We start from the raw sequence: 57,671 nt of genomic DNA, 5'->3' as shown, positions 1-57,671 counted from the left end.
CCCATCAGGGTGTTCGGGTCCCTCGCGGACCACCGGGAGGGGGCCAATTGCACAGGGTGACGCAGTTGGTCACTTAGCGTTGCGAAAAGGTAACCGTGCCATAACGGCGAGCTCGGGCCCACGCCCGACACGCCGGGCAAACCGGCAAGGTTGTGGCAGGCTGCACCCGGGCAGGCCACACTCGACTAGCGGAAGCAGCGACGCACGTGACGTCGGCAGGCACCACCCGGGAGGTCCCCATGCCCGAACTGCGTGTCGTGGCCGTCTCGAATGACGGCACACGGCTGGTGCTGAAGGCTGCGGACAGCACGGAGTACACGCTTCCGATCGACGAACGTCTCCGCGCCGCGGTACGCGGCGACCGTCCCCGCCTCGGCCAGATCGAGATCGAGGTGGAGAGCCATCTCCGCCCCCGCGACATCCAGGCGCGTATACGAGCCGGTGCGACCGCGGAAGAGGTCGCCCAGATGGCCGGCATCCCCGTGGACCGTGTCCGCCGCTTCGAAGGCCCCGTACTCGCCGAGCGCGCCTTCATGGCGGAGCGCGCCCGCAAGACCTCCGTCCGCCGGCCCGGTGAGAATTCCGGTCCGCCGCTGGGTGAGGCCGTGCAGGAGCGCCTGACGCTGCGCGGCGCGGAGAAGGACACCGCGCAGTGGGACTCCTGGCGCCGCGACGACGGCACCTGGGAAGTACTGCTGGTCTACCGGGTCGCGGGCGAACCGCACTCGGCGAGCTGGACGTACGACCCGCCCCGGCGGCTCGTCCAGGCCGTCGACGACGAGGCGCGCTCGCTGATCGGCGAGTCCGACGACCTCGCCGCCGCACCCGAGCCCAGCTTCCCGTTCGTGCCGCGCATCGCCCGGCTGCCCCGTGACCGCCCGCTGGACCGTCCGGGTGACCGCGAGCGGCAGAGCCTGCCACCGGGTCAGGACTACGACTCCGAGGAGGAGTCGGCGGTCACGGCCGGCGGTGAGCGGGACTCGCTCACCAGCCTGCTGGAGGCGGTGCCGAGCTTCCGGGGCGACCTGGTGGTTCCCGAGCGGGCCCCCGAGCCCGCCGCAGAGGAGCCCGACGGCGAACCCGAGGCGGAGGAGCCACCGGCTCCCGCGGCCTCGGCCGGTTCCGCCTACGCGGATGTCCTGATGCCTCGCGCCGTCACCAGTCACCGGGACCGTCTCGTCGGCTCCACGGACCGTCAGGCGGAAGCGGACGGAGTCCGTCCGGGCCGCCGCGCGGCGGTGCCGAGCTGGGACGAGATCGTGTTCGGGACCCGGCGCAAGAAGCAGGAGTGACCCTGCGGGAGCGGCCGCCGAAGCAGCTGAACCCGCCCGAGATGTCATGAAGGGGGCGCTCGTCGTGTACGGGCGCCCCCTTCACGCTTCCGGTCTACTGAGGGTCCGGGCCCACCGCGACCGGCCGCTCCGGGTCCGACGACCACTCCGACCAGGAGCCGACGTACAGCTCCGCCGGGATGCCCGCCACCGCCAGCGCCAGCACCTCGTGCGCCCCCGAGACCCCCGAACCGCAGTACACGCCGACCCGTGTGTCTGCGGACGCACCCAACTCACGGAAGTGCGCGCCCAGTTCCCCGGCGGGCAGGAAACGGCCGTCCGGGCCGACGTTCTCGGTGGTGGGCGCCGAGACCGCGCCCGGGATGTGACCGCCGACGGGGTCGATCGGCTCCACCTCGCCCCGGTAGCGCTCCCCCGCGCGGGCGTCGAGGAGCAGACCGGACCGGGCCAGGGCCGCCGCGCCGTCGGCGTCGAGCAGCCCGGCCGGGCCGGGTACGGGCACGAAGTCGCCCTCGGCCGGTTCGGGTTCCGCGGTCTCGAGCGGACCGTCCCAGGACGGCAACCCGCCGTCGAGGACCCGCACGTCCGGGTGACCCGTCCAGCGCAGCAGCCACCAGGCGCGGGCGGCCCCCCAGCCCATCCCGCCGTCGTACACGACCACGGGGGTGCCCGCCGACACGCCCGCCCGGCGCATCGCGGCGCCGAACTCCTCCGGATCGGGCAGCGGATGGCGTCCCCGCCCGGTCGGCGGTGCGGCCAACTCCTTGTCCAGGTCGACGAATACGGCGCCGGGAAGGTGCCCGTCGCGGTACGCGGCCCGTCCGTCGAACGGCGGCTCACCGGCCGCCGCGGCCGTGCTCAACTGCCAGCGGACGTCGAGCAGTACCGGTGGGTCGCCGCCCGCCAGCGCGGCGGCGAGTTCGGATGCGGAGATGATGGCGTTCATGGCCACCATCCTGACGTACGGGGTGGCCGTACCGTCCAGGTCCGGCTACTCTGCTCGGCCGGGCAGACCCGATCACGAGGCGTACGGGATCGGGCACATGCCGTACTACCGATCGACATCCTCCGGCAAGCGTGCCGAAAAGGACGGACACCCGCACGTCGGGCATCCTCCGGAGACAGGAACCGCCGTACGGGGCGGTCCCGGAGCGCGCGACACCGTGGCCGATGCCTGTACCAGCACGGGGACGAATCCGCAGAGCGGACGCGGCACGACCCTCGCCGGGTCGAGAAGAGCACGGCCACCGCGAGGGCGGCCGAGAAGAGAGTGACGATGACCGACGCACGGGGGTCCGCCCGCCGAGACGGCGAAGCGCCCGTTCGGCACGCACCCGGTACACCCTGCTGGGTGAGTCTCATGGTGCACGGACCGGACACGGCCCGGATGTTCTACGAAGCGCTGTTCGGCTGGGAGTTCCGGTCCGGCCCGCAGCAACTCGGCCCCTACGCGCGTGCGCTGCTCGACGGCTTCGAGGTGGCCGGCATCGGACTGCTGCCGGCGGACGTGCGTCTGCCGGTGGCCTGGACGCCGTACTTCGCCTCGACGGACGTGGACCGCACCGCCGAGGCGGTGCGCTCGCGCGGCGGCACCGTCGGCGTCGGCCCGCTGGACGCCGGCGAGGCCGGGCGGCTGGCGATCGGCTCCGACCCCTCGGGCGCCGTCTTCGGCATCTGGCAGGCGTCCGCGCGGCCGCGCGGCCGGGCGGTCACCGGGGTGCCCGGCACGCCCGCCTGGTACGAACTGACGACCCGTGAGTCGGAGCGCGTGGCCAAGTTCTACGCGTCGGTGTTCGGTCACACCACCCAGCCCGAGGTGTCCGCCGACATCGACCACCTGACCCTGAGCGTGGACGGCCGGCCCGTGGCCGGAATCCACGGCGTGGGCAACAGCCTCCTGAGGGACCGGGGGCCGCACTGGACGACGTACTTCACCGTGGCCGACCTCGACGACGCGGTGGACCACGTCCTGCACCTGGGCGGCCAGGTCCTCGAGCGGCCCCACGACGGCGCCCGGGGCCGCGTCGCGGCGGTGGCGGACCCGGAGGGGGCGCGGTTCTCGCTGCTGCAGGGCCCGTAGGGCTTGTGCCGCGCCTCCCCCGCCGATCTGCTGTCATGCCGACCGCCATCCCGAGGATCGCATATCGCTGCTGACGGTGACACGTCGACAGGGAGCCTCTGTACGCGCGCTGTCAGCCTCGCGCTCCCGAAGCCACGGCGAAATGACGAGTAGCTCCCTGGAGCAATGAAGGGTGTCTTTGTCAGTGGCTGCGGAAGCACCGCTGATCAGACTGTCAGGTCAGATGTCGCAGTACTTCGCCGAGTGTCGCCACTCCTTCGCTGATGTCGGTGGGTGTGCTCGCGGCGTAGCCCAGGACCAGTCCCGGTCGACGGGGTCGCTGGCTGTGCCAGGACAAGGGGTGCACTTTGACGTCGCGTGCGAGTGCCGTGGCGGCGAGGTCCGTGTCCGCGAACTCGGCCTCAAAGGTGACGGTCAGGTGCAGGCCGGCTGCGGCACCGTGCACGATCGCGCTCGGCAGGTGGGCACTGATGGCTTTGATCATGGCGTCCCGGCGGCGGCGGTGGTGTCTGCGCAGGTGGCGCAGTTGGCGTTCCATCGCGCCCGATTCCATGAACTGGGCCAGTACGAGTTGGGGCAGGGCGGCGTTGCCGAGGTCGGCAAACCGTTTGGCATCCACAAGGGCGTCGCGGTACTTCGGCGGGGCGAGGACCCACCCGATGCGCAGGGCTGGGGCGAGGAGCTTCGACACGCTTCCGGCGTAGAAGACGTTCTCGGCGAGCACGGACCGCAGGGCGGGCACCGGAGTCCGGTCGTAGCGGTGCTCGGCGTCGTAGTCGTCCTCGATGATCAGTCCGCCGCTTTCATGGGCCCAGCGCGTCAGTTCGCTGCGTCGGCTGCCACGAAGGACCACACCGGTGGGGAACTGGTGTGCGGGTGTGAGGAGAATGGCCGCTTCCCCCGTGGCGCGCAGCTCATCGACGCGCACGCCTTCGGAGTCGACCGCGACGGGCGGGGTGTCCAACCGGCAGTTGCGCAGGTGCTGGCGGGCTCCGAGGGAGCCGGGGTCCTCCACGGCTACCGCGGAGATGCCGTCATCATGCAGCACCCGTCCGAGCAGGGTGAGCGTTTGGGCGGTACCGGCGACGATGAGGACCTCGCCGGGATCTGCCCTGATACCCCGGTTACGGGCGATCCAGTTCGCGATGGCCAGGCGAAGTGCTGGTGTACCGCGTGGATCTCCGTATCCGAGGTCGGATGCCGCAAGGTGATTGAGGACGCGGCGTTCGGTGCGCAGCCACGCCGCTCGCGGGAACGCGGCGAGGTCGGGGAGTCCTGGGGAAAAGTCGATCCGTGCCCTGGCCATGCGCATCGTGTCGAAGATGTCCGTGCTGGGCACGGCGGCGAACACGGAACGTGGTGACGGCGGGCTGGTGAACATGGGGGACTTGGTTGCTGTCGTCGCCGCTGCGGGGGCGCCGACGACGATTGTTCCGTTGCGTCCTCGTCCGGCGAGGTGCCCGTCCTCGATCAGGCGTTGGTAGGCCTCGGTGACCACGCCGCGCGATACGCCCAGTTCACCGGCCAGGACCCGGGTGGCCGGCAGCCTGCTTCCCACCGGCAGGCGGCCGTCCACCAGCGCGAGCCGGACCTGCCGGGCCAGCCAGTCGGCCTTCCCGCCCCCCGGCGCCTCGTCGATGGCCAGATGGAGGAAGTCGGCCCCGGTCGTTACGGACCGGTCGGAAGCTCCCTCATTGGATCTGTCCATCGGTCCATAGTGGCAGCAGAGTGAGGCCATGAACACAGCCACGACACCTTCCGGCCCTGTCCCGGTGGTCGACTATGTGCATGGATACTCACAGCGTGAGGGCCGGCGGTTGGGCGACCAGGCGGACACACTGGCGCAGCTGCTGCACACCGGCACGGCCTACCCCGCAGGCAGTCGGGTACTGGAGCTCGGCTGCGGGATCGGCGCTCAGACGGTCCATCTGCTCCGCTCCAGCCCCGGGGCGCACATTGTCGCGGTCGACCGGTCCGAGGAGTCTCTCGCACAGGCTTCCACCCGCGTCGCAGGCCTTGCGCCCGAGGCTCAGGTGGAGTGGCACCGCGCTGACGTGTTCGACCTGCCCTTCGCCGACGCGGAATTCGACCATGCCTTTGTGTGCTTCGTCTTGGAACACCTGCCGGATCCTCGGCGGGCGCTGGCCGGCCTGCGGCGCGTGCTGCGCCCTGGGGGCACCATCACCGTGATCGAGGGAGACCACGGATCGGTGTTCTTCCACCCCGACAGCACGTATGCCCGGGCTGCGATCGACTGCCAGATCCACTTTCAGGCGGCAGCCGGAGGAAACGCGCTGCTCGGCCGGCAGCTGCAGCCGCTGCTGGCCGGTGCCGGATACGACGACGTCGCAGTCCGTCCACTCACGGTCTATACCGACCGGACCCGGCCCGCATTGGTCGACGGCTTCACCCGCAACACCTTCATCGCTATGGTCGCGTCCGTTCGGGACAAGGCGCTGGCCGCCGCCCTCACCACTACGGCCGAGTGGGACCGGGGAATCGCCGACCTGCTCCGGACCGCCCACGGCGGAACCTTCCACTACACGTTCTTCAAAGCCCTTGCCGTGAACCCACCCGCTGCCCCCGCGGCCTCCCCGCGGCACATGTGAAGCATTACGCCGGGACAAACCCTCGACGAGGAGCCGTCGTCATCGGACTCACCGCGCTCACCCTGTGGACCGTTCTCGTCGTCTGTGCACTGGAGCGCAATCGCCGGCGCCAAGCCACCCCCGCCCCTCGCAGGGCGACGGTGCGGACCTCCACGACCGGGACTCCGAACGTGTCCGGGCCGAACTTCGCGCCACCGCTGACCCGGCCGGCTTACAGCCGCTCCCGTGGGCACGGGAGTTGCCCACGTCCGGGACTCCAAGGCCGTTGCCGGGCCTATAGTCACGGTTTCGCGCCAGGTGTGGGCAGAGTTCGCCGGGCCGGCGTCGGCGGAGGGGGACGTCTGACACTCGCTCGTACGGTCGCGAGAGCCCTGCCGGTCCTGCCGGATGGCAGGGCTCTTACGTTCGGTCCCCGGGGACGCCATTCTCGGACCACTCGGTGCGGACCGACGGCGCCCGATCCCTGGTCGGTGGCCCCGTCCGCCGCGGAAGTGCGCGGAGCCGGGCCCCCGGCCCGGGGCTCACTTGGTCAGGTGCGTCCAGAACTCGTCGAAGGACAGGAGCTTGTCGCCGTCCAGGTCGCGGGAGTTGATGACGGCCTCCGCCACCGGCTCGGTGACGTTCCAGTCACCGCCCTGGGCCAGGGCGGTCTTGAACTCGGCAGCGGTGATGAACCCGTCCCCGTCCGCGTCGATCCGCTCGAACTGCCTGCGCGCTTCCTCGATCTCCGCCACCGGTCCGCCCCTTTGTTCCTCGTACTCCGCCGGACTCCCTGGGAGTCCTGATGACGCAGGTCAGACTATCTGCCCACGCGAGCACTCGGTACGGCGATCCCCCACGCGGACCCCGCCTCGCAGGAAGCCGGGAACGCCGGTCAGGTGACCGGCAGGACGTCCGGGGCCAGGGCGGCCGCGTGGGCCGTGGCGGCCGTCATGCGGCGGCGGTGGTGGCGGCGGCACAGGACCTCGTAACCGACCTCGTCCGGGGACCCCGTGACATCACCGACGACCACCTGCGCACCTTCCACCACCATCACCCCGCCGACCGTCCGGGCGTTGTGGGTGGCGCGGGCGCCGCACCAGCACAGGGCCTCGACCTGGAGCACCTCGACCCGGTCGGCCAGTTCCACCAGCCGCTGGGAGCCGGGGAACAGCTTGGACCGGAAGTCGGTGGTGATGCCGAAGGCGTAGACGTCGAGCTCCAGGTCGTCCACCACACGCGCGAGCTGGTCGATCTGTTCCGGCGCCAGGAACTGCGCCTCGTCCGCGATCACGTAGTCCGCGCGCCGGCCCCGCGAGAGATGGTCGACGAGGTGCGCGTACAGGTCCGCGTGCTCTCCCACCTCCACCGCGTCCGTGACCAGACCGAGGCGGGAGGACAGCTTGCCCTCGCCCGCCCGGTCATTGCGGGTGAAGATCATGCCCGCCAGGCCACGCGCCGAACGGTTGTGCTCGATCTGGAGAGCCAGCGTCGACTTCCCGCAGTCCATCGTTCCGGAGAAGAACACCAGCTCGGGCATGGGAGGTCGGGCACCTTTCGGCGGGAACGGGCAGGGAGGAGGGAGGGAGGACGGACCGGGTGGGCCTCAGGAGCGTACTTCGAGGAGGGGGACCAGTTGTTCGGCAGGGGTGAGGGAACCGTGGTTGCCGACCATCTCCGATTCCCTCGGCTCCCGCTCGGAGGCGATGATCAGGACGTCGTCCCGGGCGGCGGCGACCACGTCGCCGATGCGGTGGTACACGCGGTCCTCGATCCGGGGGCCGAACCAGCCCGCCTCGATCGCCTCGTCCCGCGAGGCCACCCAGAACTGCTCGCCGAGCACCTCGCGCCAGCAGGTCAGGACGTCCGTGGCGGCGCCCGGTACGGCGTAGACGTGGCGGGCGCGGCCCTCGCCGCCGAGCAGGGCGACTCCGGCGCTCAGCTCCCAGTCGTGGTCGAAGTCGATGCGGTGCTCCTCGTCGAAGGGCACGTCGACCATTCCGTGGTCGGCGGTGACGTAGAGCGCGCTGCGCGGCGGGAGTTGCTCGGCCAGCCGCTGGACCAGGCGGTCGACGTACATGAGCTGGCCGCGCCAGGTGTCGGAGTCGAGGCCGAAGCGGTGACCGGCGCCGTCGACCTCGGCGTAGTACGTGTAGACCAGGGAACGGTCGGCGACGGCCAGTTGAGCGGCCGCGAGGTCCATGCGCTCCTCACCGGACAGCCGCCCGTGGAAGGTGCCGCCGCTGAGCGCGACCTTGGTCAGCGGGGTGTTCGCGAACGCGGGTGAGGACACCTGGGCCGCGTGCACTCCGGCCCGGTGGGCCAGTTGGAAGACGGTGGGGTGGGGCTGCCAGGTGTCGGGCCGGGTCCAGGGCTGCCAGCGCAGCTGGTTCATCAGCTCGCCGGTGTCCGGGTTGCGCACGGTGTAGCCCGGCAGACCGTGCGCGCCGGGCGGCAGGCCGGTGCCGACGGAGGCCAGGGAGGTGGCGGTGGTCGCCGGGTAGCCCGTGGTGAGGGGACGCCCGGTGCCGCCGCGTGAGGCGGCCATCAGGGACGCCATGAACGGGGCTTCCTCCGGGTGCGCCTTCAGCTGCTCCCAGCCGAGGCCGTCGATCAGGAACACGCAGTTCCGGTCGGCGGGGGTGAGCTCCGGGATCGCGGCGGCGGTGCCGGGGACGCCCATGCCCGCGGCGAGGGTGGGCAGCAGGTCGGCCAGCGAGCCGGTGCCGTACTCGGGCAGGGGGGCGGAGTCCGGGGCGAGGGGCTCCGGGTGGACGTCCCAGCCGGTGGTGTGCGGGGACGGCGGGGTGTACGGGGTCGGGGAGGTGTGCGGCATCAGCGTGCGGAGTCCGCGGTCGCCTCGGAGAGTGCCTGCGCGAAGACGAGCGCCTGACGCACCGTCTCCGGACCGTCCCCGGCCTCGCTGACCCGCAGACTGAGGTCGTCGGCCGTCGAACTGCCCGTGTAGCCGTGGTCGGCCTCGCAGTTGGGGTCGCCGCAGGCGGCCGGCTCCAGGTCGAGGCGGGCGACCGCGCCCCAGCCGATGGTGAGCACGATCTCACGGGGCAGCGTGCCAGGCTTGTACGACTCCGGATTGGCGACCACCCGGCTGACCACGATCGACGAGATCCGGCCGAGCTTGACCGACTCCGTGGACGTGGTGGCGTACGGGGTCGGGGAAGTGGTGTCTGCGGCCTGCTCGTCGGTGTGGCTGACGATGAAGCGGTTGCCGGTGAGGACGAGCACGGTCACATGGCGCCGTACCTCGTTCTGGTCGAACGTCGTCTCCTGGTGGACCAGGTACGACCGGACGGGCTCGCCGCCCACGGCGGCCTCCACCGCCTCGGCCACGAGGGCCGGGTAGTAGCCGCTGCGCTCGATCGCCGCCCGCAGCCCCTGGGTCGTCGTACTGGTCTTGGCCATGACGCCCATCCTACGGGGGAGCAGTGACTGCGAGGCACCGGTCGTGGCACTCCCCCGCGCGCGCCGGGCCGGGCCGGGCGGGAACGGTCCGGCCGGTGCGGCCGGCGGGACTCATTGGTCCGTGTCCTCGCGGGAGGGCTGTTCGCCCACCGGAGTGCCGTCCCGCGCGAGACGGTCGGCGAGTTCGTCCCGGAACAGCGCGCCGCGGTCGAGTGCCTGGACACGGTAGGCGGTGCGGCCGACGATCTGGCTGGTGATCGGCGCGGTGAACAGCTGGAACAGGACGACGAGCAGCAGCACCGGCGCGTAACGCAGGGGCATCTGCACGGCGGTTCCCACCAGGATGAGCATCAGGCCGAGCGTCTGGGCCTTGGCGGCCGCGTGCAGGCGGCTGACGACGTCCGGGAAGCGGATCAGGCCCACGGAGCCGAGCAGGCAGAAGGTCGCGCCGGCCAGGAGCAGGACGGCGGTGATCACGTCGGACACCGCGGTCATCGCAGGCCTGCCCGCTTCTCGATCAGGTGGGCGGCCGTCACCGATCCGGTGAAGGCCAGCAGGGTGAGGACGACGAGCACGGGCAGGGGCGTGGTGTCCTCGCGCAGGACCATGCCCACGGCGGCCCCGACGATGATCATCGTCAGGAGGGCGTCGAGCGCCACGATGCGGTTGAGCGCGCCCGGACCGCGCACGAGACGCAGCAGGGCGAGCAGGCCGGCCACTGACACCACGGCCAGGGTGGCGGTGTACACGACGGTCATGGGGTTCTGCCTCCTTGATCAGGGTGGTCGGGAGAGCCGGGGCGGTCGGACGGCCCTGGGCCGGCAGCTGGCCCGGGACCGTCGGCAGACCCGGGATCACCGGAAGGACCGGAGGTGTCGTCACCCGTCGCTCCGGTGCGTCGGCCGTGGCCGACCGCCCGCGCCACTCTGTCCTCCACGTTCTGCACCGTCCTTCTGCGGCGGGCGAGGTCGCTCTCGTCGCGGACCGGGAGCGTGTGGACGTACAGCCGCCGCCGGCGCCGGTCGATCTCCACCACCAGGGTGCCGGGGGAGATCGTCGTGAGTTCGGCCACCGCGGTGATCAGGAGGTCGCTGTCGACGTGCAGCGGGACCTCGATGATCGCCGCGGACGTCTTCCCCCCGTGTCTCAGGATCTGCCAGGCGACGGTGACCCCGGACCCGACGAGATCCTTCAGCAGGTCGGCCAGCAGGCGCGCGATCGGCAGCGGCCGGGGCACGGCGTTTGGCAGGACCGGCGGCAGGGAGAAGGACCCGACGACGGTCACGGCGACGAGCAGACCTCCGAGGAGGACCAGCGGGCCGACGGAACCCCACAGCACGATCCACAGCAGCCACAGCCACCCGACCATGGGCAGGCGGCGCAGGACTCGGCGGGCGTACTTCCGGCGGGTCAACGGTCCTCCTCGGTCATGACGGCGGAGCGGTACTCCCGCGGGTCGAGCAGTTCGTGTGCGGCTCGTTCGCCGACGCGGGCGAGCGGGCCCGCGCAGACGGCGACCGCGACACTGGTGGCCACCATGACGACGGTGGCGGCGGTCATCAGCCCGGTCCCGCGCCGGACGGCGCGGCGCTCCGGGCGGAGGGCGGTGCCGGGGGCCGGCTTCCCCGGCGGTGGCGCGTCGCGGCGGTCCGGGTGCGGGTCCTGCCGCATGAAGGCCCTGGTCCAGACCCGGGTCATGGCGTAGAGCGTCAGCAGGCTGGTGAGCAGGGCGGTCGCGGCCAGGGCGTACGCCGCGGTGCCGCCCTGCCACGCACCGGCCCGCAGCAGGGTCAGCTTGGCCACGAACCCGGAGAACGGCGGGATCCCGGCCAGGCTCAGGGCGGGGAGGGCGAACAGCACGGCGACCAGCGGCCTCGGTGGCGGCCGCTGTGCCATGCGCCTCATGCCTGTTGTTCCCGCGTGGCGCACGGCGAGGGAGGCGGCGAGGAAGAGCGCCGCCTGGACGATGATGTGGTGCACGATGTAGAGGACCGTGCCGGTGAGTCCGAGCGTGTCGAACAGCGCGAGCCCGAACAGCATGAAGCCGATGTGGCTGACGAGGGTGAAGGACAGCAGCCGGTTGATGTCGTCCTGGGCCAGCGCGCCGAGGATGCCCACGATCATGGCGGCGATCGCCACACAGGCCAGCAGGGTCCACACGCTGGAGCGCGGGAAGAGCAGGGTCTGGGTGCGCAGCAGGGCGTAGATGGCGACCTTGGTCAGCAGGGCGGCGAACACGGCGGTGATCGGCGCCGGTGCGGTGGGGTAGCTGTCGGGCAGCCAGAAGTGCAGGGGGACGATCGCCGCCTTGATGCCCAGGACGGCCAGGAGCAGCAGGGCGAGTGCGCCGCGCAGGCCGTCGGGGAGTTCGGCGAGCCGCGGGCCGAGCTGGGCCAGGGTGACCGTGCCGGCGGCCGCGTACACCAGGCCGACGAAGGTGAGGAACAGCAGGGAGGACGTCAGGCTGGTGATCATGTACGTCATACCGGCGCGGGTGCGGTTTCCGTCGGCGTCCAGGGTGATCAGGACGTAGGACGCGGCGAGCAGCACTTCGAAGGCCACGAAGAGGTTGAACAGGTCACCGGTGAGGAAGGCCAGACTCACTCCGGTGACGAGCATCAGGTAGGCGGGATGGAAGACCTCCGCCGAGCTCCGGCGTTTCTCCGCGGTGCCCTGGCCGATGGCGAAGAGCAGCACGGCCAGGGTCACCAGGAGCGACACGGCGAGCAGGAGCGCCGACAGCCGGTCGGCGACGAGCGTGATGCCCAGCGGGGCCGGCCAGCCGCCGACGTGCACGGCCTGCGGCCCGCGGGTGTCGACGAGGACGAGCAGAGCGACGGCGTCCGCCAGTACGCAGGCCAGTACGAGGGTGCTCATGGGGCGGGTCACCCGGACGGGCAGTCCGAGCAGGGCCGTGGCGGCGCCCAGGGCCGGCAGCACCACGGGCAGGGCGAGCAGCAGTGCGGTCATCGGTGTTCCCCCGGAGCGGTGCCGTGGTCGCGGTGGTCCGACCAGCCGTCGTCGGCATCGTCGCCGTCGCCGGGGTCGTCGCCCTGCTCGTCGCCGTCGACAGGGTCGTCGGTGTCGGTTTCCTCGTCGGCGCCGGCGCGTCGCCGGGCGATGCGCCGGTCCTCCACGTCGTCACGCACCTCGTCGCTGCCGGACAGCCGCCATGAGCGGTAGGCGAGGACCATCAGGAACGCCGTGAGACCGAACGTGATCACGATCGACGTCAGCGCCATGGCCTGGGGCAGCGGATCGGCGGGCTCCGCCGGGTTCACCGGCTCCCCCTCCAGCACCGGGGGGCGGCCGGGGGTGCCGCCGGCGACCAGGAGCAGCAGGTTGGTGCCGTGGCCCAGGAGGATGAAGCCGAGAATGATCCGCATCAGGGACCGTTGCAGCATGAGGTGGAAGCCGATCGTGAACAGGCCGCCCACCACGAGGGCCATCGTCACGTCGAGCGTGTTCAGCGTGATGTCGCCCGCGCCGTTCATCGAGCGGATCCCTTCTCCTGCCGGTCCGCCGCCGCGCCGGCCACTTCGAGTGAGACACCCACCGCCGACAGGAGTTTGAGCACGACGCCGACCACGAGCAGATAGACGCCCACGTCGAGGAACACGCTGGTCGCCCACTTCACCTCGCCCAGCAGCGGCAGGTGCCACGTCACCAGGTCGCTGTCCAGCGGCGTACCGCCGAAGACCAGCGGCACCAGCCCGACGACCGCCGCGGTCAACAGGCCCGTGCCCGCGACCGCGACCGGGCGCAGGCGTACGGCGGCGCCGAGGTCGGCCTGTCCGCCCACCAGGTACCGCAGAACGAACGCCAGTCCTGCCACCAGACCGCCGGCGAAACCTCCGCCGGGGCGGTAGTGCCCGGAGAACAGCAGGAACAGCGAAAGCACCAGGAGGGAGGGGAAGAGCAGCCGGGTGGCCACTTCCATCAGGACCGAGCGCTCGCCGCCGGGCCGTTCGCCCGCTCCCGGCAGCCAGGTCTGCCGGGGCTCGTCCCAGTGCGTCGTGGGGAACCGGGCCGGCGGCTCCTCGTCGGTCACCCGTACCGCGCCGCGGTCGCGGAACCGGACCAGACTGCCGACTCCGACCGCCGCCACCAGGAGGACCGAGATCTCGCCCAGCGTGTCCAGGGCCCGGAAGTCGACGATGATCGCGTTGACGACGTTGTAGGCACCCGTCTCCGACGCCCGGCGCAGGTACTCGGGTGAGATCGCCGGGGCCGTACGCGCGGCGGACGTCGCCAGCGCGAAGCAGGTGACGACGAGGCCGACCCCGACGGCCAGCGCGCCCCGCAGCACGCGCCCCGGGGCCGCCGTCCGGCCGGGATCGAACCGGGCCGGCATCCGGCGCAGCACCAGCACCACGACGACCAGCGTCAACGTCTCGACCAGGAACTGGGTGAGCGCCAGGTCCGGGGCGCCCCGCACCAGGAACAGGCCGGCCGCGCCGTACCCGACGGCCCCGGTCAGCAGCAGGGCGGCGAGCCGGTGCCGGGCGGCCACCACCGCCGCGGCGGCCGTCAGTATCACCACGGCCAGGACGGGTTCGAGCGGATACCGCCACAGTGGCGGTGATCCCAGTGAGGGGCCCGCGGCCACGAGTGCCGTGCCGGGCACGGCGACGACCGTCGCGAGCAGTACGGTCAGGTAGACGGGCAGCGAGCCGACCTGGGTGTGCCGGGTCAGCGTCACGGACAGCCGGTCCACACCCTCGGTCGCACGGTCGTACGCGCGCTGCACGTCGGGCAGGCGCGGCAGGCGGCCCGTCGCGGCGCCGCGGCGTTGCACCGCGTGGATCAGCAGACCGGTGACGAGCGACAGCGCGGACAGACCGAGCACGGGCGTGAACCCGTGCCACAGGGACAGTTCGTACGGACCGTCGGCTCCCGGCGGATAGGCGTCGGCGTAGGCGGTGGCGAGGGCCCCCGTGCCGGTGTACGCCACACCCAGCACCAGGCCCGCCCCGGACAGGACGGCCACCGGTGCGACGAATCCGGGTTCCGGGCTCCGTACGGGGCGCGCCGCCCTCTCCGACGGCCGCCGCCCGCCGAAGGCGCCGTGCAGGAACCGTGCCGCGAACGCCACGGTCAACGCGGAGCCGCACACGAGCACCACCGTCAGCTGGTAGTGGTAGGCCAGTTCGGTGCCGTGCAGGAAGGCTTCCAGGGCGGCTTCCTTGCCCAGGAAACCGACGAGGGGCGGCAGACCCGCCATCGACGCGGTGGCCAGTGCCGTGACCCAGAACAGCACGGGCAGCCGGCGTCCCAGTCCCGACAGTTCCCGGATGTCGCGTGTGCCCGTGCTGTGGTCGACGACCCCGACGGACAGGAACAGCGCCGACTTGAACGCCGCGTGCGCCAGCAGCATCACCACCCCGGCCAGCGCCGCCGTCCGCGTTCCCGCGCCCAGCAGGGCGGTCAGCAGGCCGAGTTCACTGACGGTCCCGTAGGCGAGGAGCAGTTTCAGGTCGGTCTCGCGCAGTGCCCGCCACGCGGCCACCACCATCGTGGCGAGTCCCACGCCGAGCACCATCGGCCGCCACGGGGCCACGTCGGCCAGGGCGGGCGCCAGCCGGGCCACCAGGTAGACCCCGGCCTTGACCATCGCCGCCGCGTGCAGAAAGGCACTGACCGGTGTGGGGGCGACCATCGCCGCGGGAAGCCAGCCGTGCAGCGGCATCTGCGCGGACTTGGCGAACGCGCCGACCAGGACGAGCACCACGGCGGCGGGGACCGCGCCGCCCCGCGGGGGGTCGGCGAGGATCGCGGAGACGCGGTACGTGCCGGCCGCCTGGCCCAGCACGATGAAACCGAGCAGCATCGCCAGGCCGCCGGCCGCGGTCACCAGCAGGGCCTGGCGGGCGGCGCGCCGCTGCTCCGCGCCCTCCCCGCGCCCCGCGATCAGCAGGAAGGAGGCGACCGTGGTCAGCTCCCAGAAGACGTACAGCACGAAGAGGTTGTCCGCCAGCACCAGTCCGGTCATCGCCCCGGCGAAGGCCAGCAGCAGGGCGGCCAGCCGGCCGGCGTCGCGCTCGACGTAGTACCGGCAGTACAGGAGCACCATGGCTCCGACACCGGCCACCACCCACAGCATCAGGAGCGACAGGGCGTCCAGGCGCAGGTCGATCGTCAGGCCGAGCGACGGGGCCCAGGACAGGGACTCCCGGTACGCGCCGCCGTCCAGCACGCGGCCCGCCCGCGTGCCCGCCCAGACCACGGCCGCCAGCGGCACCAGGGCGGCCACGATCCACATCGCACGGCCGAGCCGCCTCTCCCACCACGGCATCGACGCTGCGGCCACCGCATGGGCGGCCAGCAGGACCAGCACGTCAGCACCAACTCCTTCGCGGTGACGCGACCGCTGACACGCGGTCGGCCTCCACCCGATCCCCGGGGACTATGCCCCGGTTCGTCAATAATTGGGCATTCAGTGCTCTGTGTAGCAGGGGTGAACCGTCCGGCGGGGCACCGCCGCGCCGCACCTCGCCGGCAAAGGGACGGGCGGAGACTTCGGCACCTCAGGACCGCTGCGGGCGATGTGCCGGGCGAGGGGGGAGCCGGTCCTGCCGGCGTCGATGGCCCCGAGATGCATGCCGTTCTCTCCGTCCTGTGCCCGCGGCAGGTGCCGCTGCCGGCCGGAAGCACGGGTAACCCGCCCGACGCGCCGTCAAACCCACGGCGACCTGCCGAGTTGGAACGGTCGGAGGGCTCACGCCGCCCTCAGTACACCGGGAGGGTCCGGGGGCCGAGGTCGTCGCGGGCGGGGGGCGGGGCCAGGCGTACGGAGGCACCGAGGACGCTCACCCCGCGGGTGGCGACGACGACCGGCTCGAGGCCGACCGCGACGACCTCGGGGTGGTCGTCGACCAGCCGCGACACCCTCAGCAGCAGTTCCTCGAGGGCGGGGGTGTCGACCGGGGTCGAGCCGCGCCAGCCGAACAGGAGGGGTGCGGTGCGGATCGACCTGACCAGGGAGGCCGCCTCCCGGTCGGTCACCGGGATCAGCCGGTGCGCCATGTCCCCGAGCAGCTGCGACGGGGGGCCGGCGAGCCCGAAGGAGAGCGCGGCTCCGGCGGCGGGGTCGATCACCGCGCGGACGATGGTGTCGACACCGCGCGGTGCCATCCGCTGCACGACGAGGCGCAGTTCCTCGGGCGTGCCGAGCTGCTGCGTCAGCTCGGCGTGGGCCCGGCGCAGTTGCTCCTCGTCCGCGATGTCCAGCCGTACGCCGCCCAGGTCGGCGCGGTGCCTGAGGTGCGGGGCGGTCACCTTGAGGGCCACGGGCCGGCCGAGGGTGCGGGCGGCCTCGACCGCGGCGTCGGCGGTGGGGGCGGGGAGGGCGCGGTGGACGTGGATGCCGTAGGCGCCGAGCAGGGCGCGGGTCTCCTCGGGGCCGAGGGTGAGGCTCTCCCCGCGCGTGAGCTGCGCGTCGATGAGGGCGGCGGCGCTCCGCTCGTCGATGTCCTCGTACGCGGGAACCTTGCCGGGGTCGGCGGCGTCCCGGCGCCACTGGGCGTAGGAGACGGAGTGGGCGAGGGCCCGGACCGCGCGTTCGGCGGCGGGGTAGGCGGGGATGAGGTGGGCGTCCTCGGGGAGGCTCGCGGGCGGGGTGGCCGGGCCGGGGCTCCCGGGGGCAGGCGGGCCGGCCGGGCCCGGTGGAGCGACCGGCGCGGGTGCGGCGGACGGCGTCGCGGGGGCGGCCGGTCCGTCGGCGGCCGACGGCGTCGCGGGGGCGGCCGGGCTCCGATCGGCGGAGGGTGCGGAGCCGGGGTCCTGCGCCCGGAGGCGGCCCTCGGTGGCCGGGGCGGGCTGCGGGGCTGTGCCGGCCGCCGCCGAGAGGGCCTCGGCCAGGCCGCCGAGTTCCACGTGGACCACCAGGACCGGCTTGGACGGGGTCGCGGCGGCGGCCGAGCGCAGTGCCCCGGCGAGTGCCGCGTCGTCGGTCGGCGGCTCCCCCAGTGCGGGGATCGCGGTCACGACGACCGCGTCGCAGGTGTCGTCGGCGAGCGCCCGGGACAGCGCGGTGTGGAAGTCCGCCGCCGAGGCCCCGGTGGTGAGGTCCAGCGGGGGGTGCGGGCGCAGCCCTTCGGCGAGGCAGGCGTCGTAGGTGAGCAGGGCCAGGGACTCGGAGTTGCCCAGGATCGCCACGCGGGGCCCGGACGGCAGTGGCTGGCGGGCGAGCAGGAGGCCCGCGTCGACCAGTTCCGTGATGGTGTCCACCCGGATGACCCCGGCCTGCCGCAGCAGCGCGGAGACGGTCGCGTGGGGCAGTCGCGTCGCGCGCACGGCGTGCCCCCGGGGTCCGGAGCTGTGGCGGGCACCCTGGACCACGACCAGCGGCTTCGCGGCGGCGGTCCGGCGGGCGAGGCGGGTGAACTTGCGGGGGTTGCCGATCGACTCCAGGTACATCAGGACGACATCGGTGTCGGGGTCGTCGTACCAGTACTGCAGGAGGTCGTTGCCGGAGACGTCGGCCCGGTTGCCCGAGGACACGAAGGTGGACACGCCCGTGACACCGGTGACACCTCCGCCGCGCCGGTGCAGCCGCGACAGCAGGGCGATGCCGATGGCTCCGGACTGGGCGAACAGGCCGATGCGGCCGGGGCGCGGCATCTGCGGCGCGAGCGAGGCGTTCAGGCGTACGTCCGGGGAGGTGTTGATGACGCCGAACGCGTTCGGTCCGATGATCCGCATGCCGTACGAACGGGCCTGGCGGACGAGGGCGCGCTGGCGCTCGCGGCCGCCGGGGCTCGCCTCGGCGTACCCGGCGGTCACGACGACGAGCCCCTGTACCCCGTGTTCGCCGCATTCGGCGACGACCTCGGGGACGTGTTCGGCGGGCACCGCGACGACGGCGAGGTCGACCGGGCCGTCGATGTCCCGCACCGAGCGGTGGGCGGGCACCCCGGCGGCTCCGTCGAGTTCCCTCCGCTCCGGCGGAAGGGCCTTGTTCACGGCGTACAGGCGGCCGGTGTATCCGGCCTCCCGGATGTTGTCGAGGAGGCCGCGGCCCACGCCGCCGGGCGTGCGGCCGGCGCCTATGACGGCGACCGAGCCCGGGGCGAGCAGCCGCTGCACCGAGCGGGCCTCGGCGCGCTGCTCGCGCGCCTGCTGCACGGCCAGGGAACGGTCCGTGGGCTCGAGGCCGAACTCCAGGCGGACGACGCCGTCCTCGAAGCTGCGCTTCTGGGTGTACCCGGCGTCCGTGAACACCTTGATCATCTTGCTGTTGGCCGGCAGCACCTCGGCGGCGAACCGGCGGATGCCGCGCTCCCGCGCGACGGCGGCGATGTGCTCGAGCAGGGCGGAGGCGATGCCCCGGCCCTGGTGGGCGTCCTGTACGAGGAAGGCGACCTCGGCCTCGTCGGAGACAGGAGGGGTGGGCGCGGAGCGCCCTCCGGCAAGGGTGGTGGCGGGCGACGGGTGGGAGGACGCGGGCGTTCCGCCGGGGCCGATCCGGTCGTAGCGTACGGTGGCGATGAACTCGCCGCCCACGGTGGCCGCGAGCCCCACCCGGTCCACGAAGTCGTGGTGCGTGAAGCGGTGCACGTCCTTGGCGGACAGGCGGGGGTAGGGCGCGAAGAAGCGGTAGTACTTCGACTCGTCCGACACCTGCTCGTAGAAGCTGACCAGACGCTCGGCGTCGTCGACGGTGATGGGGCGGACGCGCGCGGTGCCGCCGTCGCGCAGCACCACGTCGGCCTCCCAGTGGGCGGGATACTCGTGCCGGTCCGACGAGGTCTGCATGGGCCCCAGAGTACGGCTCGCGTACGGCAATGGCGCGAGGCAGTCTGTGGGGGCACGGGCCGGACCGAGGCCGCGGTCGGGTGCCGCCGGGGAGCGGGAGCGGATGCCCCTCCTCTGCTTGCTTCACGATATGGGAAACTGGTCTAGACAACCTGAACTGCGAAGGGCAGCACCACATGGCTGAGCGCCGCGTCAACGTCGGCTGGGCCGAGGGCCTCCACGCCCGTCCCGCCTCCATCTTCGTCCGATCCGCCACGGCCACAGGCGTCCCGGTGACGATCGCCAAGGCCGGCGGCAATCCCGTCAACGCGGCCTCCATGCTGGCCGTTCTGGGCCTGGGCGCCCAGGGCGGCGAGGAGATCGTCCTCGCCTCCGACGCCGAGGGGGCCGACGCCGCCCTCGACCGGCTGGCGAAGCTGGTCTCCGAAGGTCTCGAGGAGCTCCCCGAGACCGTCTGAAACACCCGGCAGCGGACGGAGCCGCGTCACCCATTGCGGGCGACGCGGCTCCGTTGCTTTTTCGGGCCGCCGGTTTCCCCGTCCACCGGTTCCCCCGACCACCACTCCCCACACACAATCCCGCACTCACGAAAAATGGCAGGCGAATTTCACTTCCACCGAATTCCCTTCTCTTGTATACGGTCTCCGTGTTAATGCCGGAGACTCGGCGTGTTTACGGGATGTTGCGAGTTCCTCACACGCTCGGCGCGGGCCGCCCGGTCCGCGCGCCCGGCCCCCGCGGTGAAACGCAGGCGGTGGGCGACGGTGGCGCGCTCGGTGTGCAGCGCCATGACCGTACGCGCGCGCTCGCCGTCGCCGCGCACCACGGCGTCGACGATCGCACCGTGCTCCGCCCAGCACTCCACGGGGTCCCTCGTCCCCCGCACCTCGTACATCCAGCCGATCTTGTGCCGGAGCTGGATCAGCGTCGACGTCAGCGCCGGACTGCCGGACGCCTGGGCGAGCGTCTCGTGGAACCAGCCGCCCAGTGAGCGCAGGTCGTCACTGTGGCCTTGACGGGCCCGTTCCTGGCCCAGCCGGACCAGACCGCGCAGCACCTTCAGATGGGCCTCGGTGCGGCGCTGCGCGGCACGCAGGGCACCGAGCGGCTCCAGCAGCAGCCGCATCTCCAGCAGGTCGGCGGCCTCCTGCTCGGTGGGTTCCGCGACGCACGCGCCCGCGTGGCGCCGGGTGACCACGAAGCCCTCGGCCTCCAGGGTGCGCAGGGCCTCCCGGACGGGGACGCGCGAGACACCGTAGCGCCGGGCGAGGAGTTCCTCGGTGAGCCGGCCGCCACGCTCGTAGACACCCGAGACGATGTCGTCCCGGATCGCCGTGCACACCGAGTGCGCCGGAATACGCATGACCGACCTCCGAATTAATCCCCGCATAACGCCAACGGGTGACGCCCGTTCCGTGACTCTATTGCAACGCGCGCGAATTTCCGACGGCGAGCCGGGAATCATGTCCGTTTTTTGGACAACGGGCCGCCGAAAACACCGAAAGCCCCGACTCGGAGAGCCGAGCCGGGGCCATTCCACGGAAAGCGGACACCTGGGGCGTCAGGGGATCACGCGGACGCCGAGGTGTACACCACGGCCAGGGGACGTGCCCCCGGTCAGACGTTCGCGCCGTGCGCGCGGAGGTACGCGACGGGGTCGATGTCGGAGCCGTACTCGGCGGTGGTGCGGGCCTCGAAGTGCAGATGCGCGCCGGTGACGTTGCCGGTGGCGCCGGAGACACCGATCTGCAGGCCCGGGGTGACCTGCTGGCCCACCGAGACACCGACGGACGACAGGTGGCCGTACTGGGTGTACGTGCCGTCGTGCATCCTGATCACGACCTGGTTGCCGTAGGCGCCGCCCCAGCCGGCCTCCACGACGGTGCCCATGCCGACCGAGAGCACGGGGGTGCCGCTCGCGGCATGGAAGTCGACACCGGTGTGGGTGCCGGAGGACCAGACGGCGCCGCCGGACAGGTAGCCGGTCGAGACGTAGGAGCCCGCGATCGGGGACACGAAGGTGTTGAGACGCTTGCGCTCGGCCTCACGCGCGGCGCGCTCTTCGGCCTCGCGGGCCTTGGCGGCCTCCTCGGCGGCCCTCTCCCGGGCGGCCTCCTCGGCGGCTTCGCGTGCGGCTGCCTGGGCCGCCTCGCGTGCGGCCTCGTGCTGGGCGGAGGCCTGGGCGTCGACCCGGGCGGCGACCTCGTCGCCCATGCTGATCACGGGGGTCAGGCCGGTCTGCGCCGCGGCGGGTCCGGCGGCGAGCGCCGGAGCGGAGAGGGAGCCGATGACACCGGTGGTGGTGAGAGCCGCGACGCCCGCCGCCTTGGCGGTGCCGCGATGCACGCGGCTGGGACGACGGTGCTTCCCGGTGGCGCGGGTGAACGCCATGTACAGGGTGGTCCTTTCCTTCCTTCTCGCCTACCGGGTTAGCTGACGGGTTCGGAGCAGGAAGGTCTCCTACGGACCCCCTCGCGGCACGCGCGGGCGTCCGATTCACCCCAGGGACGCTGATGGGTCCCCGGCTCCCCCGGCTCACGCCGTACGGGGACTCGGCGATGACTGTCCGGTGCCGCGGGTGCGGCGCACTGCCCGACGAACAGACCGCCTGACGCTAAGCGGGGCGTCTTTCAATTCCCAAACGGATCCCGGATTTTGTAGCGCATCCCACAGGGCAGACAGGCACCTCCTGCCCCAATTCGGGCATAAGGGGGCCCTGGTGACGTTCTCGTCACCAGGGCCCCGCGCGCGTGCGCGTCCGGCGTGCGGTCGGACGGCCGCCGGCAGTGCGCCGGCGGGCCGTCTACTCGGCCGGCACCACCGTGACTTCGCCGATGCCGAGCGCCTCGACGGGCTCCTTGATCTGCGCCGCGTCGCCGACCAGGACGGTCACGAGGCGGTCCACCGGGAAGGCGTTCACCACCGCCGCGGTCGCCTCCACGGTGCCGGTGGCGGCGAGCCGCCGGTACAGCTCGGCCTGGTAGTCGTCGGGCAGGTGCTGCTCCACCTGGTCGGCGAGAGTGCCGGCGACGGCCGCGGCGGTCTCGTACTTGAGCGGTGCCACGCCCACCAGGTTCTGCACGGCGACATCGCGTTCGGCGTCGGTGAGGCCTTCCGCGGCGAGGGTGCGCAGCACCGCCCACAGGTCCTGCAGGGCGGGTCCGGTGTTCGGGGTGTCCACGGAGCCGCTGATGGCGAGCAGCGACGCGCCGGTACCGTCCGGGGCGGACCTGAGGACCTGGCCGAACGACCGCACGCCGTAGGTGTAGCCCTTCTCCTCGCGCAGGACGCGGTCCAGGCGGGAGGTGAGGGTACCGCCCAGGCAGTAGGTGCCGAGCACCTGCGCGGCCCACACGCGGTCGTGCCGGTCCCCGCCGACGCGGCCGATGAGCAGCTGCGTCTGTACGGCGCCGGGACGGTCCACGATCACGACGCGGCCCGTGTCGTCGGCGGTGACCGGCGCGACGGGCCGCGGCCGGGCCGCCGATCCGGTCCAGGCGCCGAGGGTGTCGCCGATCAGCTCGTCCAGGTCGGTGCCGGTGAGGTCGCCGACGACCACCGCGGTGGTCGTCGCGGGGCGGACGTGATTCTCGTAGAAGGCGCGTACGGCCGCCGAGTCGATGCCGGCGACCGTCTCCTCGGTGCCCTGGCGCGGGCGGGACATGCGCGACGTCGCCGGGAACAGCTCCTTGGAGAGTTCCTTGGCGGCGCGGCGGGACGGGTTGGCCAGCTCGTGCGGGATCTCGTCGAGGCGGTTGCGGACGAGGCGCTCGATCTCGCTGTCGGCGAACGCGGGCGCCCTGAGGGCGTCGGCGAGCAGTCCGAGCCCCTTGGCGAGCCGGGAGGCCGGCACCTCCAGGCTCAGGCGGACGCCGGGGTGGTCGGCGTAGGCGTCCAGGGTCGCGCCGCAGCGCTCCAGTTCGGCGGCGAACTCCTCGGCGGAGTGCTTGTCCGTGCCCTCGGAGAACGCCCGCGCGGTGATGGTGGCGACACCGTCGAGACCGGCCGGCTCGGCCTCCAGGGGCGCGTCGAGGAGCACCTCGACAGCGACGATCTGCTGGCCGGGGCGGTGGCAGCGCAGCACTGTCAGACCGTTGCCGAGGGTGGTGCGCTCGGGGGCCGGGAAGGCCCAGGGCCGGGCCTCGCCCGCCTGCGGCTGGGGGTGGAAGTCCATCGTGGCGAGCTCGGTCACTTCGCCGTCTCCTCGTTCTCGTCGGTGCCGACGACCGCGGCTTCTTCGATGTCGGCGACTGCGGCTTCTTCGGACTCCCCGGCCTCGGGGGCGACGGGCTCGTAGACGAGCACCGCGCGGTTGTCGGGACGCAGGCGGGCCTCGGCGACCTCCCGGACGTCCTCGGCGGTCACGTCGAGGATGCGTCCGACGGCGGTGAGGGCGAGCTGCGGGTCTCCGAACAGGACGGCGTACCGGCACAGTTCGTCGGCCCGGCCGGCGACGGTGCTGAGCCGGTCCAGCCACTCGCGCTCCAGCTGGGCCTGGGCACGCTCCATCTCCTCGGCCGTGGGCCCCGCCTCGGCGAACCGGGCGAGCTCCTCGTCGATCGCGGCCTCGATGACGGGCACCTCCACGTCACCGGACGTCTTCACGTCCAGCCAGCCCAGGGAGGGCGCCCCGGCCAGCCGCAGCAGACCGAACCCTGCTGCCACCGCCGTACGGTCCCGTCGTACCAGCCGGTTGTAGAGCCTGGAGGACTCGCCGCCGCCGAGGATCGTGAGCGCCAGGTCCGCGGCGTCGCTCGCGCGGGTGCCGTCCTCGGGCAGCCGGTAGGCGGCCATCAGCGCACGCGCGGGGACCTCCTCCTCGACGAGCTCGCGCAGCTCCTCGCCGATGATCTCGGGCAGCGAGCCGTCGCGGGGCTCGGGCTTGCCGTCGTGGGAGGCGATGGAGCCGAAGTACTTCTCGATCCAGGCGAGCGTCTGTTCCGGGTCGATGTCACCGACGACGGAGAGCACGGCGTTGTTCGGCGCGTAGTACGTGCGGAAGAAGGCGCGGGCGTCCTCCAGGGTGGCCGCGTCCAGGTCCGCCATCGAGCCGATGGGCGTGTGGTGGTACGGGTGGCCGGCCGGGTAGGAGAGGGCGGTCAGCTTCTCGAAGGCCGTGCCGTAGGGGACGTTGTCGTAGCGCTGGCGGCGCTCGTTCTTGACGACGTCCCGCTGGTTCTCCATGGACTCCTCGTCCAGGGCGGCCAGCAGGGAGCCCATGCGGTCGGCCTCGAGCCAGAGGGCGAGCTCCAGCTGGTGGGTCGGCATGGTCTCGAAGTAGTTGGTCCGCTCGAAGCTGGTGGTGCCGTTGAGCGAGCCTCCGGCGCCCTGGACCAGCTCGAAGTGGCCGTTGCCCTTCACCTGCCCGGAGCCCTGGAACATGAGGTGCTCGAAAAGGTGAGCCAGACCGGTACGGCCCTTGACTTCGTGACGCGAACCGACGTCGTACCAGAGGCACACCGCCGCGACGGGGGTCAGGTGGTCCTCGGAGAGCACCACGCGCAGGCCGTTGGACAGCCGGTGCTCGGTCGCTGTCAGGCCGCCGGAGCCTGCCTGGGCGGTGGCCGTGTGACCCATGGGCATGTACGTCCCTTCGATCGCGGAGGCGGTCGTCGCATCCGCCGTTTGTGCCGGTCCTGCCACTGTATGCAAGCGTGCGGAGCGCCGGTGAAGTTCCCGGAGGGGACCGGATACGCCGAGAGCGAGAACCGCGGGTACGGGTGGGACGACGCGATACGCACGGGGTTCGTGGGACGCACGGGGTTCGTGGGACGTACGGGATCACGGGCGGCGCACGGGGTGGTGCACCCGGCGCCGGCTCTTCCCGGCCATCCCGCTCGCGGCGCCGGCGGGAAGTCCGCGTACCCTGCCGGCACCCCGCCCCCGGTCCTCGGCGAAGGGCGGCGGCGGGGTCATGGTCCCGGTTGTCGGTGCGGCGGTCCACAATGGTCCGCGTCAGATACCGTCCCACGCTTCAGCAAGGAGCCGGCAGCGATGGCCCGCCGCAGCACGAAGACCCCGCCGCCCGACGACTCGTACGAGGAGCGGATCCTCGACATCGACGTCGTCGACGAGATGCAGGGCTCCTTCCTCGAGTACGCGTACTCGGTCATCTACTCCCGCGCCCTACCGGACGCGCGCGACGGCATGAAGCCGGTGCACCGCCGCATCGTCTACCAGATGAACGAGATGGGCCTGCGCCCCGACCGCGGCTATGTGAAGTGCGCGCGCGTGGTCGGCGAGGTCATGGGCAAGCTGCACCCCCATGGCGACGCGTCGATCTACGACGCCCTGGTGCGCATGGCACAGCCCTTCTCGATGCGGGTCCCCCTGGTCGACGGCCACGGCAACTTCGGCTCCCTGGGCAATGACGACCCGCCGGCCGCCATGCGGTACACCGAGAGCCGGATGACCGAGGCCACGAGCCTGATGACCGAGTCCATCGACGAGGACACGGTCGACTTCGCGCCCAACTACGACGGCCAGGAGCAGGAGCCGACGACCCTGCCCGCCGCGTTCCCGAACCTCCTGGTGAACGGTGCGTCGGGCATCGCGGTCGGTATGGCCACCAACATGCCGCCGCACAACCTCCGCGAGGTGATCGCGGCCGCCCGCCACCTGATCCGGTATCCGAACGCGGACCTCGACGCCCTGATGAAGCACGTCCCGGGCCCCGACCTGCCCACCGGCGGCAGGATCGTCGGCCTCCCGGGCATCCGGGACGCGTACGAGAAGGGCCGCGGCACCTTCAAGATCCGCGCGACGGTCACCGTGGAGGAGGTGACGGCCCGCCGCAAGGGCCTGGTCATCACCGAGCTGCCGTTCACGGTGGGCCCGGAGAAGGTGATCGCCAAGATCAAGGACCTGGTCGGTTCGAAGAAGCTCCTGGGCATCGCCGACGTCAAGGATCTCACCGACCGCGCCCACGGCCTGCGCCTGGTCGTCGAGATCAAGAACGGCTTCGTGCCGGAGGCGGTCCTGGAGCAGCTGTACAAGCTGACGCCCATGGAGGAGTCCTTCGGCATCAACAACGTGGCCCTGGTGGACGGCCAGCCGCTCACCCTGGGCCTCAAGGAGCTGCTGGAGGTCTATCTCGACCACCGCTTCACCGTCGTCCGCCGCCGCTCGGAGTTCCGCCGCGGCAAGCGGCGCGACCGTCTGCACCTGGTCGAGGGCCTGCTCACGGCGCTGCTGGACATCGACGAGGTCATCCGCCTGATCCGTTCCAGCGACAACTCCGCGCAGGCGAAGCAGCGTCTGATGGACCGGTTCTCGCTGAGCGAGATCCAGACCCAGTACATCCTGGACACCCCCCTGCGCCGCCTCACCAGGTTCGACCGCATCGAACTGGAGGCGGAGCAGGAGCGGCTGAACACGGAGATCGAGGAGCTGACCCGCATCCTGGAGTCGGACGCGGAGCTGCGCAAGCTGGTCTCGTCCGAGCTGGCCGCGGTGGCGAAGAAGTTCGGCAACGACCGTCGCACGGTCCTGCTGGACGGGGCGGCCGCCCCGGTCGCCGCCGTGCCGCTTCAGGTGGCGGACGACCCGTGCCGGGTACTGCTGTCCGACACGGGCCTGCTCGCCCGTACGGCGGACGCGAAGCCGTTCCCGAAGGGCGCGCACGCCAAGCGGGTCAAGCACGACATGATCGTCTCGGCGGTGCCGGCCACCGCCCGTGGCGAGGTGGGCGTGGTCACCTCCACGGGGCGCCTGCTGCGGGTGAACGTCGTCGACCTCCCGCAGCTGCCGGAGTCGATGCCGACCCCGAACCTCTCGGGCGGGGCGCCGATTTCGGAGTTCGTCTCCCTGGAGGACGACGAGCGGGTGATCTGCCTGACGACGCTCGACGAGTCGTCGCCGGGCCTCGCGCTCGGCACGGAGCAGGGCATCGTCAAGCGGGTGGTGCCCGACTACCCCTCCAACAAGGAGGAGCTGGAGGTCATCACCCTCAAGGAGGGCGACCGGATCGTCGGCGCCGTCGAGCTGCGCACGGGTGAGGAGGACCTGGTCTTCATCACCGACGACGCGCAACTGCTGCGCTACCAGGCCGCGCAGGTCCGTCCGCAGGGGCGTCCCGCCGGCGGCATGGCAGGCATCAAGCTCGCCGAGGGAGTGAAGGTCATCACCTTCACGGCGGTCGATCCGGGGGTGGACGCGGTGGTGTTCACGGTCGCCGGCTCACGCGGCACGCTGGACGACTCCGTCCAGACGACGGCCAAGCTGACGCCGTTCGACCAGTTCCCGCGCAAGGGCCGGGCCACCGGCGGTGTGCGCTGCCAGCGGTTCCTCAAGGGCGAGGACTGCCTGTCCCTGGCCTGGGCCGGCCCCACCCCGGCCCGCGCCTCCCAGAGGAACGGGACACCGGTCGACCTGCCGGAGCCCGACCCGCGCCGCGACGGCTCGGGAGAGTCCCTGCCGAAGACGGTGGCGGTGGTGGCGGGACCGGTCTGACCCCGCGGGACCGGTCTAACCCCGCGGGACCGGCCGGCCCTGCGGGTCGTCCTGGCTCTGCGGGTCGTCGGGCTCCCGTACGTACCGCAGCACGCCCCACATGCCCTGCTCGTCGGCGTGTGGGGCACCGGGGCCGTCGAGGGCGTCGCTGCCGCAGGCCTGCTCCAGCTCCTTGCGGAGGGCGGCGGTGTCGATACCGGTCCCGATGAGCACCAGCTGCGTGAGCCGCTCCGCACCGGCCGGCCAGGGCTCCGGGTAGAACCGGAGGAACCGCCCGACGGCATGCACGGCGTACCGGTTCCCGGCGTCGTACGGCCCGAAGTCGACGTATCCCTTGATCCGGTAGAGCCCTTCCGGGCGGCTGTCGAGGAACCGGATCAGCCGCCGCGGATCGGGGGACGCCGCGGAGGCGAAGGACAGGCTGTCGTACCGGGCGTGCAGATGCCCGGCGTGCTCGTCGTCCGCGTCGGGGCCGTGCCGGTGCAGGTCGTCGAAGGAGAGCTGTCCGACACGCTCTTCACCGGGCCGGCAGTCGAAGAGGAACTCCGGATCGACGCGGCCGTGCGTGGCGGGAACGACGGCGGCGCGGTCGACGAGCGACCGCACGGCGTCGAGCACGCCGTCCGCGTCCACCGCCCGGTCGAGTTTGTTCACGACGACCAGATCGGCGAGGCCGAGGTGCCGGTCGATCTCGGGATGCCGGGTCCTCGTCTCCTCGAACTCGGCGGCGTCCACGACCTCGACGAGCCCGCCGTACACGATCCGGGGATGTTCGCTTGCGAGCACCATCCGCACGAGCTCCTGCGGCTCGGCGAGACCGCTGGCCTCGATGACGATGACGTCGATCCCGGCGGACGGCCGCGCCAGCCGCTCGAGATACACGTCCAGCTCACTGCCGTCGACGGCACAGCACAGGCACCCGTTGCCGAGCGAGACGGTCGAGTCGCCGAGCGCTCCGGCCACGGCCATGGCGTCGATCTCGATGGCGCCGAAGTCGTTGACGACGGCCCCGATACGGCTGCCACCGCTGTGGTGGAGGAGGTGGTTGAGCAGGGTGGTCTTCCCGGATCCGAGAAATCCGGCCAGGACGACGACCGGAATCTGCCGATCACTGCTGCGCTCCACCACGCGACCCCTCCCACGCCCACACGTACCCCGGCTCGCGCCTCGGCGTACGTCGGGGAAGTGACTGGCTCGCCAGGATATGCGCGGCAGACCGACTCGCGGCGCCGGACCATGGCAGGCCCTTGAGCGACGACAGAACGGTCCAAGCCGTTTCGTGCCCTGTCGCACGGGAAGCGAGGGAGGCCTCCTCGGCCACTGCGGGAACGAGGGACCTTGGAGCCGGAGAGCCATTCTGGGGCAACTCAGGTTAGGCTCACCTCTGTGAGTACGTGCTCAACCGCCTCCCGCGAGCTCGACGAGCCCGTCGCGGGAACCGCGGCCACCGCGAGGACCTGGCTTCTGCTGGAACAGCCCGGTCCGTGGGGCCCCAAGGCGCTCACCTCGAGCCACCTCGACCCGGCCCTGGGCCGCGCCCTGGAGGCCGCCGCGTCGGGCACCGGGGTACGTATCGCCCTGATCAGGCGCCCCGGACGGCACGCGGACCGCCGGACGCCCGCCGCCGCCCGTCAGGTGTACGTGGCCCACACCATGCCCGGCAGCACCTGGCTGCACACCGCCACGACCACGGCCCCGGAGCGCCTGCTCGACCTGGACTTCGCCGCCCTCGGCAGGGGGCACAGCGGTACCTTCGCCACGGCTCTCGGCGGGCGGCCGCACGAGGGCGACCCGCTCGCCCTCGTCTGCACCAACGGCAGGCGCGACCGCTGCTGCGCACTCCTCGGCCGGCCCCTTGCGGCCGAGCTCGCGGCCTCCGGCGTCGAGGGCGTCTGGGAGGTCACCCACCTGGGCGGACACCGTTTCTCGCCCACGGTGCTCGTGCTGCCCCACGGCTACGCGTACGGCAGGGCCGAGGCACATGCCGTCAAGGAGGTGCTGCACGGCGCGCAGAAAGGCCGGATCGTCGTGGAGGGATGCCGCGGGAGCTCCGCCTGGGGGCGCCCCGGCCAGGCGGCCGAGCTGGCCGTGCGTACCGAGGCGGGCGAGTACGCCGCCGAGTCGCTGACCGTCGTACGGACGGACGGCGCGGCCCCGCGCTGGGAGGTGCTCGTCGCGCACACCGACGGGCGCCGCTGGCGTGTGGAGGTGGCACAGGGCTCGTCCCTGCCGCCCCGCGCGGAGAGCTGCGGGTCGGCACTGGGCTCGCCCGCACGGATGGACGTGGTGACGGTCCGCGAGGTGACCATGGCGGCGCTCGCGGGCTGAACCGCCGCACGCGATCCCCCCGCGGACACCGGCTCCTGCCCGCGCGGGCGAGCGGACACCGGCTCCTGCCCGCGCGGGCGAGGCGATCCGCGCCACACCCCCGCGGCCTCCGGCGGCCGTCCACGTACCGTCATGGGTATGCGCACCACTCCCTTCGCCCGCCGCCTGCGCCTCGGCCTGCCTCGGCGGGTCTTCTCGCAGGTCCTGCTGATGCAGCTGGCGATCGCCGCGGGGGTCGCGGTGCTCGCGACCGGGCTGTTCCTCGCCCCGCTCAGTGAGCAGCTGGACGACCAGGCGATGCGCCGCGCGCTCGCCATCGCCCAGACCACCGCCCAGCAGCCGCAGGTCGCACGCGACCTGCGCGGCACGTCCCCGGCACCGGACGGGCCGGTACAGCGGGAAGCGGAACGGATCCGGAAGGCCACCGGGGCCGAGTACGTGGTGGTGCTGGACCGGCGGGGCGTGCGCTGGTCGCACACCGATCCCGGGAGAATCGGCGACCCGGTCTCGACCGACCCCGGTGAGGCCCTGGCGGGGCACGAGGTCATGGAGATCGACGACGGCACCCTGGGACGCTCCGCACGCGGCAAGGTCCCGCTGCGCGACACCGACGGCGAGATCATCGGTGCGGTCTCGGTCGGCATCGCCTACGACAGTGTCCGGGCCCGGCTGATCCACGCGATCCCGGGACTCTTCGCGTACGCGGGCGGGGCGCTGGCCGTGGGCGCGCTCGCGGCCTGGCTGATCTCCCGGCGGGTGCAGCGGCAGACCCGGGACCTCGCCTTCTCCGACATCGCTGCGCTGCTCGCGGAGCGCGAGGCCATGCTGCACGGCATCCGGGAGGGCGTCGTCGCCCTCGACCGCACCGGCCGCGTCCGCCTCCTGAACGACGAGGCCAGGCGTCTGCTGGACCTCGGTGACGAGGCTGTGGGCCGCTCCCCCGACGAGGCGCTCGGCGCGGGCCGGACGGCCGACGTGCTGGTCGGCCGGGTGACCGGCACCGACCTGCTCACCGTCCGCGGGCAGCGCGTCCTGGTCGCCAACCGCATGCCGACCGGCGACGGCGGAGCCGTGGCCACCCTCCGCGACCGCACGGAGGTGGACCGGCTGGGCCGGGAACTGGACTCGACGCGCGGGCTGATCGACGCGCTGCGCGCCCAGGATCACGAGCACGCCAACCGCATGCACACCCTTCTCGGGCTGCTGGAGCTCGAGATGTACGACGACGCCGTGGAGTTCGTCGGCGAGGTGGTCGGCGATCACCGGGCCACGGCGGAGCAGATCACCGAGAAGATCCGGGACCCGCTGCTCGCCGCCCTGCTGGTGGGCAAGGCGACGGTCGCGGCCGAGCGGGGTGTCGCCCTGCGGGTCTCGGACCGGGCACTGCTGCCGGACCGGCTGATCGACCCCAGGGGCTTCGTCACGGTCGTCGGGAACCTGGTGGACAACGCGCTCGACGCCGTCGCGGGCTCACCTCACGCGCGCGTGGAGGTCGAACTGCGCACCGAGGGACGTACGGCGGTGCTCGGCGTACGCGACACGGGACCTGGAATTCCTCCGGAGCACCGTGAGTCGGTCTTCACCGAGGGCTGGTCCACCAAGAGGCCGCCGGGCCACCGCGAGCGGGGCATCGGGCTCTCCCTCGTCCGCAGGCTCGCCGAGCGCCAGGGCGGCACCGCGACCGTGGGCGAGGCACAGGGCGGGGGCGCGGAGTTCACCGTCGTCCTGCCCGAGGCGCTGACCGAGCCGGGCCCGCAGCCCGCCCTCACCGGGGCGTCCGGCCCCGCGGCCGGCCCCGCGAGCGTCTCCACGTCCGTTCCGCAGATCACCGAGGAGGAGCCGTCATGATCGAGGTCCTGGTCGTGGACGACGACGTCCGGGTCGCGCGCGTCAACGCCGCCTATGTCGAGAAGGTGCCGGGCTTCCACGTCGCCGGCGAGGCACACAGCGCGGCCGAGGCGCTCGGTCTGCTGGAGACGCTGCCCCGGCTGGATCTGGTGCTCCTGGACCACTATCTGCCCGACCGGACGGGGCTCGCGGTCGTCCAGGAGATGCGCAGGCACGGACACCAGACCGACGTGATCATGGTGACGGCGGCGCGTGACGTGTCCACCGTGCAGGCGGCCATGCGGCAGGGCGCGCTGCAGTACCTGGTCAAGCCGTTCGCCTTCGCGGGCCTGCGTGCCAAGCTGGAGGCGTACGCGGGGCTGCGTCGCACTCTGGACGGCGGCGGCGAGGCGGAACAGGCCGAGGTGGACCGCATCTTCGGCGCCCTGTCGGCGTCGGCGGAACCCAGCCTGCCCAAGGGGCACTCCCTCACCACCGCGGAACTGGTGCGCCAGTGCCTGATCAGTGCCGACGGCGCGCTGTCGGCCCAGGAGATCGCCGAGCGCACGGGGGTGAGCCGTCAGACCGCCCAGCGCTATCTCAAGCTTCTGGAGCGGACCGGCCGGGCCACGCTGACCCTCAAGTACGGCGACGCGGGCCGCCCGGAACACCGTTACGTGTGGGTGGCCCGTACCTGAGCGTCGCCGCATGACCCGGCACCGCACAAGGCCCCGTCACACGTGCCCGCACCGCACAACCCCGCTTCGCGGGTCGGCCCCGCACCACACGGCCCACCGTCACACAGCCACGCGTCACACCGCCCCGCGTCACACCGCCCCCGCACCCGTCAGCGACCGCACCTCGGCCTCCGCGTGCTTGGCCTCGTCCGGGGTCTCGGCCGAGGCCACCGTGCCGAGCCAACCGGCGAGGAAGCCGAGTGGGATGGAGACCAGGCCGGGGTTCTGAAGCGGGAAGAGGTGGAAGTCGACGCCGGGGAACAGGGATTCCGGGCTGCCGGAGACCACCGGGGACAGCAGGACCAGCAGCATCGCCGGGATCAGCCCGCCGTAGACGGCCCACACGGCGCCCCTGGTGGTGAACCCGCGCCAGAACAGGGAGTAGAGCAGCACGGGCAGGTTGGCGGAGGCGGCCACGGCGAAGGCCAGCCCGACGAGGAAGGCGACGTTGAGATCGCGGGCCAGCAGGCCGAGCGCGATCGCGAGCACGCCGATGCCGAGCGCGGCGGTCCGGGCCACCGCCACCTCGCTGCGCGGCTTTCCGCCGGGGCGCCGCAGGGACGCGTACAGGTCGTGGGCGACGGACGCCGAGGAAGCGAGCGTGATCCCGGCGACGACCGCGAGAATCGTGGCGAAGGCGACCGCGGCGACGATCGCGAACAGCACCGTTCCGCCGGTGGAACCGGCGCCGCCGCCGAGGTCCAGCGCCAGCAGCGGAACCGCCGTGTTCCCGGCCGCGTTGGACCCGCGCACGGCATCCGGTCCGATGATGGCGGCGGCACCGAAGCCGAGCACGATCGTCATCAGGTAGAAGCCGCCGATGAGCCCGATCGACCAGACGACCGAGCGCCGGGCCGCCCGCGCGGTCGGGACGGTGTAGAAGCGGGACAGGATGTGCGGCAGTCCGGCCGTGCCCAGCACCAGCGCGAGTCCCAGGCTCATGAAGTCGAACCGGGAGGTCCAGTCCCCGCCGTAGGCGAGCCCGGGAGCCAGGAACGCCTCCCCGTGACCGCTGCGCTCGGCCGCCGTGAGCAGCACCCGGTTGAAGTCGCCGTGGAACCGCAGCAGAACGAGGACGGTCAGCGCGATGGTACCGCCGAGCAGCAGGACCGCCTTGACGATCTGGATCCAGGTGGTGGCCCTCATCCCTCCCATCGACACGTAGATCACCATGAGCGCCCCGACGCCGACGACGGTCCAGGCCTGCGCCGCCTCGCTCCGGCCGCCGAGCAGCAGCGCGACCAGGCTGCCCGCGCCCACCATCTGCGCCACCAGGTACAGAACGGACACGGTGACCGACGACGTTCCCGCGGCGATGCGCACGGGCCGTTCCCTCATCCGGGCCGCCACCACGTCGGCGAGGGTGAACCGGCCGCAGTTGCGCACCAGTTCCGCGACCAGGAGCAGCACCACGAGCCAGGCCACCAGGAAGCCCACCGAGTACAGCATCCCGTCGTAGCCGAAGAGGGCGATCAGTCCGGAGATGCCGAGGAAGGAGGCGGCGGACATGTAGTCGCCCGCGATGGCAAAACCATTCTCCATCGGCGAGAAGAGCCGGCCGCCGGCGTAGAACTCCTCTGCCGATCCCTGCCGCCTGCGGCTCACCCAGGTGGTGATCCCCAGGGTGACCGCGACGAACGCGCTGAACAGCAGTAGTGCCAGAGTTTGGTGATCACCCGTCATGAGGCACCGCCCCGGCCGCGCGCCAACTCCTGCGTGTCCCAGCGCAGTTCCAGCGCGGCCCGATCCCTGCGCAGCCGCGCGTGCCGCGTGTAGGCCCAGGTGAGCAGGAACGTGGTCAGGAACTGGCCGAGCCCGGCGAGCATCCCCACGTTCACGGCACCGGCCACCGGCCGGGCCATCAGCCCCGGCACGGTGGTGGCGGTCACGACGTACGCCACGTACCAGAGGCAGAAGGCGATGACGGCCGGGACCACGAACCTCCGGTAGCGGCTGCGTACTTCCTGGAACGCGGCGCTGCGCTGGACCTGGAGGTACACGTCGGCCGCCGCCACGGCGCCTTCCCGCCCGCGCGTGTCCGGTACGACCGCTGCCTGCGCCGTCGCGGGCAGCGCCTGGACCGCCGCGGGCGCTCCGGTGCCGGCGCCCTCGCCCCAGCCCGAGGCGAGGGCGTCGTACCAGGGGTCGTCGTAGCTCACGTCGCCGGACGGTTCGCCGTGGGGCGGGACATGGCCGCCGCCGGACTGCCCGGTGGAGCGTTCCCCGAGAGCCACGGAGCGTCTTTCGGCATGTCCGGCGGGTCTCTCGGGACCGCCTCCGCCCGGCAGGGAGCGGTCATTTCTTTGGCGCATGCCCAAGGATGGACAGAACGGAAAGATCCCCGACTCCTCTTCCCGTTCTGCTTCACCCCATCAGGTGACCGCAGGCCCTCTACGCGTCGATGCGCGACCGGTCCAGTGTCGCCGCCGAGCTGGAGATGAACTCCTTGCGCGGAGCGACGTCGTTGCCCATGAGCAGATCGAAGACCTGCTCGGCGGCCTCCAGGTCGGTGAGGTTGATCCGGCGCAGGGTGCGGTGGCGCGGGTCCATGGTCGTCTCGGCCAGCTGGTCGGCGTCCATCTCACCGAGGCCCTTGTAGCGCTGGATCGAGTCCTTGTAGCGGATGTTCCTGGTCTCGAAGTCCATCAGCTTGTCGCGCAGCTCACGGTCCGAGTACGTGTACACGTACTTGTCCTGGCCCTTCTTGGGCTGGACGAGCTCGATGCGGTGCAGCGGCGGCACCGCGGCGAACACCCGGCCGGACTCGACCATGGGCCGCATGTAGCGGTGGAACAGCGTCAGGAGCAGGGTGCGGATGTGGGAACCGTCCACATCGGCGTCGGTCATCATGATGATCTTGCCGTAGCGCGCCGTGTCGATATCGAATGTCCGTCCGGATCCAGCTCCTATGACCTGGATGATCGCCCCGCACTCCGCGTTCTTCAGCATGTCCGTCACGGACGACTTCTGAACGTTGAGGATCTTGCCCCGGATCGGCAGCAGCGCCTGGAACTCGGAGTTCCGGGCGAGCTTCGCCGTGCCGAGGGCCGAGTCCCCCTCGACGATGAACAGCTCGCTGCGCTCGACGTCGTCACTGCGGCAGTCGGCCAGCTTGGCCGGCAGCGAGGAGGACTCCAGGGCCGTCTTGCGGCGCTGGGCATCCTTGTGCTGCCGGGCGGCGATGCGCGTACGGGCCGCGGCGACCGCCTTCTCCAGGACCACACGGGCCTGCTGGGCGTCGTCGCGCTTGGTGGAGGTCAGGAATGCCTTGAGCTCACGGGAGATCACGGTGTTCACGATGCGGCGGGCCGCCGAGGTGCCGAGCACCTCCTTGGTCTGCCCCTCGAACTGCGGCTCGGCCAGGCGGACGGTGACAACCGCCGTGAGGCCCTCCAGGGTGTCGTCCTTGACGACGTCGTCCTCGGCCACGCGAAGCATCTTCTTCGTGCGCAGCACCTCGTTCACCGTCTTGGCGACGGCCTGCTCGAAGCCGGCGACATGGGTGCCCCCCTTGGGGGTGGCGATGATGTTGACGAACGACCGGAGGGTCGTGTCGTAGCCGGTCCCCCAGCGCATCGCGACGTCGACGCCGAGCTCGCGGGTCACCTCGGTGGGGGTCATCTGACCGTGCTCGTCCAGGACCGGGACCGTCTCCTTGAAGGTGCCCTGCCCGGTGAAGCGGAGGGTGTCGCAGACGGCCTTGTCAGTGGCCAGGAACTCGCAGAACTCGCTGATTCCGCCGTCGAAACGGAAGGACTCCTCGCCCTTGCTGCCGCCGTCGCCGAGCCCGAGCTCGTCACGGACGACGATGGTCAGGCCGGGCACCAGGAACGCGGTCTGGCGGGCGCGCTGGTGCAGGGTCTCCAGAGCCAGCTTGGCGTCCTTGAGGAAGATCTGGCGGTCGGCCCAGTAGCGCACGCGCGTGCCGCTGCGGGTCTTCGGGATCTTCTTCGTCCTGCGCAGCCCGCTCCCGGCCTCGAACTTCGCGTCCGCGCCCAGGGCGGCGAAGGCGCCGGGGACACCGCGGCGAAAGCTGATCGCGTGGGTGTGCCCACTGCGGTCCACCTCGACGTCCAGTCGCGCGGAGAGCGCGTTGACCACGGACGCGCCGACGCCGTGCAGGCCGCCGGACGCGGCGTACGAACCGCCGCCGAACTTGCCGCCGGCGTGCAGCTTGGTCATGACGACCTCGACACCGGAGAGGCCGGTCTTGGGCTCCACGTCGACCGGGATGCCCCGGCCGTTGTCCCGGACCTCCACCGAACCGTCGTCGTGGAGGATCACATCGATGTGGTCGCAGTGGCCCCCGAGGGCCTCGTCCACCGAGTTGTCGATGATCTCCCAGAGGCAGTGCATCAGACCGCGGCTGTCGGTGGATCCGATGTACATCCCGGGGCGCTTCCGCACGGCCTCGAGCCCCTCGAGGACGAGCAGGTGCCGCGCGGTGTAGTTGGACCCGTCCCGGTCTGCTCCTGCCAGCAACGCTGTGGACGGCACGGACGTCTCGGCGGTCACGCGGTTCGCTCCTCGCTGAATTTCAGATGGGGCCCTCATGGGTAAGGGCGCGTCACTTGTCACCGGTGAGAGGGTACCGAGGCCTGGTAGAGCCGTTGTCACGCCACCCTCGTCTGAAACCTAGACTAGTCGAGAGTCGTATACCTGTTCGATCATTCGATGGAGTGAAGCACACATCACGTTCCCTTCCAGGCATGAACCATTTAGGCTCCGGGCACGTCCTCAAGAACAACCGGCAACCCAGCCGGGAGGGCCGACCACCGATACCACGCGAATCCGTACGACACAGAGACACGCGATACGGCACATTCGCCGCCAACCGGCAACACCCAGCCACTTCGGAAAGATTTTTTCGAAGAGAAGCCACGAGCGGGAACGTTTTGGGGCTGGTTGGATGTTGACCCTGGTACGACAGCTCGTCGAGCTAGAGAAGAGGCGACGTGACTACTGTTCTGACCCCCGCGAGCCCACTGACGGCCGCCGATCGCTGCGACCGCTGCGGCGCCCAGGCATACCTGCGCGTCGTCCTGCTGAGCGGTGGAGAACTGCTCTTCTGCGCCCACCACGGCCGCAAGTTCGAGCCGGAACTCAAGAAGATCGCCGCTGAGATACAGGACGAGAGCGAGCGGCTGACCTCCCCGTCGGCCCCTGCCATCGAGGAAGAGCACTGACACGGTGACTCTCTGACACCTCGCGCACGACGACGAGCCCGCCCGGCACAGGCCGGCGAGAGAGGCGGCTGCCTCCGCTGCGGAGACAGCCGCCTCTTTCTCGTGCGTTCGTTCCTCGCGCGTTGGTTCTCGTTCCTCGCGCGTTCTCGCTCCCCTGGGAGCTCCAGGCGTTCGGAAGTCGCCCGGAAGGAGCCGGGAGGCCCGCGCAGGGCCCGTCAGGCGCCGTCGGCCACCCTTCCGGCCCGGCGGGCCGGAGTTCCGTCGAGCGTCCGCACTATCTCGGACACACGCGTGTAGACCCCGGGAGTGTCCGCCCAGCCGCATCCGCTGCCCCAGGACACCAGGCCGATCAGCCTCCCCTCGGCCACCAGCGGTCCGCCGCTGTCCCCCTGACAGGCGTCCGGCCCGCCGGTCTGCTCACCGGCGCACAGCATCGTCCCGGCGCGGTACGCGCCCTCGGCCCCGCCCGGGTACGCGGCCTCGCACACGGTGTCGCGCAGCACACGCACCCGTGCCGCGTGCAGGCTGCCGGCGTAGGTCCCGGAGCCCGTGGTGTCCCCCCAGCCGTAGACGGTCGCGGGGGTGTCGGCCCGGTACCCGGGATCACCCGCGCCGGCCATGCCGATCATCGAGCCGGAGGGCAGCGGTGCGGCCAGGGTGAGCACGGCGAAGTCGCCGGAGTTGCCGACCGGGTCGTAGCCCGGGTTCACCCAGGTCTCGCGTACCGCTATCTCCTCTCCCTGCTCCGAGAGCAGGTCCGTACGGCCCGAGATCACTCTGAGGTCGGGCACCCGGTCCGGTGGCGCCCCCAGGACCTCCTTGTCCATGCAGTGTGCGGCGGTGAGCACGGTGGTCCGGCCGACGGCCACACCCCCGCAGAACTGTCCCGCCCGGGTACCCCCGAACCGGTCACGGCTGGACAGCGCCACGGTCCACGGGCTCTGGGCCGCATCGACCGGGAACCCACCGACAACGATGCGGTCCGCGGCCGCCGGAGCGGCCGCTGCCAGGGGTATCGCGGTCGCGGCGGCGGCGAGGGCCAGTGGCCGGGCCAGGACCCGGGCTAGGCGACGACGCATGCGCTCTCCTCACACTGGGACATTGATGGGACACCCAGAGTGATCCACCCCGTCCCGCCCCGCACCCGCGGAGCAGCGCCCGGGGCCTGTCCGACGGATCATGCCGGACAGGCCCCAGGCCCGGCCCCGCGAACGGGACCGGGCCTGGGTTCGGCCTTGCGGGCCGTCGTGCTCGCTGTCCTAGTCGAGGTAGTCGCGCAGGACCTGGGAGCGTGACGGGTGGCGCAGCTTCGACATGGTCTTGGACTCGATCTGGCGGATGCGCTCGCGCGTGACGCCGTACACCTTGCCGATCTCGTCGAGGGTCTTCGGCTGACCGTCGGTGAGACCGAAGCGCATGGAGACGACGCCCGCCTCGCGCTCGGACAGGGTGTCCAGGACGGAGTGCAGCTGCTCCTGCAGAAGCGTGAAGCTGACCGCGTCCGCCGGGACGACGGCCTCGGAGTCCTCGATGAGGTCACCGAACTCACTGTCGCCGTCCTCGCCCAGCGGGGTGTGCAGGGAGATGGGCTCGCGACCGTACTTCTGGACCTCGATGACCTTCTCCGGGGTCATGTCGAGTTCCTTGGCCAGTTCCTCCGGGGTGGGCTCGCGGCCCAGGTCCTGGAGCATCTGGCGCTGCACACGCGCGAGCTTGTTGATGACCTCGACCATGTGCACCGGGATGCGGATGGTGCGGGCCTGGTCGGCCATCGCGCGGGTGATCGCCTGACGGATCCACCAGGTGGCGTAGGTGGAGAACTTGTAGCCCTTGGTGTAGTCGAACTTCTCCACCGCGCGGATCAGACCGAGGTTGCCCTCCTGGATGAGGTCCAGGAAGAGCATGCCGCGGCCGGTGTAGCGCTTGGCCAGGGAGACCACCAGACGGAGGTTGGCCTCCAGCAGGTGGTTCTTGGCCCGGCGGCCGTCCTCGGCGATGATCTCCAGCTCGCGCTTGAGCTTCGGTGCGAGCTTGTCGGCGTTGGCCAGCTTGTCCTCGGCGAACAGACCGGCCTCGATGCGCTTGGCGAGCTCGACCTCCTGCTCGGCGTTGAGCAGCGGGACCTTGCCGATCTGCTTGAGGTAGTCCTTCACCGGGTCGGCGGTGGCACCGGCCGCGGCGACCTGCTGGGCGGGCGCGTCGTCCTCGTCCTCGTCGGAGAGGACGAAACCGGCGTTCTCCGTGCCCTCCGGCTCGTCCGTCGCCTTGGTCTCCTCGACGGCCTCCTCGTCGGTCGCCTCGGCGTCGTCCTTCTTGGCCGTGGTCTTCTTGGCGGCCGTCTTCTTCACCGCCGTCTTCTTGGCGGTCGCCTTCTTCGCGGTGGTCTTCTTGGCAGCCGCCTTCTTGGCGGGTGCCTCCTCCTCGGCGACGGCGTCCGTGGCGGGCGCGGCCGGTGTGGCGGTGGCACCCGCCTTCCGGGTGGTCGTCGCCTTCGCCGCGACCGTTCTGGTCGCCGTGCGCTTGGCGGGACTCTTCGCTGCGACGCTCTTTCGGGTGCGCTTGGGCTCCGCGGCACTGACCATCAGCGTCACACCCTCTTCCTCGAGGATCTGGTTGAGGCTGCGCAGTACGTTCTTCCACTGAGTGGCCGGAATCTGGTCAGCTTCGAAGGCCCGACGCACGTCATCGCCGGCGATCTGCCCCTCAGCCTTTCCCCGCTCGATGAGCGCCATGACAGAGACGGATTCGGCGATCTCCGGCGGGAGCGTACGGGATGTGCTGGCCGACACGAACAACCTCTCGGGACGTTGAAAAACGGCTTCCGGCCCCGTCCACGACGGACAGGAGCCGACCGCCGGCTTGGGGATGGGCCGACGATGCGGGCGGGGGCCGGGGAGATGCAACAGCGCCGTGAACGGCGTCCGTATTCCCTCCGCGACTGTCACCTCTTAGGTCATCGCGTTCTTTCCAGGAGCGTTACGCCCAATCCGCGTGGCCCGAGTCACACCCCGTAAGTGTCCAGAATCGACCAGATCGGGACAAAGACGGTCACTCAGGGGTGACAACGGCACCGTGCCGGACCTTACGGCCCCTTCATCACTGTAGGACCCCGCGGATCGAAGGTGATCCCGCGGGGTCCTACAGCGGGCGGCCCACCGGCCGGGCGGCGCCACGGGAGGGGGTGGCAGACCGGGCCGGGCCGCCCTCGGAAGGCGGTCAGCGCTCGCGCGGGGCGGGCACCACTCGCTCGACCTCGGGGTGGACCGTCAGCAGCTGACGCATGGCCGTCTCGGCCGCCGCGCCGTCGCCGCCGGCGAGCGCGTCGACGATCCGGCCGTGGTGCACGAGCGAGGCCTCGTTCGGCCGCTCACAGCCCGTGACCGGTCCGCCCGAGACCTGCAGCGCGGCGGACACGATCCCGGAGAGGTGCTCCAGCATGCGGTTGCCGGCGACCTGGATCAGCAGCGAATGGAACTCGGAGTCGGCGCGGGCGAAGGTCAGCGCGTCCCCCTGCCCCATGGCATGGCCCATGATCTCCACCATGTCGGACAGGCGCTGCTGGACGTCCTCGCGCCCGTGCCCGGCGGCGAGCCGGGCGGCCAGCGGCTCCATCGTCCAGCGCAGCTCGCTGAGCTCACGCCGCTGGTCGTCGCGCTGCGGCCCGAAGGCCCGCCACTCGATGATGTCCGGATCGAGAAGGTTCCAGTCGCTGACCGGGCGCACCCGTGTACCGACATTGGGCCGGGCACTGACCAGGCCCTTGGCCTCCAGGACACGGAGCGACTCACGGACGACGGTGCGGGAGACCTCGAAGCGCTGGCCGATCTCCTCGGGAACCAGAGGGCGGTCGGCGCCCAGATCCCCCGAAACGATCATCTGGCCCAGCTGCTGGACGAGTTGGCCGTGCAGCCCGCGGCCGCGGCTGCCCGCGCTGCGGCGGCCCGCACGGCCCAGCTCGGGATCGGTGTCCCAGACGGGGGCCCCGACACGGCCGCCGACAGGCGCGTCGGTGTAGGGGTAGCGGTCGAGTTCGCCCGGGCCCGTGAGGCCGGAGTCTGCGGAGCGGGCGGTGGTCATCATGGTGTGCGCAAGGGTACTCACGCATCCTTTTTCGGCGTGCCTCCCAACTCCCTTGAGGAGTTTGGTGAAAAGCACACGAAAGGGTGATCGCTCACCCCGTCGCAATTGACGCCTTATCGGAAAGAAGCGGGCTGCCTCCGGGGAGTTGCAGGCACGGACGGATCGATCGGGGCACGGTCGGTCGTCATCGGGCCCTGTTCCGCAAAGAGGCGAGCAGATACGCGCAGAGCAGCACCGCGAGGGACAACGCCATTGCGCCGCCCACCGGTTGAGCGATCATCCGCAGCGCCCCCTCCAGATACCCTTCGCCCCCGAAGGGCCAGTGACGCAGGGACACCTCACGCATCCGCAGGGATGCCCCGGCCGCGGTCCACACCGACAGCCTCTCCACCAGCCCGTGCATGAGGGGGACGACGAGAAGGGGTACGGCGACGACCGCGGCGAGACCGGCAGTGGTGGACCGGAAGACCCCCGCGGCCAGCACGCCCGCCCACGCGCACCCGATCACGAGCCCGAGCCAACTCGCGCCGAGCGACAACCAGTCGGCGGGGATCTCGACGAGCTCCCGCCCGTAGACGAGGTAGAGCAGCTCGGCATCGCACCCGATCGTCAGGACGGCCAGCACGAGGGCGGAGGCCGAGGCGACGAGCAGTTTGGCGGTCAGCAGCCCCAGCCGCCGGGGCACGCGACCCCGGTCCGCCGCCAGGGCGGGGTGGCGGAACTCGTCGCCGAAGGCCAGCGCCCCGAGCAGCCCCGCCCCGAGCGCCGCGGGCGGCAGGGGCAGCTCCCCGGGCCACGCGGCCAGCAGGCGCGGCTGCGGGGTGTGCCCGATCCGGGCCAGCAGTACGGCGGTGAGCGCGGACATCACGAGCACGGCCGCCCCGACGAGAAACCCGGTCCTGACGCCGGTGACCCGGCGGATCTCGTAGCGCAGCGGGCGGAGGGGACGAGGGGCGGGGCGAACGGAGATGGGAGGCGGCAGTCCCGCCGTGGATCCGGACTCCAGCACCCGGACCTCACCTCCGGCACGGAGGCCGGAGGACGGGGAGTCGGCGGGCGCGGAGTCGGCGGAGCCACCGGGAGGTCCGGCGTCGAGGGCGGCGGCCGGCGACGCGGCGGACGGCGTTTCACCGTCCGAGGCAACCGGCTTCCCAGCCGGGGACGAGGCACCCGCTCCTGGCCCCATGTCCCCGATTTCGTCGGCGAGTTGATGAACGACAATGCCGTGCCGGAAGGCGATTTCGCCGACGTCCGCGCAGGTACTGCCGTAAACGGAGATGCGGTTGCCGCCGTCCTCGGCCACCTCCACGGAACGCCGGGCGGTACGCGCTTCCTTGGTGAGCAGCGCGGAGAGCCGGGCGGCATGCGGGGTACGGACGGCGACGCGGGGGCGCAGCCGGGTGCGCGAGAAGTCCGCGGCCGGCTGATCGGCCACGAGCCGGCCCTGGTCGAGGGTGACCACCCGGTCCGCGGTGCGCGCCGCCTCCTTGGGGTCGGCCGTTGTGCTCAGAACGGTGCCGCCCTGGGCCGCGTAGGCCCGGAGCATGCCGTGCAGCCAGCGGCTCTCGCCGGCGGACAGCCCGTGCGCGGGCTCGTCGAGCACCAGGGTGTGCGGGTCCGCCAGCAGTGCGCAGGCGAGCCCGAGGCGTCGGTCCATGCCCCGCGAAAGGGTGCCGAGGCGTTCCTCCCGCAGGCTCACGAGCCCCACGGCTTCCAGGACTTCGTCCCCGCGACGCACCGGAACTCCCGCCGCGGCACACAGCATGCGGATGTGTCCGCGCACGGTGCGTGCGGGGTGGCCGGGCACCTCGCCCAGCAGTACGCCGACTTCGCGGGACGGATGGCCGACGCGGTGCAGTGGACGGCCTCTGAAGTAGGTGATGCCACGGCCCGGTTGGAGTTCGAGCATGAGTCTGAGTGCCGTCGTCTTGCCCGCGCCCGGTGCTCCGAGCAGCATCGTGACGCGACCTGCGTGCGCGTCGAAGGACACGTCGTCGACGGCGGGCGGAAGCTCTTTGCGCGGGTTGCTGGTCAGTCCGATGGCCTGGATCACCCGAAGCAAGATAGCGCGCCATATCGGGTTTTTCGGGCACCGCAAGGCCTGCCGGCCACGGGGAATTCAGCCGCACGGGACCCGCATCCGCGACCCGCATCCGCGACCCGCACCCGCACCCGCACCCGCACCCAGGGCCGGATGCCCCTGCCGCCGCCTCCGCGTCACCACCCGCTCTCCCCTCCCGGGCCGCTCAGGCCGCTCAGGCCGGTGCGGTCACACCTCGGGGCGCAGCATCGGCGGATTGAGCAGGGTGGCTCCGCCGGCCCGGAAGAGCTGGGCGGGACGGCCGCCCTGACGGGTGGTCGTGCCACCGGTCGGCACGAGAAAACCCGGCGTACCCGTCACCTTGCGGTGGAAGTTGCGCGGGTCCAAGGCCACACCCCACACGGCCTCGTAGACACGGCGCAGCTCGCCGACGGTGAACTCGGGCGGGCAGAAGGCCGTGGCCAGCGACGAGTACTCGATCTTTGAGCGGGCCCGCTCCACCCCGTCCGCCAGGATCTGCGCGTGGTCGAAGGCGAGTGGCGCCGCCGTCTCGCCGTCCCTGCCGTAGCCGTCCTGTTGCAGCAGTTCCCCGACCTGAGCCCAGCGTGCGTTGCTGGCGTCGCCGCCCGCCCGGGGTGCGGGCAGGTCGGGGGCGAGGGCGAGGTGCGCGACGCTGACGACCCGCATCCGGGGGTCGCGCTTGGGGTCGCCGTAGGTGGCGAGCTGTTCCAGGTGCGCGCCGCCGGCCTGGGCGGGGACGGCGGGGTCGTGTACGCGCAGTCCGGTTTCCTCCGCCAGTTCACGTGCCGCCGCCTGCGCCAGGTCCTCGTCGGTCCGGACGAATCCGCCGGGAAGCGCCCAGCGTCCCTGAAACGGCGGTTCGCCCCTGCGTACCGCCAGCGCACACAGGGCGTGGCGGCGCACAGTCAGCACGACCAGGTCCACGGTGACGGCAAAGGGCGGAAAGGCTGACGGGTCGTAGGACATGCGGCGATCATAGTCGTCTGCCTGACGATAAACACTCCCTTCGCCGACGGCATCGACGGCTGATCGGCTTCGGTCCGGTACTGCTCCCGCCACGGGATCCCGGAGGGCGGGAGCGTCCCGCGACGCGGGACCGCTGCGGTGCTCTTCCTCACCGGTTCTCTCCCCTTGGCCCCTCCGCCCCCTTCCGTCTCCTTGCCGTCGGTCGGCGACGGTCAGCCCACTTGCGGGGCGGACCCCGGAGAGGGCGGCACCCCGGCCGTCGCCGCTCCCTCCGCCCAGCCGACGGCCGCCTCCCCTCCCGCCCGGTCATTCCTCCCCGGCGCTGCCCCGGCTCCGGATCTGCGTACGTCCCCGACGCGGGGCAGCCCGACGACGGCGTACGGCATCCGGCCCTTCGATGCCGGGACGCACACCGTCCGGGCGCGTGCCGCCCAGCGCCGTACGGGGATGTGGAATCCGCACGTTCGGGCGGCTGCCGTCCGCCCGCCCCCGGCGCGGGGAACCGCCGTCGGCACCGGGGACATGGTCGCGGCGGCGCGCGGGCGCCTCCCGCTCCGCGGCAGCCCCGGACCCGAAGGGTGTGGGCTCCCCCGCCGCACCGGACTCCATGTCACCGGGCCCCCCGTCTCCCGGATCTTCGCTGTCCGGGTCCTCGTTGCCCGCTCCGCCGGCCACACCGGTGACCGGGCCCTCGCCGTCCGCCTTCCCGTGACCATCGTGTTCCGCGCGCAGGCAGCGTCGGATCGATTCCGGGTCGAGGCCCTCGTTGCAGGCCTGGTGCAGCAGGCGGGCGAAGAGATAGTCGGGATCGGCGCCCAGGGCCATGGCGAGTGCCTCCCTGGCCTCCAGCTCGTCGCCGATGGACCAGGCGACCCAGCCGGCGAGCGTCAGGGGAGCCGCGGCGTGTTCGCCGTACGATCCGACGCAGCGGCGGGCCAGTGCCCGCCACAGGCGGAGTGCGGGGCCGGCCTCCTCGCCCTCCATCCACTCCGCCGCCCGGTCCCGGGTCGTGCGGTCCTGCAGGCCGAGGATCAGCGTGGCGGCCTCGTCGTACCGGAGCACTTCGTCGTCCCGCAGGTCCGCCGGGAGCATGCCGGACACGGGCGGGGCGCAGGCCAGTCTGCCCATGACGCGCTCGGCCAGTTCCAGTGTCTGCCGGGCGACCTCGGTCCGTCCCACCGCGTCGAGGATCTTGGGGATCAGCGTCCGGTGGGCGGTGTCCAGGGCGGTTTCCTGTTCGAGGGCGGCGGCGTTCTCCCACGGGAGGAACCTCGCCCGCAGTTCACGCAGCGTGCCCCGGACCTGAAGTCCGGCGTAGGTCGCGGCGGCGGCCAGCACCGAGGTGCCCGGCAGGCCCATCGGCGTCCCCGCCTCGGGACAGCACCCCTCGTCGTCGCAGCAGTACGACCAGAAGCGGCCGCCCGAGAGGCACAGAGCCTCCACCACAGGAACGTCGAGGGCACCGCACTCCAGGCGCAGCGCGTGAGCGAGCGGGCCCAGCCGCTCCTTGACCTGTTGTCCTGGCTCGTGTTCCCCCGGTTCCTGGCAGAGGAAGACGACCATCTGCTCGGGCTTGGCGCCTCGGCGCTCGCTGCCCGTGACCAGCCCTTGGGCCAGCTGGCGGGCGGCAGCGGGCCAGTCGTCCCGGTTCGCGGGGATGCCGAGCCTGGCCCGGCCGCCGAACCTGCCCCGTCCGTCCTTGTCGTACAGGGCGACCAGGACGATGCTGTCCTCGGGGTGGTAGCCGAGCAGATAGGGCAGGGCGTCGGCGAGTTCGGCGGGCGTGCGCAGCGTGACCTGCTGTTCGCCGCCGTGGCTGCCGTAGGCGGTGCAGGCGATGTCCTGCGGGCGCCCAGCACGCGTCCCCGCGTTCCTGTGTGTGCTGTCGTTCTGGTGCGTGCCCGGGTTCCTGTGTGTCCTCGGCGCCGGGGCCCCGGCGCCGAGGGTGATGTCGTCGCCTCCCGGAAGGCCGGCGTGCTCGTCCCGCTCCCGACCGGCGATGTCACCGTTTTCGGAGGATCCGTTCGTTTCATGGCTGTTCGTCATGGGAGGACGATCGCTCGGATCAGGAAATTCCGCTCGCCCTGTGGACAACTCCCCTCAGGGACACGTCATGCATCCCATGTGACCTGCACTTCCCATCCCTCTGCAGTCCGATTGTCGGGCCATCATGAGAGTCTCCCCGCCGCAGAGGCGAGGGGTGACCGAGCAGTTTCCCGGCGCTCTCCGTGTCGCCGCTGTCGAGCAGGCCGATGCCCCCGCGGGCACGCGAGGTGCCGACGCCGAACCCGGGGACGAACTCCTCGGCCGGCATCGGCGCGAGAGTCCCGCGGGCCGGATCGGCCCGGCCCGGCGACGGACGCTCAGCCTGCCGCGGCGAGGACCAGAGGAAGGACCTGTGCGCCGCCCGCCCTGCGGAGCAGGCGGGCGGCGACCGCGAGGGTCCAGCCGGAGTCCGTGTAGTCGTCCACCAACAGGACGGGACCCGGCGCGTGTGCCAGGGCACCCGCCAGCTCCTCGGAGACGGCGAAGGCACCGGCCAGCGTCTTCAGACGTTGGGCGGAGTTGCTGCGGCGTGCCGCGTGGGCGCCGTCCGGCACGGTGTACGTCAGGGTGCCGAGGAGGGGCAGGCGGCCGACGGTCGCGATGCCCTGGGCGAGGGAACCGACCAGTTGCGGACGGGTGAGGGACGGCACGGCGACGACTCCCACCGGCCGGGCGGAGGCGTCCGGGCCCTTCGTCGACCAGCCGCCCGGAGAACGTGCCCAGTCGGCGAGGACCTCCACCGCGGCCCGCAGGACGTCGTCGGGGACCGGCCCGTCGGGCGCGTTCTCGGCCAGCAGCGGGCGCAGCCGGTTGCCCCAGCCGATGTCCGAGAGCCGGCCCAGAGCGCGCCCGGTGGAGCACTGTTCTCCTGCCGGGATGCGCCCCTTGAGCTCGATGCCCAGGGCCGGCATCCCCGTCGGCCACATCCGGCGCGGCTCGACCTCCACCCCTGGGCGGTCCAGCTCCTTCGCCGCCGCCGTCAGGGTCTCGGCCGAGACGGAGGGATCGGCCCAGGGCCCCACACAGTTGTCGCAGCGGCCGCACGGGACCGCTCCTTCGTCGTCCAGCTGCCGTCGCAGGAACTCCATCCGGCACCGGTCCGTGCTCACGTAGTCGCGCATGGCCTGCTGCTCGGCGGCCCGCTGCCGGGCGACCCAGGCGTACCGCTCGGCGTCGTAGACCCACGGTTCGCCGGTGGAGATCCAGCCGCCCTTGACCCGCTTGACCGCGCCGTCCACGTCGAGCACCTTGAGCATGGTCTCCAGGCGGGTGCGCCGGAGGTCGACCTGGGCCTCCAGGGCCGGCACGGACAGGGGCCGTCCCGCGTCGGCCAGGGCCGAGAGGGTCTGCCGGACCTGCGCCTCGGGCGGGAAGGCGGTGTCGGCGAAGTAGCGCCAGATGGCCTCGTCCTCCTTGCCCGGCAGCAGCAGCACATCGGCGTGGGCCACGCCCCGGCCCGCCCGGCCGACCTGCTGGTAGTAGGCGATCGGCGAGGACGGGGAGCCCAGATGGAGCACGAAGCCCAGGTCCGGCTTGTCGAAGCCCATCCCCAGCGCCGAGGTCGCGACCAGCGCCTTGACCCGGTTGCCCAGCAGGTCGGCCTCGGCCTGCAGCCGGTCGGCGTTCTCCGTGCGCCCGGTGTACGAGGCCACCTGGAAGCCGTGCTGTCGCAGGTGGGCGGTGGCCTCCTCGGCCGCCGCGACGGTCAGTGTGTAGATGATCCCGGAGCCCGGCAGCTCGTCCATGTGCTCGGCGAGCCAGGCCAGGCGGTGCGCGGCGTCCGGCAGCCGGACCACGCCCAGCCGCAGGCTCTCCCGCTCCAGCGGACCGCGCAGGACCAGGGCCTCGCCGGCGCCGGTGCCCAGTTGCTCGGCCACGTCCGCGGTGACGCGCGCGTTGGCGGTCGCGGTGGTGGCCAGCACCGGCACACCGGGGGCGAGGTCGGCGAGCATGGCCCGCAGCCGGCGGTAGTCGGGGCGGAAGTCATGTCCCCAGTCGGAGATGCAGTGCGCCTCGTCGACCACCAGCAGACCGGTCGTGGCCGCGAGCTTGGGCAACACCTGCTCGCGGAAGTCCACGGAATTGAGGCGTTCAGGGCTGACGAGGAGAACATCGGTCTCGCCGTGCTCGACCTCCTCGTAGATCGTGTCCCACTCCTCGGGGTTGGCCGAGTTGATGGTGCGCGCCCGGATGCCGGCCCGCGCCGCCGACTCGACCTGGTTGCGCATCAGCGCCAGCAGCGGCGAGACGATCACCGTGGGGCCGGAGCCACGCCGTCGCAGCAGAACGGTGGCGACGAAGTAGACCGCCGACTTGCCCCAGCCGGTGCGCTGCACCACCAGGGCGCGCCGGCGTTCCTCCACCAGGGCCGCCACGGCCTGCCACTGGTCCTCCCGCAACCGCGCCGAGCCTTCGGGGTCGCCGACGAGCTCGGCGAGGATGGCGTCGGCTTCGGTGCGCAGCTCCAGGGTGTCCATGCCCCCATGCAACCCGATGGCTACGACAGTCGGCCACCTCACCCCTGCATTCACCTCGTGGGGGCGCCCCGGCGTCCTCGAAACCGGCCACTGGTCACCGGACCCGCACGTCACGTACGGACACGGCGTGATCGAGCGCCGCACATGTGCCCCGCGGCACACCGGGCAGGGATATAAACACCCAATCATCCGATAACGGTCGGCTCGCACGATTGCTCGTTGCCGCATCCTGGTTCGACAGGAAGAATTGAGGTCCGCACCCGCACGGCTCGTCCGCCGCCCAGGTTGGGCTCCGCTGCGTGCGCGCTCCCCTGAATCCGCCCCCGCCCGTAGTCCGGGTGTAGCCGAAGGGAGGACCGTGACCTTCGGATTCGCTCCGTCCTCGGCGGCATCGCTGTCCACACCCGCCGCTTCCGCCACTCGTCTGCTCGAACCCGCGGAGTGGGCTGCCGCGGGAATCCCGCTGCTGCGCAACCCGCGTGAGGTCGTCAGCGGGCTGCACGCCCGGCATCACCCGGGGCCGGCGACCGCGATCGTCGCCGTACTCGACCAGGACGAGCGGGTGCGGGCGAGCGCTTCGTTCACCCGCCGCCCCGCCCCGGCCGACGGCTGGATGTTCCGCAACTCGCTGCTGTCCCAGCTGCGCCGGGTCATCCCGCACGACCTGCGGCGCCGCACACCGGTGCGTACCGCCGTCCTGCTCTACTGCCGTGACGGCGACGCCCGTTGGACGGAGGAGGACGGCGCGTGGATGTGGGGGCTGCGGGACGCCTGCACGCTGCACGGGCTGCGCTGCGGGGCGTACATCACGCTGACCCGTGACGGCTGGCAGGTGCTCGGCGAGGGCCGCGGCGGGCGTCGGCCCAGCGCCGGCTCCGCGCCGGAACCGTTCGCCACGGCCGAGGCGCCGCCGCGAATACCGCGCACCGGCGGTGCCGCGTCCGACGTCCTGCGCCGCGCCGCAGCGCGCTGAGGACCCGCCTGGGAGCCAGGGCTCCTTCGGCGGGCGCGGCCTCGCGCGGTCCCGCGAGCTGCGCGCTCTGCCGCGGGGACCGCGTCAACGCCGCTACCCGCGCGGCGGAACGACGGCCACATGGCGCCCGTACGGACGGGCGCCATGACGTCGCCTCAGACGCCCGTACCCCTCACCGAGTTGATCCGCTGCGGGTCGCCGCAGACGATCAGCAGAGTGGTGGCCTTGGTGTGCGCCACGGCCAGGGCCGACGCGGTCTCCGGCTCGGCCCCTCCGTTGACGGCGACCACGACGACGGGGCGCGCTCCGGCACGGTCCGCGACCGCGGCGTCCGCGTAGAAGACGTCGTCGGCGGCGGCGTGCAGGGCCCAGTAGGAGGCCTCACCGAAGGAGAGTTCGTGGGTGGCCCACGGATGCGGCTCGCCGGTGGTGATCACCAGCACGTCGCCCGGGGCACGGCCCGAGTCCAGCAGCAGGTCCACGGCTTCCTCGGCGGCGTCGAGCGCCCCCTGGACGGATGCCGGGATCAGCTGGATCTGGGCGCCGGCCGCAGCGGGAGCGGTCGGCTTCGAAGGGACGGGTTCGGCCGCCGCAGTGGCATCACGCGGCGTACGTTGCGCCGAAGGCGCGGGCCGGACCGGGCCGGGCCGACCGGGACGCGGCGGTGCCGCGGGGCGGGGACCGGGTACGGGGCGAGGGGTCGGCGCGGTACGGCCGCTGGCCGGAGTGGCGCGGGGACCCTGAGCACTCTCGTGAATCTGAGGCTCCTCGGGAATGAGAGGCATGGGCTGATTTTTATCAAACATTAGTACGGCTCGTGCCGTCGGGTGGCACATGAGCGCGAACGGAATCGTCAGAAATCGAAGCCGAGTTGACCTTCGATCGCCGGAACACTTCCATCCGCCCAGCCGCGGACCTTCTTGAGATGCCGCCATTGGGGCAGCGCATCAAGATACGCCCACGACAGCCGGTGGTAGGGGGTGGGTCCCCGGGCCTCCAGCGCGGCCCTGTGCACGGGTGACGGATACCCCGCGTTGTCCGCAAAACCGAAGTCTGCATGCTCGGCACCCAGTTCGGCCATCTTTTTGTCGCGGTGCACCTTGGCGATCACCGAGGCCGCCGCGACCGCCACGCACGACTGGTCACCCTTGATCACGGTGCGGACCCGCCAGGGTGCCCCGAGATAGTCGTGCTTGCCGTCGAGTATCACCGCGTCGGGACGCACCGGCAGCCCTTCGAGGGCGCGCACCGCCGCCAGCCGCAGCGCGGCTGTCATTCCCAGCCGGTCGATCTCCTCATGGGACGCGTGGCCCAGGGCGTACGACGTCACCCAGTCCCGTAGCGTCCGGTCGAGTGCGTCCCGCCGCTTGACGGTGAGGAGCTTGGAGTCGGTGAGTCCCTCGGGGGGCCGGCGCAGTCCGGTGACCGCCGCACAGACGGTGACGGGGCCGGCCCAGGCGCCGCGCCCCACCTCGTCGACACCTGCGACGATCTTCGCCCCGGTCGTGGCGCGGAGGGAGCGCTCGACAGCGTGAGTTGGTGGTTCGTACGGCATGGCGCCCTTAGCGTACGCCGCCCGGAACGGCCCGCGACACCCAGGTTCCCCGAGCGGTGCCAGAGTGTCGGCGACCTCGGGTCAGGGACCTGCCGGCCGCAGCAGCGGAACCATCAGCCGGTCGATCATCTCCTCCACGTCGACGTCCGGCCATTCACTTCCGCACATCTTGGACCGGTACATCATCATCGCCGGGATGGCATCGAAGACGTAGCCGTTCGCCGCGTCGGCACGCACCTCTCCGCGCTCGATCCCACGCTCGATCACTTCTCGGAGCATCGTGATGGTCGGCTCCACGACCCCTTCGAAGATCACGGCATGGAACCGCTCGGCCTGCATGGAATCGCACTCGTGAATGACCGAGCGCAGGGCGACGCCCGGCCGGGAGAACATCGCGTCACGCGCTCGCAGGCACAGGGCCAGCAGGTCGTCGCGCACATTGCCCACGTCCGGAGCCGCGTCGAAGGGCGGCAGCCCGGCCCGCAGGGCGTCCGCGACCAGGTCCTCCTTCGAGGGCCAGCGGCGGTAGACGGCGGCCTTTCCGGTCTGGGCGCCGGCGGCGACACCCTCCATCGTCAGACCGTTCCAGCCGACCGTACTGAGCTGCTCCAGAGCGGCATCGAGGATCGCGCGTTCCAGTACGGCGCCACGGCGGCGGGAAACGGCCGTCTGAGCCTGGGCGTCCGCCCAGCTCGAAGTAACCATCTGACTCTCTCCACACGAGGAGGGGAAGCGGGCGTTTCGGGGATGGGGCGCGCATCGCACGGCACCTGCGGGGGATGCGCCGAGCGATCGCACTTCCAGTGAACGCTTGCGTTCACTGTCGAGGACTCCTAACGTGGACACAACAGTGAACGCGAGCGTTCACTGACACACTCGTGGGGGATCCATAGTGACAACCTCTCCATCGATCCAGGACCGGAAGCCGGGTGCGGCACGCCGGGACGGACACCCCGGCATCGCACTCACCGTCATCGCGGCCTGCCAACTCATGGTGGTACTGGACGCGACGATTGTGAACATCGCGCTTCCGCACATTCAGAACGCTCTCAGTTTCAGCACCACCGACCTCACCTGGGTGGTCAGCGCCTACACCCTGACCTTCGGCGGCCTGCTGCTCCTCGGCGGCAGGGCCGGTGACATTCTCGGCCGCCGCCGCGTCTTCATGACCGGCATCCTGCTGTTCACCCTCGCCTCGCTCCTGGGCGGGTTCGCCCAGGAGCCCTGGCAGCTGCTCGCCGCGCGGGTACTGCAGGGCGTGGGCGGTGCGATCGCCTCGCCCACCTCGCTGGCGCTGATCACCACCACCTTCCCCGAGGGCCCCGAGCGCAACCGGGCCTTCGGCGTCTTCGCCGCGGTCTCCGCGGGCGGTGGCGCCATCGGCCTGCTGGCGGGCGGCATGCTCACCGAGTGGCTCGACTGGCGGTGGGTGCTCTTCGTCAACGTGCCGATCGGTCTGCTGATCGCCGCGCTCGCACCGCTCTACATCAACGAGTCCGAGCGGCACACCGGCCGCTTCGACATAGCGGGCGCGGTGACCTCGACGGCCGGCATGGCCTCCCTCGTCTACGGCTTCATACGGGCGGCGGAGGAGGGCTGGCGGGACAGCGTGACCATCGGTTCCTTCGTCGCCGCGGTCGTCCTGCTGGTGTCCTTCACCGTCATCGAGTCGCGGGCCAGGGAGCCGATCACCCCGCTGCGGATGTTCGCCGACCGAAACCGCTCCGGCACGTACGTGATCATGCTCAGCCTGGCCGCCGCCATGTTCGGCATGTTCTTCTACATCGTTCTCTTCGTGCAGAACGTGCTCGGGTACACCCCGATCGAGGCCGGGCTCGCCTTCCTTCCGGTGACGGTCGTGATCGCGCTCGGGGCAGGGGTGTCCCAGCGGTTCCTGCCCGTGTTCGGCCCCAAGCCGTTCATGCTCGTCGGCTCGGCGCTCGCGGCGATCGGCCTGGCCTGGCAGGCACTGATCACCTCCGAGAGCTCCTATGTGAGCGGCATCCTCGGCCCCATGCTCGTCTTCGGCTTCGGCATGGGCCTGAACTTCGTGACACTGACTCTCACCGCGGTCTCCGGTGTGGCCCAGCACGAGGCCGGCGCGGCGTCCGGACTGCTCAACGCGACCCAGCAGGTGGGCGGATCGGTGGGGCTGGCGCTCCTCACCACGGTGTTCGGCACGGCCGGCAGGAACGAGGCGGAGGAACAACTTCCGTCGTTCCTCGCCGAAGCGACGCCGGAGCAGAAGGCGGAGTTCGCCCAGACCCACCAGCTGCCCGAGCCCTGGGGCCACGAAGTGCTCGCGCAGGGCATCTCGACGGCCTTCATTCCGGCCGCCGCCATGGCCGTACTCGCCCTGCTCACCGCCTGGTTGGTGATCCGGGTACGCAAGAGCGACCTGGAGGCGCTCGCCGGCTCCGCCGGACCGGGCATCGGCTGACGAGGGCATGCCCCGGGCGGGGCGGCCCGGTGCCTCTCCGGCCGGCCCCAGCGGGCCGGTCCGGAGGGCCCCGGGCCGCCCCGCGGCTGCCAGGACGGCGATCACGGAGCCGAGCAGTACGGTGAGCAGTACGGTGAACTGCGCGTTCACGATCACCTCCGGCAGGGCTCGGACCCGTACAGCCGCCGCTTCGTCTCGGACCTCATGCCCCACACGGCTGATGTTCCGACAACGGACGGACGGTCACGGAGAGTTCCCAAGGCGCACGGAGAGTTCCGAAAGCTCGCGCGTCAGCGCCCGCGCCGACGCCCGTCGGCAACGGCGCTCCGCACGCACGCCTGACGGAGGGACCGGACCGGACCGGACCGGATCCAGCGTGGCCGGGCCGGCTGGAGCTACACCGGCATCCAGCTCGGGAGCGCCTCGACCCGCTCGGCCCACCCGGTGGGCGGCGCCCCGGCCCTCCCCGCCGCGATCACGCCGCCCACGATGGCGCAGGTCGTGTCGACGTCCCCGCCCACCTGGGCCGTGGTCCAGAAGGCCTCTTCGTAGTCGCCCAGGGCTCGGGCGGCCGACCACAGCGCGAAGGGCACGGTGTCGTGGGCCGTCGTCCGCCGTCCGCACCCCAGTACGGCGGCGACGGTGGCCGCGTCGCCGTAGTCGAACATGTCCCGGGCCCGGCGCAGTCCCGCACCGACCGCACTCTTCCTGGGCACCAGCGCGGCGACCCCGTCGAGCAGTGCTTCGGGGCCGGGCGGCCCGCCGGGGGCCGCGGCGAGTGCGGCCGCCGCGGCGACGGCCATCGCGCCGACCACGGCCTCGCGGTGCTGGTGGGTGGGGTAGGCCGAGATCTCGGCCTGGTGGACCGCCTGCTCCGGGTCGTCCGCGTACCAGGCGCCCAGGGGCGCGATGCGCATCGCGGCGCCGTTGCCCCAGGAACCCCGGCCGTTGAAAAGGCCGGCGGCGAGCTCGCGCCAGTCGCCGCCTTCGCGGACCAGCCGCAGCAGCCGGTTGACCGCGGGCCCGTAGCCACGGTCGAAGTCATGGTGCCGGGCGAAGGAGTGTGCGAGGGCGTCCTGGTCGATCCGCCGGTGGGCGGCGAGGACGGCGACGACCGAGCAGGCCATCTCCGTGTCGTCCGTCCACTGCCAGGAGCCCGGAGGCAGCTCACGGCGCATGAGCAGCGGATAGTTCACCGGGACGAAGAACTGCGAGCCCAGCGCGTCCCCCACGGACAGTCCGCGCAGGCTGGCCAGGGCACGCGCGAGGCGCCCGGCGGTGGTGGAGTCAGTGGTGGGGGTGGAGTCAGCGGTCATCGCCCACCCACCTTATCCGGTGCTCCCGTACGGTTCCGGCCGCCGCCACTGCTCGAAGGGCCGGTCGAGCCTGTACTTGCCGTCCTCCCCCAGGACGAGCACCCGCATCTCGGCGTTCCCGGGGTTGGACAGGGACTCGAACTCCGCCACGGTCCAGTGGAACCAGCGCATGCAGAACAGCCGCATGGCAAGACCATGCGTCACGATGAGGACGTTCGGCGGGTGGTCCGGGGCCTCGAAACTGCGGTACAGGCTCTCCAGGAAGCCTCCGACCCGGTCGTAGACGTCGGCACCGGACTCGCCCTGGGCGAAGCGGTAGAAGAAGTGGCCGTACGCGTCCCGGTACACCTTCTGCAGACGGACGTCCTTCTGGTCCTGCCAGTTGCCCCAGTCCTGCTCACGCAGTCTCGGCTCCTCACGCACGCGTATGAGTTCCGGGTCGAGACCGAAGGCGCACAGCGTCTCGTGCGTGCGGCGGTAGGGGGACACGTACACGCTGACGTGTTCCTCGCCGAACAGGTCGTGCAGCCGCCTGCCCGTCTCCTCCGCCTGCCGCCGGCCCCGCTCGGTCAGGGCCAGCGCGTGATCGGGTTCGCGCTCATAAACGGTGTCGTCAACATTGCCCGTTGATTCACCGTGCCGGACAAGGACGATGCGCCGTGGTCGTACCATGCTGAAACCCTAGAACGGCCGGCGGCGGACCGAGCACCCGTACGCGCCCCATACGGCACAGGTCACACACTTCCCGCGCTTCGAGACCGTTCCCCGCACTGGAACGTCAGACCGTCCAGACCGGCTCCATGTCCACGATGTCTCCCGTGAGCGCCACGATGTCGGCCTCCGTCTGCGCCCGCAGGGCGAGACGTTCCACGCGCTCGGTGCGGTACTTGCCGTGCTCGGCCGCCGACCACCACATCGACAGCACCAGGAACTCATGGCCGGGGGCCTCACCGAACAGTCCCCGAACCATGCCGGGCGAGCCTGCCATCGCCGGGTTCCAGACCTTCTCGTGCATCAGCACGAAATGCTCCGCCCGCTCCTCGTGGACGCGGCACAGGGCCACTCTCAGCAGGTCGACGTCCGTAAAGCGCGGTTCGAAGCCGGTCTTCACGTCGAAGCGGTGGTCGAACAGCCTGACCTGGGCGTCCTTGAAGGTGCCCGACTGAGCCGAGGCGAGCCGGTCGTGGGACCGCGCCATGAAGGAGTCGTAGAAGGCGCGGCTCTCCCAGAAGGAGAAGATGTGCGCCACATCCTGTCGTTCCCGGCTCCAGCCCCCGCCCTGTCCACGAAATCCCGGCTCCCCCAGAAGCCCCGCCCACTTCCGCTGTCCCCGTTCGAACCCGCGGCGGTCCACCACGGTGCAGCGAATCCACTTGACCAGCACCGCGCCATCGTAAGGCCGCGGAGCACAGCCCCGGTCACCCTCGGCGGGACTGCTTCACCGCACTCCCCCGGCCCGGCATGACAGGATGGACAACCTGCCGGGTCCGCCCGGCAGTTGGACAGCAGCTTCTGAAGGGGCATGACGGCCCCAGGGGGAAGGGGAAGACTGGTGAACGGCGTCAACAAGGGCATCGGCAAGGTCGAGATCGCGCTGAGGTGGGATCCGAGTCCCGCGGGACAGCCGGCCACCGACCTGGATCTCGTCGCCGCGCCCTACCCGGCAGGCGATCCGCACGGTGATCCCTCGTACGTGGTGCACTTCGACAGCCGCTCCCCCGACGGCACGATCACCCTCAGCCGGGACAGCAAGGACGGCAAGGGCTTCGGCTTCGACGAGGTCATGACGCTGGAGCTGGACCGGCTCGACGCGCGGTACGCGCGCGTGGTGGTCGGGGTCGTCATACAGCAGCATCAGGAGCAGCGCACCTTCGCCGGCGTGGGCCGCCCCGGTCTGCGCATCCGCGAGGGGTACACCGTCCTGGCCGAGGACGACTTCAGGGGTGTCCTGGGAGCCACGGCAGCCACGGTCGCCGAGTTCACCCGGGACACCACCGGTGCCTGGGACTTCCATCCCGGCGTCCAGGGTTTCCAGGGGGACCCGTCGACCTTCACCCGCTCCATGGGAGCCGCCCGCCGCCCGTGAAC

At 71.7% G+C, this 57,671-nt stretch carries 47 protein-coding genes and 1 riboswitch; of the genes, 13 read left to right on the top strand and 34 right to left on the bottom strand.

Annotated features, from left to right (window positions below):
* Positions 1-239 precede the first annotated feature (239 nt).
* Positions 240-1,292 carry a septation protein SepH gene (sepH, locus tag ACFWVE_RS15850; protein ID WP_384013700.1) on the top strand — a complete coding sequence of 351 codons (1,053 nt, stop codon included), beginning with the start codon at positions 240-242 and terminating at the stop codon, positions 1,290-1,292.
* A gap of 94 nt (positions 1,293-1,386) precedes the next feature.
* Here the strand turns inward: sepH and ACFWVE_RS15845 are convergent, their stop codons facing one another.
* Positions 1,387-2,238 carry a sulfurtransferase gene (locus tag ACFWVE_RS15845; RefSeq protein WP_384013697.1) on the bottom strand — a complete coding sequence of 284 codons (852 nt, stop codon included), beginning with the start codon at positions 2,236-2,238 and terminating at the stop codon, positions 1,387-1,389.
* Positions 2,239-2,568: 330 nt separating this feature from the next.
* Here ACFWVE_RS15845 and ACFWVE_RS15840 point away from each other — a divergent pair, with 330 nt between their 5' ends.
* Positions 2,569-3,372: a VOC family protein gene (locus ACFWVE_RS15840; protein ID WP_384013694.1), complete on the top strand. Its 804-nt coding sequence runs from the start codon at positions 2,569-2,571 to the stop codon at positions 3,370-3,372.
* Positions 3,373-3,586: 214 nt separating this feature from the next.
* Here ACFWVE_RS15840 and ACFWVE_RS15835 read toward each other — a convergent pair whose 3' ends face one another.
* Complete coding sequence (locus tag ACFWVE_RS15835) at positions 3,587-5,080, bottom strand: PLP-dependent aminotransferase family protein (protein ID WP_384013691.1); 1,494 nt, start codon at positions 5,078-5,080, stop codon at positions 3,587-3,589.
* Positions 5,081-5,108: 28 nt separating this feature from the next.
* On the opposite strand from ACFWVE_RS15835, the gene ACFWVE_RS15830 reads away from it, so the two are divergent.
* On the top strand, positions 5,109-5,981 hold the full coding sequence (locus tag ACFWVE_RS15830; protein ID WP_384013688.1) for a methyltransferase domain-containing protein: 873 nt from the start codon (positions 5,109-5,111) through the stop codon (positions 5,979-5,981).
* Positions 5,982-6,206: 225 nt separating this feature from the next.
* Positions 6,207-6,326 carry a DUF397 domain-containing protein gene (locus ACFWVE_RS15825; RefSeq protein ID WP_384013685.1) on the top strand — a complete coding sequence of 40 codons (120 nt, stop codon included), beginning with the start codon at positions 6,207-6,209 and terminating at the stop codon, positions 6,324-6,326.
* Between the two features lie 176 nt (positions 6,327-6,502).
* Here ACFWVE_RS15825 and ACFWVE_RS15820 read toward each other — a convergent pair whose 3' ends face one another.
* From ACFWVE_RS15820 to ACFWVE_RS15770, 11 genes are all read right to left on the bottom strand, one after another.
* Positions 6,503-6,715 carry an EF-hand domain-containing protein gene (locus ACFWVE_RS15820; RefSeq protein WP_384013682.1) on the bottom strand — a complete coding sequence of 71 codons (213 nt, stop codon included), beginning with the start codon at positions 6,713-6,715 and terminating at the stop codon, positions 6,503-6,505.
* 140 nt (positions 6,716-6,855) lie between these two features.
* On the bottom strand, positions 6,856-7,500 hold the full coding sequence (locus ACFWVE_RS15815; RefSeq protein WP_384013679.1) for a thymidine kinase: 645 nt from the start codon (positions 7,498-7,500) through the stop codon (positions 6,856-6,858).
* 66 nt (positions 7,501-7,566) lie between these two features.
* Positions 7,567-8,796, bottom strand: a complete 1,230-nt coding sequence (locus ACFWVE_RS15810) for an alkaline phosphatase family protein (protein WP_384013676.1) — start codon at positions 8,794-8,796, stop codon at positions 7,567-7,569.
* Entirely contained in the window at positions 8,796-9,383 is a 588-nt protein-coding gene (locus ACFWVE_RS15805; RefSeq protein WP_384013673.1) for a DUF5998 family protein, read from the bottom strand. The genes ACFWVE_RS15810 and ACFWVE_RS15805 overlap by 1 nt, the downstream gene beginning before the upstream one ends.
* Positions 9,384-9,494: 111 nt before the next feature.
* On the bottom strand, positions 9,495-9,878 hold the full coding sequence (gene mnhG / locus ACFWVE_RS15800; RefSeq protein ID WP_384013670.1) for a monovalent cation/H(+) antiporter subunit G: 384 nt from the start codon (positions 9,876-9,878) through the stop codon (positions 9,495-9,497).
* Positions 9,875-10,141, bottom strand: a complete 267-nt coding sequence (locus ACFWVE_RS15795; protein ID WP_384013667.1) for a monovalent cation/H+ antiporter complex subunit F — start codon at positions 10,139-10,141, stop codon at positions 9,875-9,877. The genes mnhG and ACFWVE_RS15795 overlap by 4 nt, the downstream gene beginning before the upstream one ends.
* Positions 10,138-10,797: a Na+/H+ antiporter subunit E gene (locus ACFWVE_RS15790; RefSeq protein WP_384013663.1), complete on the bottom strand. Its 660-nt coding sequence runs from the start codon at positions 10,795-10,797 to the stop codon at positions 10,138-10,140. The genes ACFWVE_RS15795 and ACFWVE_RS15790 overlap by 4 nt, the downstream gene beginning before the upstream one ends.
* Complete coding sequence (locus tag ACFWVE_RS15785; protein WP_384013660.1) at positions 10,794-12,353, bottom strand: Na+/H+ antiporter subunit D; 1,560 nt, start codon at positions 12,351-12,353, stop codon at positions 10,794-10,796. Before ACFWVE_RS15785 ends, ACFWVE_RS15790 begins: the two co-directional genes overlap by 4 nt.
* The gene (locus tag ACFWVE_RS15780; protein ID WP_384013657.1) at positions 12,350-12,877 is read right to left on the bottom strand and encodes a Na(+)/H(+) antiporter subunit C; all 528 of its coding nucleotides are present in this window, start codon (positions 12,875-12,877) and stop codon (positions 12,350-12,352) included. Before ACFWVE_RS15780 ends, ACFWVE_RS15785 begins: the two co-directional genes overlap by 4 nt.
* Positions 12,874-15,720, bottom strand: a complete 2,847-nt coding sequence (locus ACFWVE_RS15775) for a Na+/H+ antiporter subunit A (protein WP_384013654.1) — start codon at positions 15,718-15,720, stop codon at positions 12,874-12,876. The genes ACFWVE_RS15780 and ACFWVE_RS15775 overlap by 4 nt, the downstream gene beginning before the upstream one ends.
* Positions 15,721-16,112: 392 nt before the next feature.
* Positions 16,113-19,139, bottom strand: a complete 3,027-nt coding sequence (locus ACFWVE_RS15770) for a GNAT family N-acetyltransferase (RefSeq protein WP_384013651.1) — start codon at positions 19,137-19,139, stop codon at positions 16,113-16,115.
* Positions 19,140-19,315: 176 nt separating this feature from the next.
* On the opposite strand from ACFWVE_RS15770, the gene ACFWVE_RS15765 reads away from it, so the two are divergent.
* Complete coding sequence (locus ACFWVE_RS15765) at positions 19,316-19,597, top strand: HPr family phosphocarrier protein (RefSeq protein WP_042172977.1); 282 nt, start codon at positions 19,316-19,318, stop codon at positions 19,595-19,597.
* A gap of 191 nt (positions 19,598-19,788) precedes the next feature.
* Here ACFWVE_RS15765 and ACFWVE_RS15760 read toward each other — a convergent pair whose 3' ends face one another.
* The 4 genes from ACFWVE_RS15760 to ACFWVE_RS15745 form a co-directional block, all read right to left on the bottom strand.
* Positions 19,789-20,502: a GntR family transcriptional regulator gene (locus tag ACFWVE_RS15760; protein ID WP_384013647.1), complete on the bottom strand. Its 714-nt coding sequence runs from the start codon at positions 20,500-20,502 to the stop codon at positions 19,789-19,791.
* Between the two features lie 254 nt (positions 20,503-20,756).
* Positions 20,757-21,530, bottom strand: coding sequence for a M23 family metallopeptidase (locus tag ACFWVE_RS15755; RefSeq protein ID WP_384013644.1), 774 nt, complete (start codon positions 21,528-21,530; stop codon positions 20,757-20,759).
* 13 nt (positions 21,531-21,543) lie between these two features.
* Positions 21,544-21,707: riboswitch (cyclic di-AMP (ydaO/yuaA leader) on the bottom strand.
* A 235-nt stretch (positions 21,708-21,942) separates the two neighbouring features.
* Complete coding sequence (locus ACFWVE_RS15750; RefSeq protein WP_384013641.1) at positions 21,943-23,331, bottom strand: M16 family metallopeptidase; 1,389 nt, start codon at positions 23,329-23,331, stop codon at positions 21,943-21,945.
* Positions 23,328-24,722, bottom strand: a complete 1,395-nt coding sequence (locus ACFWVE_RS15745; protein WP_384013639.1) for a M16 family metallopeptidase — start codon at positions 24,720-24,722, stop codon at positions 23,328-23,330. Before ACFWVE_RS15745 ends, ACFWVE_RS15750 begins: the two co-directional genes overlap by 4 nt.
* A gap of 411 nt (positions 24,723-25,133) precedes the next feature.
* On the opposite strand from ACFWVE_RS15745, the gene ACFWVE_RS15740 reads away from it, so the two are divergent.
* Positions 25,134-27,590, top strand: a complete 2,457-nt coding sequence (locus ACFWVE_RS15740) for a DNA topoisomerase (ATP-hydrolyzing) subunit A (RefSeq protein ID WP_384013636.1) — start codon at positions 25,134-25,136, stop codon at positions 27,588-27,590.
* 15 nt (positions 27,591-27,605) lie between these two features.
* On the opposite strand, the gene ACFWVE_RS15735 is transcribed toward ACFWVE_RS15740, so the two are convergent.
* Positions 27,606-28,718: a CobW family GTP-binding protein gene (locus ACFWVE_RS15735; protein ID WP_384013633.1), complete on the bottom strand. Its 1,113-nt coding sequence runs from the start codon at positions 28,716-28,718 to the stop codon at positions 27,606-27,608.
* Positions 28,719-28,976: 258 nt separating this feature from the next.
* Here ACFWVE_RS15735 and ACFWVE_RS15730 point away from each other — a divergent pair, with 258 nt between their 5' ends.
* The 3 genes from ACFWVE_RS15730 to ACFWVE_RS15720 all read left to right on the top strand — a co-directional run bounded on the left by ACFWVE_RS15730 (position 28,977) and on the right by ACFWVE_RS15720 (position 32,443).
* Entirely contained in the window at positions 28,977-29,918 is a 942-nt protein-coding gene (locus ACFWVE_RS15730) for a sucrase ferredoxin (RefSeq protein WP_384013631.1), read from the top strand.
* 138 nt (positions 29,919-30,056) lie between these two features.
* Positions 30,057-31,766 (top strand): ATP-binding protein, encoded by a 1,710-nt coding sequence (locus ACFWVE_RS15725; protein ID WP_384013628.1) that lies wholly within the window; start codon positions 30,057-30,059, stop codon positions 31,764-31,766.
* Positions 31,763-32,443 (top strand): response regulator, encoded by a 681-nt coding sequence (locus ACFWVE_RS15720; RefSeq protein ID WP_384013625.1) that lies wholly within the window; start codon positions 31,763-31,765, stop codon positions 32,441-32,443. The genes ACFWVE_RS15725 and ACFWVE_RS15720 overlap by 4 nt, the downstream gene beginning before the upstream one ends.
* A 129-nt stretch (positions 32,444-32,572) precedes the next feature.
* Here the strand turns inward: ACFWVE_RS15720 and ACFWVE_RS15715 are convergent, their stop codons facing one another.
* From ACFWVE_RS15715 to ACFWVE_RS15705, 3 genes are all read right to left on the bottom strand, one after another.
* Positions 32,573-34,165, bottom strand: coding sequence for a cation acetate symporter (locus tag ACFWVE_RS15715; RefSeq protein ID WP_384013622.1), 1,593 nt, complete (start codon positions 34,163-34,165; stop codon positions 32,573-32,575).
* Positions 34,162-34,794: a DUF485 domain-containing protein gene (locus ACFWVE_RS15710; protein WP_384013619.1), complete on the bottom strand. Its 633-nt coding sequence runs from the start codon at positions 34,792-34,794 to the stop codon at positions 34,162-34,164. Before ACFWVE_RS15710 ends, ACFWVE_RS15715 begins: the two co-directional genes overlap by 4 nt.
* 79 nt (positions 34,795-34,873) lie before the next feature.
* On the bottom strand, positions 34,874-36,997 hold the full coding sequence (locus ACFWVE_RS15705; protein ID WP_384013616.1) for a type IIA DNA topoisomerase subunit B: 2,124 nt from the start codon (positions 36,995-36,997) through the stop codon (positions 34,874-34,876).
* 440 nt (positions 36,998-37,437) lie between these two features.
* Here ACFWVE_RS15705 and ACFWVE_RS15700 point away from each other — a divergent pair, with 440 nt between their 5' ends.
* Positions 37,438-37,668 (top strand): hypothetical protein, encoded by a 231-nt coding sequence (locus ACFWVE_RS15700; RefSeq protein ID WP_266073804.1) that lies wholly within the window; start codon positions 37,438-37,440, stop codon positions 37,666-37,668.
* 215 nt (positions 37,669-37,883) lie between these two features.
* Here the strand turns inward: ACFWVE_RS15700 and ACFWVE_RS15695 are convergent, their stop codons facing one another.
* The 7 genes from ACFWVE_RS15695 to ACFWVE_RS15665 all read right to left on the bottom strand — a co-directional run bounded on the left by ACFWVE_RS15695 (position 37,884) and on the right by ACFWVE_RS15665 (position 49,299).
* Positions 37,884-38,747: a S1 family peptidase gene (locus ACFWVE_RS15695; RefSeq protein ID WP_384013612.1), complete on the bottom strand. Its 864-nt coding sequence runs from the start codon at positions 38,745-38,747 to the stop codon at positions 37,884-37,886.
* Positions 38,748-38,927: 180 nt separating this feature from the next.
* On the bottom strand, positions 38,928-40,457 hold the full coding sequence (locus ACFWVE_RS15690) for an RNA polymerase sigma factor (RefSeq protein ID WP_384013609.1): 1,530 nt from the start codon (positions 40,455-40,457) through the stop codon (positions 38,928-38,930).
* 427 nt (positions 40,458-40,884) lie between these two features.
* Positions 40,885-41,769 carry a FadR/GntR family transcriptional regulator gene (locus ACFWVE_RS15685; RefSeq protein ID WP_384013606.1) on the bottom strand — a complete coding sequence of 295 codons (885 nt, stop codon included), beginning with the start codon at positions 41,767-41,769 and terminating at the stop codon, positions 40,885-40,887.
* Positions 41,770-41,932: 163 nt separating this feature from the next.
* Complete coding sequence (locus tag ACFWVE_RS15680) at positions 41,933-43,801, bottom strand: ATP-binding cassette domain-containing protein (protein ID WP_384013604.1); 1,869 nt, start codon at positions 43,799-43,801, stop codon at positions 41,933-41,935.
* A gap of 216 nt (positions 43,802-44,017) precedes the next feature.
* Complete coding sequence (locus tag ACFWVE_RS15675; protein ID WP_384013601.1) at positions 44,018-44,776, bottom strand: NUDIX domain-containing protein; 759 nt, start codon at positions 44,774-44,776, stop codon at positions 44,018-44,020.
* 306 nt (positions 44,777-45,082) lie between these two features.
* Positions 45,083-46,822 carry a DUF4192 domain-containing protein gene (locus ACFWVE_RS15670; RefSeq protein ID WP_384013600.1) on the bottom strand — a complete coding sequence of 580 codons (1,740 nt, stop codon included), beginning with the start codon at positions 46,820-46,822 and terminating at the stop codon, positions 45,083-45,085.
* A 317-nt stretch (positions 46,823-47,139) separates the two neighbouring features.
* Positions 47,140-49,299, bottom strand: coding sequence for a RecQ family ATP-dependent DNA helicase (locus ACFWVE_RS15665; protein WP_384013597.1), 2,160 nt, complete (start codon positions 49,297-49,299; stop codon positions 47,140-47,142).
* Positions 49,300-49,657: 358 nt separating this feature from the next.
* Between ACFWVE_RS15665 and ACFWVE_RS15660 the strand changes: the two genes are divergently transcribed.
* The gene (locus tag ACFWVE_RS15660; protein WP_384013594.1) at positions 49,658-50,272 is read left to right on the top strand and encodes a hypothetical protein; all 615 of its coding nucleotides are present in this window, start codon (positions 49,658-49,660) and stop codon (positions 50,270-50,272) included.
* A gap of 155 nt (positions 50,273-50,427) precedes the next feature.
* Here the strand turns inward: ACFWVE_RS15660 and ACFWVE_RS15655 are convergent, their stop codons facing one another.
* The 3 genes from ACFWVE_RS15655 to ACFWVE_RS15645 all read right to left on the bottom strand — a co-directional run bounded on the left by ACFWVE_RS15655 (position 50,428) and on the right by ACFWVE_RS15645 (position 52,532).
* Positions 50,428-51,057, bottom strand: a complete 630-nt coding sequence (locus tag ACFWVE_RS15655) for a hypothetical protein (RefSeq protein WP_384013591.1) — start codon at positions 51,055-51,057, stop codon at positions 50,428-50,430.
* Positions 51,058-51,125: 68 nt separating this feature from the next.
* A complete protein-coding gene (locus ACFWVE_RS15650; protein ID WP_384013588.1) occupies positions 51,126-51,827 on the bottom strand; it encodes a ribonuclease HII in 702 nt (233 codons plus the stop codon).
* Between the two features lie 81 nt (positions 51,828-51,908).
* The gene (locus ACFWVE_RS15645; protein WP_384013585.1) at positions 51,909-52,532 is read right to left on the bottom strand and encodes a TetR/AcrR family transcriptional regulator; all 624 of its coding nucleotides are present in this window, start codon (positions 52,530-52,532) and stop codon (positions 51,909-51,911) included.
* A gap of 187 nt (positions 52,533-52,719) precedes the next feature.
* Here ACFWVE_RS15645 and ACFWVE_RS15640 point away from each other — a divergent pair, with 187 nt between their 5' ends.
* Positions 52,720-54,267 (top strand): MFS transporter, encoded by a 1,548-nt coding sequence (locus ACFWVE_RS15640; protein WP_384013582.1) that lies wholly within the window; start codon positions 52,720-52,722, stop codon positions 54,265-54,267.
* 395 nt (positions 54,268-54,662) lie between these two features.
* Here ACFWVE_RS15640 and ACFWVE_RS15635 read toward each other — a convergent pair whose 3' ends face one another.
* The 3 genes from ACFWVE_RS15635 to ACFWVE_RS15625 form a co-directional block, all read right to left on the bottom strand.
* A complete protein-coding gene (locus ACFWVE_RS15635) occupies positions 54,663-55,583 on the bottom strand; it encodes an ADP-ribosylglycohydrolase family protein (RefSeq protein ID WP_384013579.1) in 921 nt (306 codons plus the stop codon).
* Positions 55,584-55,595: 12 nt separating this feature from the next.
* Positions 55,596-56,255 carry a histidine phosphatase family protein gene (locus ACFWVE_RS15630; protein ID WP_384013576.1) on the bottom strand — a complete coding sequence of 220 codons (660 nt, stop codon included), beginning with the start codon at positions 56,253-56,255 and terminating at the stop codon, positions 55,596-55,598.
* Between the two features lie 106 nt (positions 56,256-56,361).
* Positions 56,362-56,967: a YdbC family protein gene (locus ACFWVE_RS15625; RefSeq protein ID WP_384013573.1), complete on the bottom strand. Its 606-nt coding sequence runs from the start codon at positions 56,965-56,967 to the stop codon at positions 56,362-56,364.
* 168 nt (positions 56,968-57,135) lie between these two features.
* Here ACFWVE_RS15625 and ACFWVE_RS15620 point away from each other — a divergent pair, with 168 nt between their 5' ends.
* Positions 57,136-57,669 (top strand): TerD family protein, encoded by a 534-nt coding sequence (locus tag ACFWVE_RS15620; protein ID WP_384013570.1) that lies wholly within the window; start codon positions 57,136-57,138, stop codon positions 57,667-57,669.
* The last annotated feature ends 2 nt before the right edge of the window (positions 57,670-57,671 follow it).

The organism is Streptomyces sp. NPDC058632 (assembly GCF_042717095.1).
Taxonomy (GTDB): Bacteria; Actinomycetota; Actinomycetes; order Streptomycetales; family Streptomycetaceae; genus Streptomyces.
Note: the sequence above shows the minus strand (reverse complement) of the source record. Positions and strands in the feature narration are given on the sequence as shown.

Coding starts and splice junctions, on each gene's coding strand:
- sepH (WP_384013700.1), top strand. CDS start 240: ATGCCCGAACTGCGTGTCGTGGCCGTCTCGAATGACGGCACACGGCTG.
- ACFWVE_RS15845 (WP_384013697.1), bottom strand. CDS start 2,238: ATGAACGCCATCATCTCCGCATCCGAACTCGCCGCCGCGCTGGCGGGC.
- ACFWVE_RS15840 (WP_384013694.1), top strand. CDS start 2,569: ATGACCGACGCACGGGGGTCCGCCCGCCGAGACGGCGAAGCGCCCGTT.
- ACFWVE_RS15835 (WP_384013691.1), bottom strand. CDS start 5,080: ATGGACAGATCCAATGAGGGAGCTTCCGACCGGTCCGTAACGACCGGG.
- ACFWVE_RS15830 (WP_384013688.1), top strand. CDS start 5,109: ATGAACACAGCCACGACACCTTCCGGCCCTGTCCCGGTGGTCGACTAT.
- ACFWVE_RS15815 (WP_384013679.1), bottom strand. CDS start 7,500: ATGCCCGAGCTGGTGTTCTTCTCCGGAACGATGGACTGCGGGAAGTCG.
- ACFWVE_RS15810 (WP_384013676.1), bottom strand. CDS start 8,796: ATGCCGCACACCTCCCCGACCCCGTACACCCCGCCGTCCCCGCACACC.
- ACFWVE_RS15805 (WP_384013673.1), bottom strand. CDS start 9,383: ATGGCCAAGACCAGTACGACGACCCAGGGGCTGCGGGCGGCGATCGAG.
- mnhG (WP_384013670.1), bottom strand. CDS start 9,878: ATGACCGCGGTGTCCGACGTGATCACCGCCGTCCTGCTCCTGGCCGGC.
- ACFWVE_RS15795 (WP_384013667.1), bottom strand. CDS start 10,141: ATGACCGTCGTGTACACCGCCACCCTGGCCGTGGTGTCAGTGGCCGGC.
- ACFWVE_RS15785 (WP_384013660.1), bottom strand. CDS start 12,353: ATGACCGCACTGCTGCTCGCCCTGCCCGTGGTGCTGCCGGCCCTGGGC.
- ACFWVE_RS15780 (WP_384013657.1), bottom strand. CDS start 12,877: ATGAACGGCGCGGGCGACATCACGCTGAACACGCTCGACGTGACGATG.
- ACFWVE_RS15770 (WP_384013651.1), bottom strand. CDS start 19,139: ATGCAGACCTCGTCGGACCGGCACGAGTATCCCGCCCACTGGGAGGCC.
- ACFWVE_RS15765 (WP_042172977.1), top strand. CDS start 19,316: ATGGCTGAGCGCCGCGTCAACGTCGGCTGGGCCGAGGGCCTCCACGCC.
- ACFWVE_RS15760 (WP_384013647.1), bottom strand. CDS start 20,502: ATGCGTATTCCGGCGCACTCGGTGTGCACGGCGATCCGGGACGACATC.
- ACFWVE_RS15755 (WP_384013644.1), bottom strand. CDS start 21,530: ATGGCGTTCACCCGCGCCACCGGGAAGCACCGTCGTCCCAGCCGCGTG.
- ACFWVE_RS15745 (WP_384013639.1), bottom strand. CDS start 24,722: ATGCCCATGGGTCACACGGCCACCGCCCAGGCAGGCTCCGGCGGCCTG.
- ACFWVE_RS15740 (WP_384013636.1), top strand. CDS start 25,134: ATGGCCCGCCGCAGCACGAAGACCCCGCCGCCCGACGACTCGTACGAG.
- ACFWVE_RS15725 (WP_384013628.1), top strand. CDS start 30,057: ATGCGCACCACTCCCTTCGCCCGCCGCCTGCGCCTCGGCCTGCCTCGG.
- ACFWVE_RS15720 (WP_384013625.1), top strand. CDS start 31,763: ATGATCGAGGTCCTGGTCGTGGACGACGACGTCCGGGTCGCGCGCGTC.
- ACFWVE_RS15715 (WP_384013622.1), bottom strand. CDS start 34,165: ATGACGGGTGATCACCAAACTCTGGCACTACTGCTGTTCAGCGCGTTC.
- ACFWVE_RS15710 (WP_384013619.1), bottom strand. CDS start 34,794: ATGCGCCAAAGAAATGACCGCTCCCTGCCGGGCGGAGGCGGTCCCGAG.
- ACFWVE_RS15695 (WP_384013612.1), bottom strand. CDS start 38,747: ATGCGTCGTCGCCTAGCCCGGGTCCTGGCCCGGCCACTGGCCCTCGCC.
- ACFWVE_RS15675 (WP_384013601.1), bottom strand. CDS start 44,776: ATGTCCTACGACCCGTCAGCCTTTCCGCCCTTTGCCGTCACCGTGGAC.
- ACFWVE_RS15670 (WP_384013600.1), bottom strand. CDS start 46,822: ATGACGAACAGCCATGAAACGAACGGATCCTCCGAAAACGGTGACATC.
- ACFWVE_RS15665 (WP_384013597.1), bottom strand. CDS start 49,299: ATGGACACCCTGGAGCTGCGCACCGAAGCCGACGCCATCCTCGCCGAG.
- ACFWVE_RS15655 (WP_384013591.1), bottom strand. CDS start 51,057: ATGCCTCTCATTCCCGAGGAGCCTCAGATTCACGAGAGTGCTCAGGGT.
- ACFWVE_RS15650 (WP_384013588.1), bottom strand. CDS start 51,827: ATGCCGTACGAACCACCAACTCACGCTGTCGAGCGCTCCCTCCGCGCC.
- ACFWVE_RS15645 (WP_384013585.1), bottom strand. CDS start 52,532: ATGGTTACTTCGAGCTGGGCGGACGCCCAGGCTCAGACGGCCGTTTCC.
- ACFWVE_RS15635 (WP_384013579.1), bottom strand. CDS start 55,583: ATGACCGCTGACTCCACCCCCACCACTGACTCCACCACCGCCGGGCGC.
- ACFWVE_RS15630 (WP_384013576.1), bottom strand. CDS start 56,255: ATGGTACGACCACGGCGCATCGTCCTTGTCCGGCACGGTGAATCAACG.